Source organism: Amycolatopsis umgeniensis (assembly GCF_014205155.1).
In the GTDB taxonomy this organism is placed as follows: Bacteria; Actinomycetota; Actinomycetes; order Mycobacteriales; family Pseudonocardiaceae; genus Amycolatopsis; species Amycolatopsis umgeniensis.
The window spans coordinates 3,368,641-3,425,713 of the sequence record NZ_JACHMX010000001.1 but is presented as its reverse complement, the minus strand read 5'-3'; the positions used below and the strand labels follow the sequence as shown (position 1 = coordinate 3,425,713).

The following is a 57,073-nucleotide window of genomic DNA, read 5'->3' as shown; positions in this document are numbered from 1 at the left end:
ACAAGGACGAACCGCGGAAAGGGCTCCGCTGCGCCCGGCTTTGGGGCCGCTCAGGCTAATGTCCGGCGGGCAGGAGGTCGTGGCCGTTCCAGGTGAACCGAGCCGTGGTGACGGCGTCGTCACCGTCGCCGCCGGTGATGAGCTGGTGGATCCCGACACCGCCGAGTTCGGCGTAGGTGCACCACTCGTGGTCGGACGTCAGCATCAGGTCGAGGTCGAGTGCGGACAGCAGTCCGAACACCTGTCCTCGGTTGGTGGTGTCGACGCCGACGAACACCTCGTCGAGCAGGATCACCCTCGGTGCCTCGGGTACGGCCTGGTAGTGCGCGGCGACGGCGGCGAACAGCGGCAGGTGCAGCGCGATCGCCTTCTCCCCACCGGAAAGCGCGCCGTGCAGCTTCTTGGTCAGCAGCTGCCAGCCCGCCCCGTTGGCACGGTCCACCTTGACCACGAACCGGTGCCAGGACGTGTAGTCGAAGACCTGCGCGAGCTGCTGTTCCCAGCTGGTCGCGGTGTCGTCCGCCTTGGCCTGTTCGACGCGCTCGCGGAAGAACTTGTGCAGCGACGCGCGGTCCTCGGTGGTCAGCTCGTCCGGATCCTTCAGGAGCAGGTCCCGCGCGGTCTTGGTGCCCGGCGGCAGATCGGGGGAGACCTGCCAGACCAGCCGGACGGCGACCCTGGACGCCGTCCGCACCCGCTCCAGGCGCGCGTTCATCCCGTCGACGAGGTCGTTGGCCTGCCGGATGCGGGCCGCGAGATGCCGGCGGGTCTCACCGGTCAGCGTCTTGTCGAACAGGTCGCTCTCGCGGCCGGTGATCTCGTGCCTGCTCTGTTCCGCTTCCGCGTAGAGGATCTTCAGCAGTTCGGCCGCGCCGACCCGCAGCCCGTCGACGACGGCGGTGAAGATCTGGACGTCCTCGTCGGTCTCCAGATCGAGTTCCGCCCGCGAGCTGAGCGTGTTCCGGCAGGTGTGCACGGCCTCGGAAAGCCGGTGCAGCGCCTCGCCGAGGTTGCTCGGCGCATGCGGCACGGACGGCCACGCCGCGGCCACCAGCCGGGCCGTGTCGAGCGCCGCCCGCACGTCGTCGGAGGCGGACAACGTGGCCTGGAACTTCGGCAGGTCCTCGATCCCGCCGTCCGCGGGGAAGACGCCCGTGGCGAGTTTCCGGAACCGGAGCGCGGCGGCGTCCTGCTTCGAGGCAGCGTCTTCGCGGGCCCGCGCGTCGGTCGTGCGCCGGACGCCGAGTGCGCCCAACGCCACGGCCAGGTCCTTGGCCTCGCGGTTCACGGTGCGGAGCTCGTCGGCGAGTCCGCGCAGTTTCGCGCGCAGGCCGTCGATTTCGGCGAGCACCTCACGCTGGCCGGTGCCGACGGTGCCCTCGATCGCGTCGAGCATCGCGGTGAGCTTGGTGCGTTCGGCCTCCGCGTCGGAAGCCTCGTCCTCGCGCCGGGCGGCGTTCGCCTCCGCACGGTCGGCCTGTTCGGCGAAGGTCCCGGCCCGCTGGGTCGCGGTGAGCAGGTTCGCGTGCTCGTACAGCCAGTTCTCGCCCTGGTCGGAGTAGGTGCGCAGGGCCGTGGCGAGCGCGTTGAGCGGGGTGCGTTCGGTCGGCAGCCCGTTTTCGGAAGCCTGGCCGGTCAGCTCGTGCAGGGCGGTTTTGGCCTCGATCTCGAGCGCGGAGACGGTGGTTTCCCGGTGCCGGACGGCGGAGTCGACGGCGGTCAGATCGGCCTCGGCCGCGGTCAGTTCCTGGGTCGCGGCGAGAAGATCTTCGTGGCCGGGACGGGCGGCGCGTTCGATCTTGATCAGCTCGCGCCTGCCCCGCAGCGCGGCCAGTTCGCCCTCCAGCTCGGCGATGATCTTCTCGCGGCCGGAAATCTCGTCCCGCAGCTCGGCGACGCGGCGCTCCCTGGCCCGCAGGCGGGCGGAGGAACCGATGTAGGCGGGGGCTTCCTTCGTCCAGCTGCCCGAAAGGCTCCCCATCCGCCAGCTGCCGTCGGCACCGATCGCGGCGGGTCCGCTGGGGAGTTCGTCGTCGAAGGCGATCACTTCCAGCACCCGCCGGACCTTCGCCGGGGCGACTCCCGCGTCGGGTTCCGGAACGAGGACGTCGGCGAGCGAACGGCCGGAGGCCACCGGCAGCGTCCCGGTTTCCGCGAGTACGTCGTGGCCGTCGACGACACCGTGGGAGTTCACCCAGGCGTCCAGAAGACCGGCGCCTTCGAGCGCGGCTTCGATCCCGGCGTGCGTGCCCGCGGGGACTGAGCCGGCGAAATCGACCAACCGCCACAGAGGCGCGCCGCGCATCTCTGTCCGGTCCGCCGTCCGGGTGGGTGGCGACGCGGGGGTGAGGACGTCCTCCGTTTCGAGCACGCCCGCCTCGACGAGGAGTTCGTCGTGTTCGGCGCGCGCGGCGGACAGCGCGGCACCGGTCGCCGCCTCCTGCCGGACGATGTCCTCCAGCACGGTCTCGGCGACCACGCTGACCCTGCCCAGCAGCGCGACTTCCGCTTCGGCTTCCCGCACGAGCGCTTCCACGTCGGGGAAGCGCAGCTCACGGCAGCCGATCGCCCATTCGGCGAGCCGGGTGCGCAGATCGCTCAGCGCGAGTTCGCGGGTCGCCGTCGTGAGATCCAGTTTCTCCTGCGCGGCCGAGAAATCCGACCTCGCCCGATCCAGTTCCGCTTCGGCCTGGTGACGGCGGCCGACGGCGCGCTCGTGCTTGTCCAGCGCCCGGCCGACGGTCTCGACCTGGTCGCGCTTACCCCGGACGGCGGCCTGCAGCAGCGGACGGAGCCGGGCCGCCCCGCCCAATCCGGCGACGAGTTCGTCGTGCACGCCGGCCAGATTCGCGCGGGTCGCGGCGGCACGGACCTCGGTCTCCTGCGAGCGGACGAGGTCGGCCTGCCGCTTCGCGACCTGGTGCGCCGCTCGCGATCGTTCTCCATCGGCATCCGCTTCGGTACGCAGCCTGACGGCGTCCGCGCGGAGCGTTTCCGCCTGTTCTCGCGCGGAAACCGTGCGCTGCCGCAGCTTGTCGAGTTCCTGGCCCTTTTGGTACGACTCGGATTCGGTCAGCCCGGAAAGGCGGGCCTCGGTCTCCTCGACGTCCTTTTCGAGCTTCGCCGCCCGTTCCTCGGAGGCTTCCTTGCTCGCGGCGATCTCGTCGTACTCCTCGGCCGAACGGCGGGCGGCCGAGGCGAGCTCGTCGAGTTCGGTGGTCGCGGCGATGAGATTCGCGGCGCCCGCGCGCAGGACACGCTGGGCGTAGGTCTTCTGCCGCGCGGCGAGCGCGCGGGTCGCGTCGACCTCGGTCTCCAGCGAACCCAGCCGTTCGCGCTGCGCGTCCAGCCGCTCGAAGCCCTCGGCGAGATCCGCGATCTCCTGCTGCCCCAACGGCGGGAGCGCGCGGGACAGCAGGTTGGACAGCAGGCTCGGGTCGAGCCGCTGCGAGAGTTTGGGCATCCGCAGCTGGAGGAGCGCGGTGATCAGCGCGTCGTACCGCTGCTCGCTCAGGGTGGGGAACAGTTTCGCGCGGATCTCGGTGCGGTATTCGGCGGCGCCCGTGTGCACCGTCCCGTTCTCGCCGAGGGTCTCTTCCAGCGCGTTCTTGGTCAGCGGCTGGCCTGCCTCGTTGACCAGCGGCAGACCGTCGCCGACGCGCAGCCCGGTGGTGAAGAAATCGGCGTGCACCGTGCTGGTGTGCGTACTGGCCTGAAGCCGCGCGCCGCAGGTGAACCACTTGTCGTCGGCCATGCGGAATTCGAGCCACACGTACCCGACACGGGTGGCGCCGGAAGCACCCTCGCCCATCAGGTTCCAGTGCATGCTGCGCTCGCTCGTGCCGAAGGTCGACAGCCGGTTGGCGCGCAGGCTCGCGTCGAACAGGAACGGCAGCAGCAGCTCCAGCGCCTTGGACTTCCCGCTCCCGTTGGGGCCGCGCAGCAGCAGGCGCCCGTCGTGGAACTCGAAGATCTCGTCGTAGTAGCGCCAGATGTTGAGGATGCCCGCGCGGGACGGGATCCACCTCGTCACGGTCACGTCGCCTCCTCGTTTCGGTCGGTGTACCTCGCGGCGGCCGGGAGCGGCCGGACGAGTTCGGCTTCGGTACGGACGAGCCCGAAACCGGTCAGCACGGCGAGCGCGTCCACGGTCAGCCGTCGCACGCCGTCCTTGCCCCGGTAGGTCTTGGCCCAGCGCGGGAACCGTTTCAGCAGCTTGGCGGTGGCGTTGCGCAGGTAGTCGGTCGTCCGCGGCTCGTCCAGTGCGTCGAGCAGCAGGAGTGCGGCGACCTTGGCGTTGCTGCCGTCGTCCGGGAACTTCTCGTCGGTGGCCAGCCCGTCGACGTCGACGAGCAGCACCCCCTCAGCGCGCTCTTCGAGGACGAAACCGCCCTGTTCGGCGGCGCGGCGCAGCAGTTGGCGTCCCGTCGGCGACCCGAGGTACGCGCGCTCCTCCGCGGTGAGTTCGCCGAAGTACAGCACCGGATCGTCGACGAGACGGCGGAAGACGGCGTGCCGGAGCCACAGATTCCGCTGGACGTCGGACGCGTTCGGCGTGTCCTCGTGGCGCCCCGACGAGAGGCCGTAGCGCTGCTCGTAGGACACCGCGTCCAGCAGTTCCTCGAACCGCAGCGCGACGTCGTCGGCGGGGACAGCCAGCTGAGACGGCCCGACAGGGGCGGCGAGTATCCGCAGCAGCAGGGTCGCGTCGACCCGGAACAGCACCTTCGCCGCGGTTTCGTCCACAAAGGACTCTGCGTCGCCGTCGGCCGTCTCCAGAACGCCGAAGGACTCCAGGAGTCCGAGGACGTCCACGAACGCGAGGCGCTCGGCCCTGGAGGTGACGTCGAAGGTGGTGACGAGGTCGTCGGCGGCACTCGCCCGGCCGACGCGGTCAGCGAGCAGGCCGATCGTGGTCACCGGCACCGTGAGCAGTTCGGCCGCCACCACGCACAGCAGGACGTAGCGACGGCGGTCGAAGGCCGCGCGTCCGGAACGGAGCCGTCGCGCCGGGCGGGTGGGGTCGGCGGCCGCGCGGACCTTGACCAGCCGGGCGTACCCGAGCCGGGGTTCGACGGTGAGCGTCCAGCCGCAGTAGTAGTCGAACCACTGCCGGATGGGTTCGCGGCGGCGCCGGATGAGGTCGAAGGTCTCCGGGGAGCCGCGTTCGCCGATCAGCGGTTTGGCCAGCAGCGCCCTGATCCCGCGCGCGACCTCCTCGCGTTCCGCGATGACCAGTTGGTTCGTCAGGCTCACGCACTGCCTCCGGCCGTGCTGATCTCGATTTCGTAGTCGGGGCCGCGGAAGACGCCGCTCGTGGTGGTCAGGCGCGCCACCGAACCGTTCCGCGCCGGCCGCAGGATGATCTCGATCTGACCGTCGGAAGTCGTGCTCCGCCGGGCGCCGCTCGCGTCGGGACCGCTGCCCAGCGCCTGCCCCAGCAGGTCCAGCAGCCGTTCGAAAACGGTGTGGTCCAGCTTCTCGAACGCGGAAAGCCGCACGACCCCGCCGGTGTCGAGCATGCTCCACGCCGCCTCGAGTTCGGCGCGTTCGGCGATGGCCTGCCGGACGCGTGCCGCCCGGATCGCGGTGACGTCGCGAACCCTTCCGGTCCTGGTGAACCGCTCGGTGCGGCCCGCCGAACGGAGCAGCTCCGACACCTCGACCGGTGGCGCGTCGAGCCACGACGCCGTCGTGCTGACCACTTCCGGATCCGCGTGGGCCAGATGCGCGTGCCGCGCGGAACTGAGCCCGAACATCGTGGACCACAGGCGGTGCAGGTCCTCCTGCGCGGGGACGACGGTGAACCACCGCGCCAGCTCGCGGAAGTCGGCGACCGCGCTGCTCGCGCGCCGCCGCGACTCGGTGATCCGGTCCAGGACCTGGAGCAGGGTGATGATCGCCCGCCGCGAGACCTGATGGAGGTCCTCGACCCGCGGCGCGGCCCCGTCCTCGGGCAGGAACCACGCGCGAAGCCCGTCCCAGCGCGCCTTGCGGAGCTCCAGCCAGCGCGGATCCGCACTGGGAAGCACGGCACCGTTGAGCGCGCGCCGGTGCACGCGCTCGATGCCGTGGTCGTCGATCTCCTTCACCCGGGTGGCGATGGTGTGGGTGTGGTGTTCGAGGTCGTTCAGGAACTCCTGCAGGTACGCGACCGTGGCCGCCTTGACCTCGTGGAACGTCGCTAGGTCGGCTTCGGCGTGCAGCAGGCGCTGGAGGTCGCCGTTGAAGCGTTTCGTGCCGTCGCGGAACGCCTCGAGATGGCTCTCGACCTCGGCGAGCGTGCTGAACACGCGCCTGTCGGTGCCGTCTTCCAGCTGCCTGACGAGTTCGCCGAGCCGCTCGCCCAGCGCTTCGAGCGTCGCCGTCTGGAGCGCGCCGGTCGCGTTGAGCACCTCGTTCGCGCGGACGAGACCCGCGTACGCCGCTTCGCCCTGCCGAGTGAGCGAGTACTGAAGATTGCGGCGCTCGTACTCGGACGCCGTCCGGTAGTCGCCGGCGTGGTTCTGGACGACGTCGAGCTGGCCTTCGCTCCTCAGCTGGTCCAGTGCTTTGACGAGGTCTTCGTCGTCCAGCGTCTCCAGCCAGCCGGCGGCGCGGAGCTCGACGCGGATGTCGTCGATGCCGAGTGCCGTCTCGAGCCGCTCGTTCGCCTCACTGAAGGCATGCAGGATCGCCAGGGGGAGCCCGGACCTGTTGCCGTCGGTGAAACGGAACATTTCGGGCGGTACACGGATCGGATCCATGCGTCCTCCGGCGGATGGTGCGTGGGGCTACACGTTAGGGGGTCACCCAGGCGAGTCCGAACGGCCCATCTTTTTCACGCTGTGTGCTCACGTGGTGAAAAGACTGAGACGCACCGTGGTCCCGTCCACGGCCACCTTGCGGAACACGCGACGGCCGTCGATGAGCTGGTCGTCTTCGGTGACGCCCGGGGCGAAGTTCGACGCCTTGAGCAGCTGCGGGACGTCCTCCGCCGGGAGAGTGAGGACGACTTTGTACATCACGTCGATACCCCTCTCGTACTTCGTCTCCAGCACCTTGCCGCTCGCGGGCATCGAGATCCCGCCGAACCGGAAGGCTTCTTCCGGTGTCGGTGTCTCGGGCTTGCCGGTCGAACAGGCTGTCAGGACCAGGGCCAGTACCGCGAGCAGGATCTTCACGCAGGGTGAGACGCATGGCGGACGTAAGCGTTCCGTCACACCCGGACGGGGATGACAGGGACCGTCCGACACGTTGTACTGGGTGTCAACGACCAGAGGAGATCAACAGTGACGGAAAAGGCTGTTCTCGCGGGCGGCTGCTTCTGGGGTATGCAGGATCTGTTCCGCCGGCACCCCGGAGTCGTCTCCACCAGGGTCGGCTACACCGGTGGAGACGTGCCGAACGCGACCTACCGCAATCACGGCTCGCACGCCGAAGGCATCGAGATCGTCTTCGACCCGGCGCGGCTCTCGTATCGCCAGATCCTGGAGTTCTTCTTCCAGATCCACGATCCGACGACGCGCGACCGCCAGGGCAACGACCTCGGCACCAGCTACCGGTCGGCGATCTACTACACCGACGACACGCAGAAGCGGGTCGCCGAGGCGACGATCGCGGACGTCGACGCCTCCGGCAAATGGCCGGGCAAGGTCGTCACCGAGGTGACCCAGGCCGGTGACTTCTGGGAAGCCGAGCCCGAGCACCAGGACTACCTGGAGCGCATCCCGAACGGTTACACCTGCCACTACGTGCGGCCGGAATGGCAACTGGGCGAGCGCTGATCGTCGCGCTGCACGTCTCTCCCGTGCACGCCTACGAGGGCCGTCCCGCCGACGGCCCTCGTCCCGACCCTTCACCGGTCTCGCGTGACTTCGTCGAGGTGCGCGCGAAACTGGGGTTGGTCGGTGACCGGTACTTCGGTCACCCCGCCCATCGTGAGGCCGCGGTGACGCTGTTCTCGGCGTCCGTCCCCGGTGATCCCCTGCTGGCACGGCGGAATGTCGTGCTGTCGGGTTTCGACGTGGACGCCCTGCCCCGGGACTCCGTCCTCACGCTGGATTCCGGCGACGGACCCGTGCGCTTCGAGATCCACCGGCCCGCGAACCCTTGCGCGTGGATGGACGTCGTCTACCCGCCCGGCACCTTCCGCGCGCTACGGGGCCGCGGCGGGAAACGCTGCGTGCCGCTGGACGACGGCGTGCTTCGGCTAGGTCCCGTGGAGATCTCGTAGCCCGGCTTTGATCCGCTCCGGCGTCATTCTTTGCCGCTGGTGGACATACTGCGCCGCGGCGAGCGGCGCCAGGATGGCATCGGCCCGGAAGTGCGCGTCGACGGCTGGGGCGATCTCGCTGATCAAGGCGACCAAGTGACTGTGGTGCAACCGGTACGCGCCGGTCACGAAGCGCGCCATCGGCGTCTCCGTCTCCGCGACCATCAGTAGTTGCCCGTGCGTCTCGAGCCTGTCGACGTAAGCGTCGATGAACGCCTCGAGTCTTCGGGCGGCGGGCGCACCCGGCCCGAGCGGCGGCGTCCCACTGATGAAGGCTTCCTGGAACTCGCGCTCGTTCTCGTCGAGCAGCGCCTGCGCCAACGCGCCCTTGTCGGGGAACCTCCGGTACACGGTCCCGATCCCGACGCCCGCTTCCGCCGCGACCTCGTCCAGCGCGAGCCCGTCGATCCCTTTGGCCGCCACGAGTTCGGCCGCCGCGCGGACGATCTTCAGCCGGTTGCGAGCCGCGTCCGCGCGCTCGACCGGCCCGGACCCTGCGATGGGAAGCACCTGATGAGCTTAGTCGGTGGACAAGTGGAAGTTTCTCCGGTTAGCTAAACGGAGAAACTTCCACTTAAGGAGATCCGGATGTCCGTCGAACACTTCACGAGCGATGACCCCTCGACCTGGTTCCAGCGGCTCGACCAGCAGATCTTCCTGGCCGACGTCCTCGCGCGGGACAGCGGCGCGGCGATGTCCGTCGGCTTCGCCCGCTATGGGAAGGGCGAGAAGAACCCGTGGAAGATGACCTATGACGAGGCTCTGGTCATCACCTCGGGTGTCTTCACCGTCGAGTGCCCTTCGGGGCCGGTGACGGCTCGGGCCGGTGAGGTGATCTACCTGCGGGCGGGTGCGGAGGTCGTCTACTCGGCCGATGAGGACACGGAACTGGTCTACGTCACCTATCCGCATTGGCTGGCCGCCACGGAAAACTCCGAGGAAGCCCGTCGCCTCGAAGACTTCCACGAGGCCTGAAGCGACCTAGGCGGGAGTCACAGCCATTCGGCGTCGGTGGCGATGCGGATCGCGTGCACCCGGTTGCGGGCGTTGAGTTTGGTGACGATCGCGGCGAGGTAGTTCCGCACCGTGCCGGGCGACAGGAAGAGCTCGGCCGCGATGTCGGCGACGGTGCGGCCGCGCGCTGTCACGCGCAGGATCTCGATCTCGCGACCGGTCAGCGGGCAGTCGTCGGTTTCCCAGGCGGCCAGCGCCAGTTCGCTGTCGATCACCCGCCGCCCGATCGCGACCGACCGCACCGCGTTGGCCAGTTTGTCCGACGGCGCGTCCTTGAGCAGGAAGCCGTTGACCTTCGCGTCCAGCGCGCGCCGGACCGTGCCGGGACGGCCGAGACTGGTGAGGATCAGCGTATGGCAGCCGGGCAGGCTTTCGTGGATCTCGACGGCCGCTGTCAAACCGTCCTTGCCCGGCAGGTCGATGTCGATCACCGCGACATCGGGTTGGACCGATTTCGCGGTCGGCAAGATCTGGTCACCGGAAGCGACTTCGGCGACCACTTCTATGTCAGGTTCCAGGTTGAGCAGGGCCACGAGAGCCCCGCGGACCATATGCATATCTTCAGCGAGCAGCACTTTGATCACCACGAAGCACCTCGCACCCCAGTTCAGTGGCTTCGTCGTCAGTCTACGGGATTTTGATCACCCGGCCACGGGATTGAAGGAATACGCTTTCCCGTCGTGAGTTTTGCCTAGGCCGGTCGTGTCAGGTCCGCACCCGGATGCCGCGGCGCTTCACAGCGCGTCCAGCTCGGCCGGCCAGCCGAAGGCCCGTCGGGTGAACCCGAGCAGCTCGAACTCCGAACGCGCCCAGTCGATCCTGATCCGGATGGCGAGTTCGGGTGCCACGGTCAGCAGGAATCGGTCGCGACCGCCGCCGACCTTGAATACGCCGTAGGTCAAGAAGGCCGATCCGTCGCAGATGGCGAACAACGCGGTGAAAACCGTCGCGCGTTCGCTTTCCGGAATCGAATCCAGCCACTCCAGCCCCCCGGCCAGCGCCAGCCGCACCGCCATCGAGCCTCCTCACCGAACCCTGCCTTCAGCATGGCGATCTTCGGTGGGGCGGGGCGTCTCGAATCCTGCTCGGGTGTCCGTGAAGGCCTCCTTCCCTACGCTCAAGGTAGGGAAGGAGGCCTTCACGGACGAGCCCGAGCGGGTGTTCAGCCGGCCTGTTGGTAGCGGTTGAGGTACTCGCCGGTCAGCGAGTTCTCCGCTGTCAGGAGCTTCTCGGGCGTGCCGGTGAAGACGATCTCGCCGCCGTTCTTGCCGCCGCCCGGGCCGAGGTCGATGACCCAGTCCGCCTGCTCGATCACCGCCAGGTTGTGCTCGATGACCACCACCGTGTTGCCCGCGTCGACCATGCCGTTGAGCAGGCCGAGCAGCATGTCGATGTCGGTCATGTGCAGGCCGGTGGTCGGCTCGTCGAGGATGTAGACGTTCCCGCCGCCGGAAAGCCGGTCCGCCAGCTTGATCCGCTGGCGTTCACCACCGGAGAGCGTGCTCAGCGCCTGCCCGAGCCCGAGGTAGCCGAGCCCGGTCTCGATCAGCGCGTTCACCTTCGCCAGCACCGGTGCCTCGGTGAAGTACTCCGCCGCCTGTTCCGCCGACAGTTCCAGCACGTCGGCGATCGACTTGCCACGCAGTTTGTGCGCGAGCACCTCGTCCTTGAAACGGCGCCCGTCGCAGCTTTCGCAGTGCGTCGTGATCGGGTCCATATAGGACACTTCGGTGATCAGCACACCACGGCCCTGGCACTCCTCGCAGGCGCCCTGGGAGTTGAAGCTGAACAACGCCGCGTTCGCGCCGCTCGCCTTCGCGAAGAGCTTGCGCACCGGGTCCATCAGGCCGAGGTACGTCGCCGGGGTCGAGCGGGAGGACGCCGCGATCGGCGTCTGGTCCACGAAGATCGCGTCCGGATGCGCCTCGCGGAAGACGCCGGAGATCAACGAGCTCTTGCCCGAGCCCGCGACACCGGTGACCGCGGTGAGCACCCCTTTCGGGATGTCGACCGTGACGTTCTTCAGGTTGTGCAGCGAGGCCCGCTTGATCGGCAGCTTTCCCTTCGCGCTGCGAGGATCCACCTTGACGACGCCCGAGCGGGCCAGTCCGGCCCCGGTGAGCGTCTTGCCGGCGCGCAGCTGCTTGTACGTCCCCTCGAACACGACCTCGCCGCCGTGCACGCCCGCACGCGGCCCGATCTCGACGACGTGGTCGGCGATCTCGATGACGTCCGGGTCGTGTTCGACCACCAGGATCGTGTTCCCCTTGTCCCGCAACGCCCGCAGCAGGTCGTTGAGCCGCCCGACGTCGCGGGGGTGCAGGCCGACACTGGGCTCGTCGAAGACATAGGTCAGCCCCGTCAGGTCGCTGCCCAGGTGCTTGACCAGCTTGAGCCGCTGCCCCTCACCGCCGGACAGCGACGTCGTCGCACGGTCCAGCGAGAGATAGCCGAGGCCGATCGCTTCGATGCGTTCGAGCGCGGCCAGCACACCTTGCGCCATCGCGGAGGTCTGCTTGTCCTTGATGGAGCGGATGAGCTCGATCAGATCGGTGATCTGCAGCTCGCACCACTGCGCGATGTTCTTGCCCGCCAGCTTGGTCGCCAGCGCCGCCGCGCTCAGCCGCCCGCCGCGACACGCCGGGCAGGTGCCCTCGGAGATGAACTTCTCCGCCTGGGCGCGGGTCTTCTCGCTCATCGAGCCGGTGTCGCGTTTGAGATGGCGGCGGGTGAAGTTCGCGACCAGGCCCTCGAACGTCAGCGTCTGCGTCTTGCCGTTCTTGAAGGTGAGCTGGACCTTGCCCTCGTTGCCGTGCAGGAGGGTGTCCATCTCCTTCGCGGTGTACTTGTTGAGCTTCTTGGCCGGGTTGATGGCGTCGTGGTTGGCGTAGAACTGCCAGCCGGGGCTGCCGACCGGGTAACCCGGCACCAGGATCGCGCCCTCGTCGAGCGACTTCGTCATGTCGAGCATCAGCTCGGGATCCGGGCGCACCGCTCGTCCGATGCCTTCGCAGTCGGGGCACATCCCGTTGGGGTCGTTGAAGGAGTACAACGACGGATTGCCGGCGCTGGGCTTTCCCTGACGCGAGAACAGCACCCGCAGCAGCGGATGGATGTCGGCGACCGTGCCGACCGTCGAGCGGGCGTTCCCGCCGAGCGGACGCTGATCGACGATGACCGGCGTGGTCAGATTCTCGATGCTGTCCACGTGCGGGCGTTCGTGTTTGGGCAGCTGGTTGCGGATGAACCAGGGGAACGTGGCGTTCAGCTGGCGCTGCGCCTCGACGGCGATCGTGTCGAACACGACGGAGGACTTCCCGGAGCCCGAAACCCCGACGAAAACCGTGATCTGGTTCTTCGGGAGTTCGAGTGAGACGTCCTTCAGGTTGTTCTCGTGAGCGCCGGTGACGCGTATTCCGTCACCCGCGGGTTGTTGCCTGGTCTTGCGGGCTGCGGCAGTCACAGAAGTTTCCTTTCTTCGCCGATACGCGAGAATGGTCGCGCCTGCTCGCCATTATCGCAGCGCCGCGGGTTCTCCGGTAGCCCGTTCGCGCTATGTCGGGTTATGTGTTCTTCACGACGGGGAAATGAATATTTCATGCCTCCTGATTCAGGAAGCGCGGGTGTAGACGGTGCCGACGACGCCGGTTTTCAGCGATTTCGCACTCGTCAGCGTCAGCGGGATCTCCTTGCCGACGTCTTCGAACAGCCGCATTCCCTCGCCGGCCACCAGCGGCAGGACGTTGAGCGCGAGCTCGTCCAGCAGGCCCTCGGTGAGCAGCCAGCGAACCAGCTTCGGGCTTCCGGGCACCCGGATCGCCTTGCCGGACTCTTCCTTCAGCCGGGTGATCTCGCCCGCGATGTCGCCGGTGATCAGGCTCGTGTCCGGCCAGGTCAGCGTCGCTTCGTCGAGTGTCGAAGACACGACGTATTTGTGCGTGCCGTTCAGGAACGCCGCCATCGGGTTGCTGTCGCCCTGCGGCTTCCACATCTGTTCGAAGGCGAGGTAAGTGTCCTTGCCCATCAGAATGGCGTCCGAGGCGTCGAGGCTCTCGTTGATGCCCTCGGTCATCTCGTCGGACCAGTACTGACCCATCCAGCGGTCGGGCCGTTCCACCACACCGTCCAGTGTGATGAACAGTCCCGCGGCGATCTCGCGCATGACGAACTCCTTTCGTTACCCGGAAGCCTGGGTTCAGGCCGCCGAGCGATCCTCCCACCACCGTGCGCGACGGTCCAAAGGATCGAGCACGCCGGAAGAAGTCCAGCGGACCGGCAGCGCCGATAATGCCCGCATGGTCGGCGAGACCGTCCAGGTCAGTGCGGATTCGGGCACGGCGAGGGAAAGCAGCGGCGCGCGGCGGGAAAGCGCGCGCAGCGCCGATTGGACCTCGACCCTCGCGAGGTGGGCGCCGATGCAATGGTGCGTGCCGTGCCCGAAGGACAGGTGCCGGGCTTGCCGGTCCAGGTCGAACCGGTCAGGCTCGGTGAAGACGTCCTCGTCGCGGTTGACCACCGGAAGCAACGCCGTCACCAGGTCGCCCGGCTCGATCCGCGTGTCCGCGAGGGTGACTTCCTCCGTCGCGACCCGGGTCATGCTGAAGTTCACCGCGGGGCTGTACCGCAACGCTTCCTCGACGGCGGCCTCCACCAGCGCCGGATTCGAGTCGAGCGCGCCCAGCAGGCCCGGCCGGGAAATCAGGCACAGCACCGCGTTGGCGATCTGCGAGGCCGCCAGCGCGTGCCCGTCGAAGAAGAGCGAAGACGCCAGCCCGGTCAGCTCGCTTTCCTCGAGCACCCCCGAGCGGTGCGCCTCGACGAGTTCCGCCATCAGCCCGGACGGCGGATCCTCGGTGTCGGCGAGCATCGCCGTGACCTCGTCGTGCAGCAGCAGTTCGCCTTGGTAGACGGCGGATCGCGGTGAGCCGGGTTCGCCGAGCCGCCCGTTCGCGCGTTTGCGGACGGCCTCACGGCGCGACCGCGGCACACCCAGCAGTTCGGCCTGCGCCGTGAAGGTCAGCGGGGCGCAGAAATCGGCGATCAGATCCGCGGTGGGGCCGTCGTCGATCAGCTTGTCTAGCAGGTCGGAGGCGGAGGTTTCGACGTACTCGCGCAACTGCTCCGCGCGGCGCGCGGAGAACGCGCCGCCGATCAGCTTCCGGATCTTGGTGTGCCGGGGCGGGTCCAGTTCGGTCACCGACATCCGGGTGGCCGGGCCTCGCGGATGGGCCGTCTCGGCCAGTACCGCTCGGCTGAATCGCTTGTCGCGCAGGAAATCGCGGGCTTCGGAATAGCCGCTCACCAGCCATTCACGCTGTCCGTCGCGGTGGCGGGAACTGATGGGGCACCCGTCGGGGACGCCGTCCCCGACGAGCAGCCGCCTGTGCCGCCCTTCGGCGAAGTCCGAGCCTCCGCTGCCTCCCGTGACGTCGGGCATCGGGATCATCCTCCGTTCATCCATTCCGGGCGGGTACGCGCAGCGCGAGCAGGCAGACCGCGACCGAGGCCACGGACAAGGCCGCGATGGCGACCCGCAGGTCGGTGTGTCCGGCGATCTGGCCGACCACGGCCGGGCCGAGCAGCAGACCGACGCTGGCCAGTGACGCGGCCGAGCCGATCACCGCGCCGCGGTCCTCCGGGGTGGTGCCACGCCCGATCAGCCCGTAGACCGTGGGCGTCGAAACCGAGATCGCGCCGCCGACCACGGCCGTGCCGAGCAGGCCGTGCACCGGCGCGTCGGCCATGGAAAGCAGCAGCACGCCCACCCCGGAGAGCGCGCCGGAGGCGAGCAGCACCAGGCGGTCCGACGCGCGGCCCGCCATCCAGTGCCCGCCGAGCCTGCCCAGCGCCATCCCCGCGGCGAAGATGCCGGGCGCGGCCGCGGAGATCCCGACCGGCGCCTTGGTGACGTCGGCCAGGAACACCGCGCTCCATTGCTGGACCCCGCTTTCCACGACCATGGCCAGCGCGGCCAGCAGGCAGAGCAGCAGGATCGCCGGGGCGAGTTTCGACCGCCGTCCCGGTTCCCGGCCCTGCCGCACCAGTCGTCCCGGCACGGATTTCCTCGCCGCGACGGCGCCGATGACGACCAGCGTCGAAAGCGTCAGCGCGATGGCTTCGGCGGGTACGCCCGCTGTCCGGGCCGCCCCGGTGCCGAGACTGCACGTCAACAGGCCGACGCTGAACAACGCGTGCGCGCGGTTCATCACGCGGGGTCCGTCGCCCGCTTCGGCGGACGCGGCCAAAGCGACCACGACGACATTGCAGGCGCCGGATCCGAAGCCGAACAATCCCAGTGTCAGGAACAGGGCCGGAACGGATCCGGCGAGTGCCGGCATCGGCGCGATGAGCGCGAATCCGGCGAAAGTCGCGACCGCCACCGGGCGGCCGAACCGGTCGAGCAGCCTGCCGATCGCGAACATCGCGGGCATCGCCGCGAGCGCGCCGATCAGCAACGCGGCACCCAGTTGCGCTTCACCCGCGCCGGTGGCGTGCCGGACGTCCGGCAGCATCGAAAGATAAGGCCCCCACAAGGCGCCGTACGCGGCGAATCCGGCGAAGACCGTGCTGGTCCGCGGGGCGGCGGTGATGACGGCGACCATGACCGTGACGATCCTTCCCGGGTTGGGTAATCGTGTTTCCCGAAGGGGTTGACATTCGCAGGTTAGCAGCGGAATTCGGGAACGGACCACGGTTATTGACCGCATTTATGGAGAAGATCGACACCGTGCGATTCAGGTATTCTCGTCGCCGGTACGACGCTCGGCAGGCTGGGATATTCATCCCGAAAATGAAGAATTCATACAAAAAAGATTAACCATTCACTGCTCCTGTGCAGCGCTCGGTCGCATGATGTAACCGCACGAGAGCGTCTCGGTTGTGAGGAACAGGAAGGTAGTGCGTCATGTTGCAGAACGTCGAACCCGCGACCGCGTCGAGGGCCGGCCCGGGGCAGCGGGGGAACGAGACGGATTTCGCGATCCACGCCGAAGGGCTGGTGAAACGGTTCGGCGAGACGACCGCGCTCGACGGTGTCGACCTGGCTGTCCGCACGGGCACGGTGCTCGGTGTCCTCGGCCCGAACGGGGCGGGGAAGACCACCACGGTCCGGATCCTGTCCACGCTGGTGACGCCCGACGAGGGCCATGCCACCGTCGCCGGGTACGACATCCAGAAGGACGCCCACCAGGTACGGCAGCTGATCGGCCTGACCGGGCAGTACGCCTCGGTCGACGAAAGCCTGACCGGCGTCGAGAACCTGCTGCTGATCGGGCGGCTGCTCGGCTTTTCGCGGCGGGCGGCCAAGGCCCGCGCGCACGAGCTCTTGGAGCGGTTCTCCCTCACCGAGGCGGGTGGCCGGGCGGCCAAGGGTTACTCGGGCGGTATGCGTCGTCGGCTCGACCTGGCCGCCAGCCTGGTCGGGGACGCGCGGCTGCTGTTCCTGGACGAGCCCACCACCGGGCTCGACCCGCGCAGCAGGCTCGAGCTGTGGGACGTCGTGCGCGGCCTGGTCGCTGACGGCGTCACGGTGCTGCTGACCACGCAGTACCTGGAGGAGGCCGACGCCCTCGCCGACGAGATCGTGGTCGTCGACCACGGCAAGGTGATCGCCAAGGGCACCCCGGACGAGCTCAAGGCCAGCACCGGCGCCCAGCGTCTGACGGTGCGTGGCACCCAGGCCACGGACCTCGAGAAGGTCGTGCGGTTGATCGGCGAGATCGCCGGCGTGACCCCGGACGTCTCGGGTCAGGTCGTCAGCGTCCCGGTCACCGACCCGGCGGCGTTGCCCGGCGCGGTCCGGCGGCTGGAGGAGGCGGGCATCGTCATCGGCGAACTGTCCCTGCGCAGTTCCAGCCTGGACGAGGTGTTCCTGAGCCTGACCGGGCGACCCGCCGAGGAGACGGCCGAAGAGCCCGAGGAGGAGATCCGATGACCGCCACCACCACGGCGCTGCCGCCTCAGCTCTCGTCCCGGGTCGGGTTCTTCCAGGGCATCTCCCAGATGTTCACCCTCGCCTGGCGCAGTACGGTTTCGGTCAAGCACGAGCCGAAGCAGCTCGCCGACATCAGTTTCCAGCCGATCATCTTCACGCTGCTGTTCACGTTCGTCTTCGGTGGCGCGATCTCCGGCGACCGGCACGCGTACCTGCAGTTCATGATCCCCGGCATGCTGGTGATGAGCATGCTGTTCGCGACCATCAACGTCGGCATCGGCCTCAACACCGACCTGTCCCAGGGCGTGTTCGACCGGTTCCGCTCGCTGCCGATCGCGCGCTGGGCGCCGTTGGCGGGCCGGATCATCGGCGACCAGTTCAAGCAGGTCTGGTCCGTGCTGCTGGTGGTCGGCGTCGGGCTGCTGCTCGGCTTCCGGCCGGAGAAGGGCTTCCTCGGCGTGCTGGCGGCCGGGTTGCTCCTGCTGGTGTTCGCGATCGCGTTCTCCTGGGTGCCCACGCTGGTGGGCGTCGCCGCCGACCAGGCGGAGAAGGTCCAGGTGTTCGCGTTCGCGGTGATCCTGCCGCTGAACTTCGTCAGCGGGGTGTTCGCGCCGGTCGAATCGATGCCATCCTGGCTGCAGGCGTTCGCGGAAGTCAGCCCGGTGGCGATCCTGCTCAAGGCGTGCCGCGGGCTGATGAACGGTGGCGTCGGAGTCACCTCGGCGGTGATCTGGTCGCTCGTCTGGGCGGCCGTGATCGCGATCGTTTTCGGGGCGCTTTCGGTACGTGCCCTGAAGAAGCGGATCTGAGTATTCGTCGCCCGAAACACCTGAGCCGTGGCGCCTGCGCGCCACGGCTTCGGTGTTTCGGGGGCCTGACCAGGGAGCGCTGATGGACGAACTGGACTACAACACCTGCAATGCCACCTTCCGGAGCCTGACCGATCAGCAGCGGCTGATGGCCGAGGAGACGTCGAGACAGATCGGGGCGGGCGCCGATCTCGAGCTGACGTCGTACGGCTGCGGGTTCGGCATGTTCGAACTGGAGCTGATCGCGCGGGTGCCGCGGAGAACGGTGTGGTTCCAGGGCGTCGACACCAACGGTGAGGCGGTGGCACGGCTGCGCGCGGAGCTGGCCGGACTGCCGAAAGTGCGGGGCCACCGCGTGTTCACGGCGAGTATGGCCGACGTCGCCGACAGCCGGATCACGGCGACCGAGTACGGCCTGTTCGTCCAGTCGCTGTGCTACCTCGGCGCCGACGACGGCATGGCGGCGCTGAAGGAGGCCCGCAACCGGCATCGGCGGCTCTTCGTCGCGGTGACCCCGCTGAACCGGCTGAACGGCCCTTTCGCGGATTCCTTGGCGCAGCAAGGCGTGGTACGCCCGTTGTTCGCGCAGACGCTAGCGGAGGAATTGACGCGGTTCGGCGTCGGGTTCATGTCCGTCACGGTGGAGGCGGAGATCGCGGTACCGGTTTCCGAGCCGTCGCAACGGCTTCTCGAGTTCCTGACCTTCGCCCGGCACCAGCCGTGGAGTGGCGGGACGAGTCGCGCGGAGCTGCTGGACGCGGTGGGCGAGCTCGGCACGCTCGATGCGGGGGAGATCCGTATTCCGCACCCTGTTGAGCTCTTCACCATCAGGTAGGCGGACGTCGTGTGGAGGGACGCGGCCTTGCGGTAGGTGATGGCCTCCTTCGTTGCGTCTGACGCGGTGAAGGGGGCCTTCGCGTAGTGGGGGTAGGTGTGAAGGTCGAGTTTCCTCGGCTGAGCCGAGGAAGGGGGCCTTCACGCGGGTTCGCTGTGGCTGCTGGTGCTTCTGGTGCTGCGTGTGTGTTTCGGGTGTCCGTGAAGGCCTCCTTCCCTACCTTGAGCGTAGGGAAGGAGGCCTTCACAGACATGCCCGGCAGGGCGCCGAATCGTGTTGGGTCCAGGCGGTCGTGAGTGGCAATGCGGGTGCTGGAACGCCGCCTTGGGCGAGCCACGCGGCGTCGTGACCAACACGACCTTCCCGCGACGGTGGAGGATCTGGGCCACTCAACGTCCCAAATCCTCCACCGTCGCCCCGACACCCGTGTGGAAGTGTCCCTTGTGGACGGTCAGTGCCCGGACAGCGCGGAACCCGGGCCCTGGGGAGAGGGCCCGGGTTCCGGTGGTGAAGGGTCAGGCGGCCGTGCCCGGCTTGGGCAGCTGCTGCTTGGCCGGGGTGTTCTGATAGGACGCCAGGTGCCAGGCGCCGTCCCGTTTGACGACCGTCCACGAGGCACGGATCGACTGGGAGTCCGCGACCTCGGTCTCGCCGGGGCCGAGCACGCCGCCCTGCGTGATCAGGACACCGGAGTCCGGGGTGAAGAAGCGGATCTCGAGCGGACGGCCGGTGACCTGGGTGCCCTTGTAGTTGCCCGCGAACGATTCCACGAGGAAAGACCGGATCTCGTCACGGCCCTTCTTGTAGACGCCGGGCAGGATCATCGTGCCGTCGTCGGTGAAGACGCCGGCGAACGCGTCGGCGTCGTGGTAGGCCCACGCGGCGATCACTTTCTGGGTCAGCGCCGCGATCGCCGCCTGGTCGGCGGCGGTGCCGGTTTCGGTCGTGGTCATCGGAGGATCCTCCTAGATGTAGAGGGTGTTGGGCTCGAGCCCGCAGAGCACGCGGCCGTACAGCTCGGTGTTGGTGTTCGGGTGCATCAGCGCGTGGAGGTTGACCGCGGCGACGTCGCGGGCGATGCGCTGGATCGGGATGCCGTGGTAGATCGACGAACCGCCGGAGGCCCCGGCCAGGATGTCGATGCCTTCCTTGGCGAGGCGGACCACGGCGCCGAGGTCGGCCCGCGCGATCGCGCGCTCCTCGAGCTTCCACGGGGTGCCGTCCGCCGTCTTCGTGTCGACCAAAGTGGACAGTCGGTGCGCGTGGAACTCGGCCTCGTCGATCCTCATCGCCGACTCGGCCACCTGGTGGTGCGTGATCGGGGCTTCGCGCTGCGAATCGTAAGCGGTGTAAGTGATCTTGCGGTCCGGCAGACGCTTGAGGAACGTGTCCTGCGCGCCCCTCGCCATCCCCACCAGCGTCCCCACCGAAGACGCCGAGGCCACCGGCAGCAGCGGCGCCCGGTAGATCGACGCCGAAGCGGCGCCCTGACCTTCCAGCACCGCCGGCAGCGGGAGCACCCGCTCCGCCGGGATGAAGACGTCCTGGGCCACCGTCGAAACGCTGCCGGTGCCGCGCAGGCCCGCGGTGTCCCAGTCGTCCACGATCAGCAGATCCGAGATCGGCACCAGCGCCATGATCGGGTACGGCTCGCCCTCCGGCGGCACGAGGATCGCGATGATCTCCTGCCACTGCGCGTGCAGCGCCCCGCTGATGAAGCCCCATTTGCCGTTCACCACGACCCCGCCGTCGACCGGTGCGGCCATCGCGGACGGGCTCAACGTGCCGCAGACGCGGACGTCCGGGGTGGAGAACACCTCGTCCTGCACGGCCTCCGGGAACTGGCAGGCCATCCAGGTCGGGATCCAGTACACCGAGGCCACCCAGGAGGTGGAGCCGTCGGCGCGGCCGATCTCGGTGGCGACGTCGACCAGGGTGCGGGTGTCGGCTTCGTAGCCGCCGTAGCGCTTGGGGCGGCGCAGCTTGAAGACACCGGCGTCGGCCAGTGCCTCGATGGACTCCTCGTGCACCCGCCGGTTCTGCTCGGACCAGTTCGAGTGCTTCTTCAGTGCGGGTGCCAGTTCGGCCACGCGGCGAACCAGTTCCTCCCGCGTCGGAACATCGGTGCTCGACACCTTGACCTCCTAGATTGTCGACGGTCCCAGCTTCGCAGCGGGCGGACGGCGAAGCGTCTTCCTTCTTGCCGGTGGCTCAGGCCGCCGCACGTTCGGAGGTGTGGCCCAGGAAATCGACCACGTTCTGGCCGTCGCGCCGGGCGAACCAGGTCGCCATCGGCGCCGCCATCGCGGTCGAGACCAGCGCCATGATCACCAGCATGGTGAACAGCGTCGGGGAGAGCACGCCGAGGTCGAGGCCGATGTTGAGGACCACGAGCTCGGTCAGGCCACGGCAGTTCATCAGCGTGCCCACTTGCAGCGACCGGTTCCAGTTCTCGCCGACCGCGCGTGCGGCCAGCGCCGAACCGCCGAGCTTGCCCGCGACGGCCACGAGCAGGATCAGGCCGCACCAGAGCCACGCGCCACCGCCGGAAAGCAGGCCGATGTCGGTGCGCAGCCCGCTGTAAGCGAAGAACAACGGCAGCATCAACGCGGTCGTCAGCCCGCCTGCCTTGTCGTGCAGCCACGTCGCGATCGGGTTGTCGCGCGGGAAGACCACGCCGAACACGAACGCGCCGAACATCGCGTGCACGCCGATCCATTCGGTCGCCATCGCGCAGAGCAGCACGCCGACCACCGAAAGCGGCGCGGCCTTCTGCAGGCTCGCCGCCGGAACCCGGGTGACCAGCTTCCGCAGCAGCGGCCGCACGACCAGCCCGAGCAGCGCGACGAACGCCGCCGTCAGCACGACCGTCAGCACGACACCGACGAGCGAGGACGCCGTGGTCAGCGCGATCACCAGCGCCAGCAGGCTCCACGCGGTCACGTCGTCGACCACCGCGCAGGTCAGCGCCACCACGCCGACCTCGCTGCGGAAGAGCCCGATCTCGTGCAGGATCCGCACCAGCACCGGCAGCGCGGTGATGCTCATCGACACCCCGAAGAAGAGCGCGAAAGGCAGGAAGCCGACGCCGCCGGGCGCGAACCTGCCGTAGGCGAGCATGGCCAGCCCGATACCGAGCAGGAACGGCAGCGCGATGCTGACGTGGCTGACGACCAGAGCGAGCCTCCCGCGTCCACGCAACAGCTTGGTGTCCAGTTCGAGTCCGGCGAGGAAGACGAAGAAGATCACGCCGAGTTGCGCCACGACGTTCAGCTGCGGCACCGTCGCCGCCGGGATCAACACGGCCGCGCCCGAGGGCCACAGCGCGCCGAGCACCGATGGGCCGAGCAGGACGCCCGCGGTGATCTCGCCGATCACCGCGGGCTGCCCGATCCGCTGGGCCAGCCAGCCCACCACCTTGCAGGCGCCGACGACCACGGCGATCGCCAGCAGCAGCTGTGCCAGCGATGGCCCGGTCGCCTCTCCGGTGCCGGTGAGGGTGCCGCCTTCGTCGCCTTGTGTCAGCAGGATGATCGCGATCACGACGGGGACCACGACCAGTCCCATGTAGACCCCCAGCGCCCGGTAGCCGGTGCGGGGTTTGACCTCCACCATGGTTGTTTCCCGATCAGGGTTCGGTGACGTTCGCGATCAGGTCGTCGAGGTTGATCTTCAACAGCGGGTGCTTGCCCGAAAGCCCGGAGACCAGCGTGACGAAGTCGACGCTCGGCGCGTGGAGCTGCTCCGGGTCCACGACCTCCTGGGCGAGGTCGTAGTAGTACTCCTTGTACTTCGTCCGGTCGTAGAACCGCTCGACGAAGTTGCGGATCTCGTCGAAGAACGCGCGGTAGTTCCCGGCGTACCGGTCGAGCGCCTTCTCCTCGATGGCCGGGTGTTCCAGGATCTTGTGGACCACTTTGGACAGTGAGCTGCCCGCCAGCGTGGCCAGCGCGACACCGGTGGAGAACAGCGGGTCGACGAAAGCGGCGGCGTCGCCGACGAGCACCCAGCCGTCGCCGTAGAAGGTTTCGTTGGTGTAGGACCAGTCCCGCGCCGTCCGGTATCCCGCGTGCTGACGGGCGTTGGCCAGCAGCCCCTTGAGCCGGGTGGTCTTGTCCCGTTCGGCGAGGAAGATCTGTTCCAGCGACTGGTCGTCCGCGTTGGCGATGTCCGACTTGGTCACGTAGCCGACGCTCATCGTGCCCTTGTCGATCGGGATGCCCCAGAACCAGCCCTCGTCGGTGCCTTCGATGAGGATGTTGGTCCATTCGTCGCCGGGCAGCCGCTCGCAGTTGTCGTAGTAGGTCCAGACGGCGACGTTGCGGAGCTCGTTGTGCCAGGTGATGTCGCTGAACTTCCGGCCGATCACCCGGGACTGGCCGGACGCGTCGACGACCAGCGAGGCGGTGGCCTCGTATTCGCCCGCCGAGCCGCGCAGGGTGAACCGGACGCCGGTGACCCGGCCGGTGTCGGACTGGAGCACGTCCTTGACCGTCGTCTCCTCCACGACGTACGCGCCGAGTTCACGGGCGCGGTCGAGGATCAGGGTGTCCAGGTCGGCGCGGCGGGTGTGGTAGGCGTAGGTGCCTTCCGCGGCCTTCATGAACGAGAAGTTCCATGGCACGTCCCGGTTCCCCCACACCAGGCTGCCGCCGTACTTGCGCTCGAAACCGCGGGCCTCCATGCGGTCGAGCAGGTCCAGTTCCTGGAGCGGGCGCATGCCGACCGGGATCAGGGACTCACCGATGTGGTAGCGGGGGAACCGTTCGCGTTCGAGGACCAGGACCGTATGCCCCTCCTTGGCGAGGAGTCCGGCGCAGGTCGCGCCCGCCGGGCCGCCACCGATCACGATGACGTCGAACCGCTCGGGCATACCGTGGAGCGTGGCTGACATGAGGAACCTTTCCCTGGGCCGGTGGAAGTGTGGAGGCGCTCACGCGCGCCGGATGCCGATCTGCGGCTCGTAGCTCAGGTACAACCCGTTGATCGCCTTTTCGGGCTTCTCCGGCGACTGCTTGTGCTCGTGGACGCGGTTGAGGTTGTCGAGCGGGTTGTGCTTGCCGCTCTCGTCGCCGAGCAGGTGACCCTGGATCCGGCGGTAGACCTCTTCGGTGTCCTCGAGGTCGGCGATACCGGTGACGAACCGGTCGAAGGCGGCCTGTACGTCCAGCCCTTCCCAGTCCTTTTCGGACAGTTGCTGCGCGCGGAAGAAGTGGTGTTCCTTGCCGCGGTAGCTCTCGTAGAAGGTGGACACCAGCACCAGCAGCCGTTCGTAGGCGCGGCGGTAGACGACCTCGTAGAAGTCCCAGGCCTCGGTCTCGCCGATCTCCCCGCGGATGACGCTGCTGATCGCGGCGGTGCCGATCAGCGCGCTGTAGGTGCCCAGATGCACACCGGTCGACAGGAGGGGGTCGAGGAAGCAGGCGGCGTCGCCGGCGAGCAGGTAGCCGGGGCCCTGGAACTGCTCGGCCGCGTACGAATAGTCCTGCTCGACCTTGACCTCGGTGACCTGCTCGGCCTCGATCAGCAGCTGCTGAATCGCCGGGCAGTCGCCGATCGCCTTGTGGTACACCGGATCCACTCCGCCGAGTTCGTTGCGCGCGGCGTTGAAGGAGTCCTTTCCGGTGACCAGGCCGACGCTCATCGTGCCGTCGGGAAGCGGAATGCCCCAGAACCAGCCATCGCCGACGGAAGCGACGGTGATCGCGCCACGCGGCCCGCGGTCCAGCTCCTTCGCGTCCTTCCAGTACGACCAGGCGGCGACGTTGCGGAAGACGTTGTGGAACTTGCGGTTCTTCAGGTACTTGGTGGCCATCACGCCGCCGCGGCCCGAGGCGTCGACGAGGTAGTCGAACTCGATCCGGCCGGAGTTGGCCGGGTTCTTCGCCTCGGCCCAGTGCGCCGCGACCGGACGGTCGCCGTCGAAGTCGAGCTTCTTCACCGCGATGCCCTCGGTGACGTCGACGCCGACCTCGCGCGCGTGGTCGAGCAGGATCTTGTCGAAATCGGCGCGGATGACCTGCCACGCGCTGGTGCTGCCGTCACGACGGTGAGGCCGGAAGCGCACCTCCCACTCTTCGGGTCCCCAGAAGTAGTAGGCGCCGCCCTTGGGCTGGAACCCGGCGGCCGCGATCTTGTCCCAGACGCCGAGGCGCTCGAGAATCGGGCGGCACGAGGGCAGCAGCGATTCACCGATGTGGTAGCGCGGGAAGTGTTCCCGCTCGAGAAGAGTGACTTCGAAACCCTCTTTGGCCAGAAGCCCGGCAGCGGTGGATCCCGCCGGGCCACCGCCGATCACGAGGATCTGGGTCGTTGTGCGCATGACACCTCTCCAACTACGCCGACGGCCGGAATTACTTGATCGACGCTAACAACCGGGAATTGAGATCCACTCGAGAACCGGCTGGCCCGTTCGACTGAACTCGTTGCCTCACAACGCATTCACGAGACGGCGGCGCGGTGCGGACGGGAAACCGCAGTCGAAGAGACGCTCCGGGGAACCGGGCGGACGACGATTCTTCACGTGTCGGACTCCGACGGCCCGGCCGACTACCTATTGGAGGCATCCCGCGATGGGCGAATACCTTGGCGAACGCGCCGTCGTGCTCGGCGGCGGCATGGCCGGCCTGCTGACCGCCCGCGTACTTTCGGAGCGCTACCGCACCGTCGTGATCATCGAACGTGACACGATCGTCGGCGTCACCGGGACCCGCCGCGGCGTGCCGCAGGCGCACCACGCGCACGCGCTGCTCGCACGCGGCCAGCAGATCCTCGAAGACCTCTTTCCCGGCCTGCAGGCGGAGTTGACCGCCGACGGTATCCCCAGCGGCGACCTCTCGGGCAGCCTGCGTTGGTACTTCAACGGGAAACGCCTGCAGCAGAAGGACTCCGGCCTGCTCAGTGTGTCCGCGACCCGACCGGAGCTCGAAGAGCACGTCCGCGCGAGGGTGCTCGCGCTGCCGAACGTCGAGGTCCGCGAGCGCACGGTCATCCAGTCGCTGGTCGCGACCGACGACCACACGCGGATCATCGGTGTCCGGGTGACCGGCGACGACGCCGAACCCGAAACGCTCCACGCCGACCTGATCGTCGACTCCACCGGCCGCGGCAGCCGTTCGTCGGTGTGGCTGGAAGAACTCGGCTACGAGCGCCCGGCCGAGGAGAAGATCAAGATCGACCTCGCCTACACGTCGCGGCTGTTCGAACTGGACACCGACCCGTTCGGCGACGATCTGGCGATCAACCCGGTCGCCTCGCCCGCCAACCCGCGCGGCGCGTTCTTCGTGAACCTGCCGGGGAATGTCGCCCTGCTGTCGCAGACCGGCCTGCTCGGCGACCATCCGCCGCGTGACGCCCAGGGTTTCCTCGAGTTCGCCAAGACGCTGGAAGCACCCGAGATCTACCAGGCCGTGCGCACCGCGAAGCCGATCAGCGAGATCACCAGCTTCAAGGTGCCCGCCAGCGTCCGCCGCCGGTTCGACAAGCTGCGTCGTTTCCCCGAGGGCATGCTGGTGATCGGCGATGGGGTGTGCGCGTTCAACCCGGTGTACGGCCAGGGCATGACTGTCGCGGCCATGGAGGCCGACCAGCTCGGCAAACACCTCGACGACGGTGGCGTGCGCCCGCTGCGGTTCTTCAAGGAGATCAGCCCGATCATCGACGTGCCGTGGGACATCTCGGCGGGCGGTGACCTCGCTTTTCCCGGCGTCGAGGGTCCTCGTCCGCTGAAGGTCAAGATGGGCAACGCCTACATGGCGAAGCTGCATTCCGCGGCGACCGTCGACGGCCGGTTCACCGAGGCGTTCTTCCGGGCCGCGGGCCTGGTCGACCCGCCGACCGCGTTGATGCGGCCCAGCCTGGTGGTCGGCGTGCTGCGTACCGCGCGGCGCGTCAAGACGGCCGCCCCTCTCACACCCCCCGCCACGATCGGTCAGGCCCCGCCCGCGTCCGACGACCTCGCGGCCTGAGCGTCAAGGAGCCATGCTCATGAACGAACCCGTCGGCAAACGCGCGGTGGTGATCGGCGGCAGTGTCGCCGGCACCCTGGCGGCGAGAGTGCTTTCCGAGTTCTACCGCGAGGTCGTGGTCGTCGATCGCGACGAGGTGCTCGGCGTGGACAAGCCGCGGCGCGGCACCCCGCACACCTGGCACGCGCACGGACTGCACGCGCGCGGTTATTTCATCCTCGAGGAGCTCTTTCCCGGACTGCTGGACGACCTGCGGGACTCCGGCATCCCGGTCGGCGATCTCGCGCGGATGAAGTGGTTCTTCAACGGGACGCAGGTCATGCCCGCCGACAGCGGGCTGCCGTCGATCACGGCGTTGCGCCCGGTACTGGAGCACCACCTGCGGCTGCGCACCGCGGCGTTGCCGAACGTCACCTACCGCGAACGCACCGACGTCCACGGCCTGCTCGCCACGCGTGAGGGCAAGCGGATCATCGGGGTCCGCGTGCAGGCACGGGACGGCTCTTCGGCGGAGGAGCGGCTCGGCGCGGACCTGGTCGTCGATGCGTCCGGACGTGGTACGCGGACGCCGGTTTGGCTGGAGGAGCTGGGCTTCGAGCGGCCCGCGGAGGAGCGCGTGAAGATCGGGCTGGCCTACACCACCCGGATGTTCCGCAAACGGCCGGAGATGTTCGACGGCTGGCAGTCGATCAACCCGGTCGCCTCGCCCTCGCATCCGCGGGGCGCTTTCTTCGGGCAGGTCAACGAAAACGAGTGCATCCTTTCGCTGACCGGTGTTCTCGGCGACCATCCGCCGAACGACGCGCGTGGCTATCTCGAGTTCGTGAAGTCGTTGCCCACCAAGGAGATCTACGAAGCGGTGAAGGACGCCCAGCCGCTGATCGAGCCGGTGACGTTCAAGTTCCCGGCGAGCCTGCGACGGCGGTACGAACGGCTCAAGCGGTTCCCGGAGCGGCTGTTCGTGCTCGGCGACGCGTTCTGCAGCTTCAACCCGGTGTACGGCCAGGGCATGACGGTCGCGTCGATGGAGGCGATCGCGCTGCGCGAGCACCTCGCCCGGCGGTCCGAGCCGGACTCGCGGAAGTTCCTGCGCGAGATCGCCAAGGTCATCAACGACCCGTGGGCGATCTCGACCAGCGGCGACCTCGACTTCCCCGGTGCGGAAGGAAAACGGACGCTCCAGGTCAAGATGGGCAACGCGTACATGGCGAAGGTCCAGTACGCGGCGACGGTCGATCCCGACATCACGGCGGCGTTCATGCGGGTGGCCGGGCTGATCGACCCGCCGACCGCGCTGATGAAGCCGGGCATCATGCGCAAGGTGATGCGGGCCAACCGGCGGCGTCCCGCCACCGGGGCGACCGTGACGGAGCTTCCCCGGCGGGGCGGCCAGTCGCGCGCGGCCTGAAAACCCAGTCCGTGAAGGCCTCCTTGAGGGATCCAGAGTCCCTCAAGGGGGCCTTCACGGACTCGTCATTTTCGCGGAATGGTTTTTTCTTCCTCCGCAACCCGCGAGATGCTTCTTTCGGCCCATCCGTCTGATTATTGCTGTGTCAGTGAACCATTCCCTGGCGGTGGGAGAGAATTTCATGCGTAAGTTCAAGAAGGTGATGACCGCGCTGGCCGCGGCCGCGGCGGTGGTACTGCTGGGGGGTGCGGGGGCGGGGGCCTCCGCGAACACGGCGTGGAGACAGTCCGACGCGGCGCTCGCGCGCTCGCTGCCGGGTAAGTTCGTAAGCTCCCACGCCGACGTCAACGGCGTCCGGCTGCATTACGTCGCCGGTGGTTCCGGCAGCCCGGTGGTGCTGCTGCCCGGCTGGCCGCAGACGTGGTGGACGTTCCACAAGGTGATGCCGGCGCTGGCCGCGCACCACCGCGTGATCGCCGTCGACCTGCGGGGGATGGGCGGGTCTTCGAAGCCGGCTTCGGGCTACGACAAGGAGACGCTGGCGGCCGACGTCCACGCGCTGCTCGCGAAACTCGGGTACGCCAAGGCGGACGTGGTCGGCCACGACATCGGCGCGATGGTCGCGCACAGCTACGGGATCAAGTACCCGCAGTCGGTCGGGAAGCTGGCGCTGATGGACGTTGTCGCGCCCGACAAGAGCCTCTATCAGCTGCCGCTGCTGCCTTCGGGCCCCGGCCAGTTCTCGCCGTGGTGGTGGACGTTCAACCAGCTTCAGGGCCTGCCGGAGCAGCTCGTTTCCGGCCGCTCGAGGTATCTCGTGGACGCGATGATCAACCAGCTCTCGGTGGTACCGGGGGCGGTGAGCGACTTCGACCGGAGTGTCTACGCACGCGCCTACGACTCGCGTGAGGCCGTCCGTGCCGGGAACGGCTGGTACCGGACGCTCAACCAGGACATCGCGGCCGGTTCGGCGTACGGGAAGCTGACCATGCCGGTGCTGGGCCTCGCCGGCGAGTTCAACCACCAGTACTTCCTCCAGGTGCTGCCGTCGAAGGCGGCCGATCCGCGCGTCGTCAAGATCGCCGGGGCCGGGCACTACCTTTCCGAAGAACAGCCCGCCCAGGTCATCGACGCGCTGGAGAAGTTCCTGGGCTGAATTCGCGGCCTTTCCGGGGCAGTATTGGAGGCGCCCCGGTGATACCGCCGATGGGATTCTGCGAAAAGTAAAAACCCTGGAATTCCCAGCCTATCGGGAAAAGGTGGCAAAAATGAAGGTTGGTGTTACCGGTGGCACCGGGTTCATCGGGCAGTACGTCTGCGAGGAGCTCGCCGCGCGAGGGCATACGCCGGTCGTGTTCGACCATCGTGGTGAGGGGGACGGCGGGCCGTGGGAGGTCATGCTCGGCGACATCCGTGACGCGACGGCGCTGACCGAGCTCGCCGCGCATTGTGACGGGATCATCCATCTGGCTGCCGTACTGGGCACCCAGGAGACGATCACCAATCCGCGGCCCGCGGTGGAGACCAACGTCATGGGCGGCCTGAACTTCCTCGAGGCCGTCGCGCAGTACGACCTGCCCGGCGTCTACATCTGTGTCGGCAACCATTGGATGAACAACAGCTACTCGATCTCGAAGACCACGGTCGAACGGTTCGTCCGCATGTTCAACGCGGACCGCGGGACGCGGGTGAACTGCGTCCGCGCGGTGAACGCCTACGGTCCGCGCCAGAAGGCCGCGCCGCCGTTCGCCGCGGGCAAGGTCCGCAAGATCACCCCGGCGCTGGTCTGCCGGGCGCTGTCCGGCATCCCCGTGGAGCTCTACGGCGGCGGACGGCAGGTCTCGGACATGGTGTGGGTCGGCGACGTGGCCCGCACCCTGGTGTCCTCTTTGGAGGCCGCCGCCGAGGGGCGGGTACTGGAGAACACGGTGGAGATCGGGCCCGCCGAATCGGTCACGATCCGCGAGGTGGCGGATCTGGTGATCGACATCTGCGAGCAGCGCGGCTACCCGCGGGTCGGCATCACCGACCTGCCCATGCGGCCGGGCGAGACACCGAACACCCCGGTCACGGCCGACGTTTCGACGCTGCTTTCGGTCGGCATCGACCCGGAGTCCCTCGTCTCGCTGGAGGAGGGCATGACGAAGACGGTGGACTGGTACCTCGAGCACCGCGGCACCGCCTGGGACGTCCCTCCGGCCGGGCTTCGCGCGGCTTAGTTCCCGGCGAGGAAGGGCCGTTCACGACAGGTTCTCTGTGGTGAACGGCCCTTTCTTCGTGTCCGGTGTGGTTCGGGGTGGGACCGGTGACGCCGGACCGTGTGGGTTTCGGGCGTCGCCTGGCCTTAAGTCCGTGAAGGCCTCCTTCCCTACGCTCAAGGTAGGGAAGGAGGCCTTCACGGACACCCGCACACATACGCAGCCCCAGGAGCACCAGCAGTCACAGCGAGGCCGCGTGAAGGCTCCCTTCTCTCGGCTCAGCCGAAGAAACTCGACCTTCACACCTTCCCCTTCTCCGTGGGGAACGGTCTTTCGTCGCGTTCACGAGACCGCGTCATGTCCAGCGCATCGGCTTGAGTGTCGCGAAAGCCACTTTCGCGACATCCGACGTCCCGAAAGTGGCTTTCGCGACACCCGGCACGAGAAGCCGCGGCGCCGATGTCGCGACCAGAAGTCCACCGGTCGCCTGGCCCACGTACACGAAGGCCCCCTTCACCGCGCTAGACGCAATGAAGGGGGCCTTCGTGTACTTCCACCCGCTAAGGCTTGTGAGCCTTCAGGATCAGCGAGACGCCGCGCCGTGAACGGGTCGGGAGGTAGCGCTCGGCCGTGACGATCGCGGTCAGGGCGTGGTTGACCAGCCAGGGCGTGTGCTCGTTGAGTTCGTTGCCGCGAGCCGAACGTCGCCGCAGCGCCACGACCGGCCGGAGCAGGACGTTCCAGCTCCACAGTTCGTCGACGACGAAGCCGGCGTCCTCGATGACCTTCCGCAGCGAGGCACGGTCGTAGCGGCGCACGTGGCTGACCGCGACGTCGTGCGCCGACCACAGGTCCATTCCGGACGGGACGCTGATCAGCGCGGAACCGCCGGGCTTCAGCACCCGGAACAGTTCCGCGGCGGCCTGGTCGTCTTCCTGGATGTGCTCGAGGATCTCGAACGCCACCACCAGGTCGAACGACGAAGACGGCAGCGGGAGGTCACGGGCGTCGGCGTGGATCGCGTCGAGACCGCGGGAACGTGCGATCTCGACGGCGTTCTCGTCGTAGTCCGTGGCGACGACGTCCCAGCCGCGCTCGCGCAGCACCCGCGTGTTGCCGCCGCCCGCCGCGCCGATGTCGAGCGCGCGGCCGGGCGGGCCGAGCCGTTTCAGTTCGTCGGCGAGCAGATGCCGTTTCTCCCGGAACCACCAGTGGCGGTCCTCCATCTCGGTGATCCGGGTGATGTCCGCCGTCTTCACCGGCGCTCCTTCCGGTGCTGGGCGAAGACCCAGCGGTCGAGGGCCACGAACCGCAGCAACGTCATCAGCCCGTAGGCGACGATGAGCACGAGCAGTTCGACGACCGGCCCGGAGCCCGGGGCGATCAGATGGAGCCCGGTCACGGCCATGGTGGTCAGCAGATACGTGGTGGCGAACAGGATCGCGGCGCGGGTGTGCAACCCGAGCCGGTGCCCGCCGCCGCGATTGAACGTCCAGCGCCGGTTCGCCTCGGTGTTGGCCACCCCGACGAGCACCAGCGCGACCAGGTTCGCCCCCGCCGGGGTCAGCGGGACACGCAAGGGGAGGTACAGAAGCGTGTAGAGCACCGTCGAGATGACACCGATCACCGCGAACCCGATGAACTTCGCCAAGGTCGCGGCCCGGGGCTGGGCCAGCACCGCGTCCGGATGGGTGGCGCGCAACTGCGGGATCTCCGGCACGTTCACACGTCCTTTCCCGGCGGCGATCGCCCGGCCCACGCGGACCAGGCCCTTGAGGTTCCCCAACGCGGTCTGGGTGACCTTGACCCGCGAATCGACGTCCTCGACCCAGTCCAGCGGCACCTCGTGCACCCGCAGGCCGTTGTGCTCGGCCAGCATCAGCATTTCGGTGTCGAAGAACCAGTGGTCGTCCTCGACGGCGTCCAGCAGCCCGACCACGGCTTCGCGCCGGGCCGCCTTGAAACCGGCGGACGTGTCGGTGCTGCGCAGGCCGAACACATGCCGCGTGATCGCGTTGTAGGTACGGGAGACGATCTCGCGTTTGAGGCTGCGGCGGATCCGCGAGCCGTTTCCGAGCCTGGTCCCGATGGTGATCTCGCAATGCCCGCTGACCAGCGGCGCGATCAGGGGGAGCAGCCCCTCCAGACCGGTCGAGAGGTCGACGTCCATGTAGGCGACGATGTCGGCGGTGCTGGCCCCCCACGTCGCCTTGATCGCCGCTCCCCGGCCGCGGACCGGTACCCGCCGCGCGGAGATGCGCGGGTTCCGTTCGGCCAGTTCGGTGGCGATCTCCCAGGTCCGGTCGGTACTGCCGTTGTCGGCGATGGTGATCGACCACGGGAACGGGAAGTCCTCCCCGAGGTACGCGCTCAGCGTGGTGATGCAGCCGAGCAGGGCGCGTTCCTCGTTGAGCACCGGGATGACGATCTCGACGCTCGCCGTCGTGCGGCTTCCCGGTACGAGACGGGGTGCCGCGGTGAGTTCAGCCGTCATGGGGCCATCACACTCCCGGCTTGCAGTCGAACAGGGCGGAGGTGAAGCCCATCCACGGGTTGGCGGTGTAGGCGGGCGGCGGGACCCGGGTGCAGTTGCGCACCACCCAGTCCTTGCGGGCCAGCGCGGTCGGGCTGTCGTAGGCGAATCCGCCGAACAGGACGTACCTCAGCTGTCCACTTCGGACACTTTCGGCGAGGCCGTCCGCGGTCGGCATCGGCATGGTGCCGACGAAACCGCCCATCGGCATCACGGACAGACCGGCCCGGATGTAGGGCGAGGCGCCGGTACCGCCGAAGGTCGCCAGATCGAAGCGCTCACCGCGCTTGTTGGCCTTGAGGAAGCCGAGGAGCTTCTGGTCGGCGTCGGACGGCATCATCTGGAACATGATCGGCGGCGGCAACGGCATGCCCTGCGCACCGCCCGCACCGGGCTTCGGGCCACCGGCCATGAGCTTGGTCAGGTCGATGCCGGTGGAGAGCGCGTTCGGGTTCGGTCCCGCGAGCGGGTTGAAGTTCTGGAACATCGCCGTCCGCGGATCCGTCGGCGGGTGGAAGGCGGGCGCCGCCCAGGCGATCGGCCCGGCCAGCAGCGCGACCCCGGCCACGGCACCGGTCACCACGGCGAACTTCCCGGTGCGACGCACGAGGAACAGCACCACGGCGAGGACGGCGGCGACGGCGACCACCGGCCGCAGCCAAGGCACGTAGTCGCCGGAACGGCTCAGCAGCACGAAAGCCCAGGCGCCGGTGACGAGCAGGCCGACCGGGACCACCCACACGTGACGGCGGGAGGTCCAGGCGAGGTGCAGGCCCACTCCGCCGATGGCGGCGATGGCCGGTGCCAGGATGCTCGTGTAGTACGGGTGGATGCTCTGCGAGAAGCTGAGCGCGCCGGCGTAGAGGACGAGCCAGCCGCCCCACAGCAGCCAGCCCGCGCGCGTCTTGTCGGTGCGCGGCGCGCGGCCCGCGGCGACAAGGCCGAAGACGAGCAGCAGCAGCGCCAGCGGCAGCAGCCACGAGATCTGGCCGCCGATCAGGTCGTTGAACAGCCGGAAGACACCGGTCTCGCCACCCTGGTCGACCGGCGTGACCTTGCCGTCGGGCAGCACCGGCAACTCGGCCGAGTTCCCGCTCTTCGGGGCGTCGGTGCGGTCGAAGAGGTTGTAGGACCAGACCATCTGCCACACCGAATTCGAGGTGCTGCCGTCCATGTACGGACGAGAGCCCGCGGGGGTCAGCGCGACGATGAGCATCCAGATCGACGACACCGCGGCGGTGACGGCGCCGGCACCGAGCAGGTGCAGCACCCGGCGTCCCGGCGAGGTCGGCGCGGCGACGAGGTAGACGACGCCGAGCACCGGCAGGACGGCCAGTGCCATGGCGAGCTTGATGTGGAAGCCGACGCCGACGAGCGCGGCGGTCAGCAGCAGCCAGCGCGGCGAAGCGTTTTCCAGCGCGCGCCAGAAGGCGTAGGTCGCGACGAGCAGCGTCAAGATCAGCGTCGAGTCGGGCAGGTTGACCCGGGTGCCCGCGATCGTGATCGGTGTCGCGGCGAGCAGGACCGCGGCCAGTGCCGCGGGCGCGTGCCCGGCCCATCGGCGTACGAGTACGAACAGGACGAACACCGAGAAGCCGCCCGCGATCACACCGGGCAGCAACAGCGCCCAGGTCTCGTAACCGAAGATACGCACGGAAAGCGCTTGCAGCCAGAGCGAACCAGGTGCCTTGTCGACACTCATGAACCCGGCGGGATCGTAGGCGCCGTAAAGGAAGTTGTGCCAGTTCGCGGACATGCTGCGGACCGCGGCGGCATAGGCGTAGTGTGCGGCGTTCCCGCCGATACCCCACCCGTAGGCGACGCCGGCGACGAGCGAGCTCAGGACGGCGATGCGCTTGGCGGCCAGTGCGGACAGCCCCGTTTTGGCCTTCTTCTTCGGCGTCCGCACGGGCGGGGCAGAGCCTCGCGGCGCGGTGCTCGTGACCGGGGTGCCTAGGTCTTGGGACACGTTCTACTCCCTTCCCAGGAATAGGAGGTGACGCGGCTCGCGGACGTGAGATACGCACCGCGAATTCGTGATCGTCTCCGAAAAGTGTCGCACCGCGGTTTCGAACGCGTCTTATCCCAGCCTGCTGGTTTGGGGCAGCTGACCTAAAGTGTCCTTTAAGGACACTCGTCAGCGAAGCCGGACGGGAAGGGCTTCGAGACCGTGCATCACCATGCTGACGCGCCAGCGGAGACTTTCCGCGGGAACGGCCTCGCGCAGGTTCGGGAACCGGGTGAGCAGAGCGGCGATCGCGATCCCGCCTTCGAGCCGGGCCATCGGTGCGCCGAGACAATGGTGGATGCCGTGTCCGAAGGCGAGCTGGGGGTTGTCCCCGCGGTCGAGTTCCAGCGCGTCCGCGCCGGGGAAGCGTGCGGGGTCACGGTTCGCGGCCAGCAGGGAAACGATGACCAGCGAGCCCGCCGGGATCGTCACGCCGCCGAGCTCGACTTCCTGGTTGGAGTAGCGCATCGCCGCGTGCACAGGACTTTCGTAGCGCAGGAATTCCTCCACCGCGGCGGGCATTCCCTCCGGGTTCGCGCGCAACGCGGCGAGCTGGGCCGGGTTCTCGAGCAGGGCGAGAGTGGCGTTGCCGATGAGGTGGACGGTGGTCTCGTGCCCGGCGATGAGCAGGAGGAAGACCATCGAGGTCAGCTCGTGCTCGGTCAGCCTGTCGTCGCCGTCGTGCACCGTGACGAGCGCGGAAAGCAGGTCCGTGCCGGGGTTCTCACGTTTCTCGGCGAGGAGTTTCCTGACATAGCGCAACATTTCGGCGGCGGCCGCGTCGAGTTCGTCGACGGGGAGCGCGCTGGCGGTGAGGATTTCGGTCCAGCCGTGGAAGGCGCCGGCCTCGTCCTCCGGTACGCCCAGCATCTCGGTGAGGATGCGGATCGGCAGCGGCAGGGCGAGCGCCTTGATCAGGTCGACCTCGTCGAAGTCGGCGACGGCGTCGAGGAGTTCGGCCGTGATGGCCTCGATCCTGGGGCGCAGCTGGGCGATCCGGCGCACGGTGAACGCGGCGGACACGAGCCTTCTGAGCCGGGTGTGGTCCGGCGGGTCGAGGTTCAGCATGTGGGTGTTCATGCCGAGCCGGACGTCCTCGGACAGTCCGCGCCGGTCGCCGACGACACCGGTGCGTCCGCTCAGTCCCGGATGCGCGAGCGCCTGGCGGACCTCGGCGTAGCCGCTCACCAGCCAGCCGCTGGTACCCGAGGAGAGCGTGATCCTTCGGACAGGGCCGCTTTCGCGCAGCGCGGAGTAGGCGGCGTGCCTTTCTGGCGCGCCCCCGAACAGGAAGTCGGAGCTGGAAGAGGTCACCGAATCAGGTTCCCGTGCGCGCCCTCCGGCCCTCTTCTCCTGACCGGCCTTTAACCCGTGAATTACGCATGAAGCGCGCGAGTTTATTGCACGTTTTTTCTTGTGGCCTACTCGAAAACTGCTCGAAGAAAGAGTTGACGATCTAGGTCGGGTGATCGTAACGTTGTTTCCAGGACGCCGGGGGGCAACGGAACCCGCGCCTGGTAAGTCGGAAAATCCCCAGCAATGAATCGGAGTGATTACTGTGTCCGCAAAGCTTGTCGCCAAGTTCGCCGGTTCCGCCATCGCCGCTCTCGGCCTGCTGGCCGTCGTCGCACCGGGCGCTTCCGCCGCGGCGGCCGTCACGGTCACGCCGGCCTCGGGGCTCTCGGACGGTGCGGTGGTCCAGGTGACCGGAACCGGCCTCACGCCGGGCGCGACTTATCGTGTGGGCGAGTGTGCCCAGGACGCGACGGGTCAGTTCCCTTGCAGCCCTTCGCAGCTTTCGCTGGTGGCTGACGCGTCCGGGAAGATCTCGAGCCCGGTCACCGTGCAGAAGAACTTCACCGGTGTCCTGCCCGACGGCAGCAGCTACGGCGCGGTGGACTGCAAGGTCATCACCTGCGTCGTCGGCCTCGGTGACGCCGCGGGCAACGGCGGCGGTGTGATCATCAGCTTCAGCTGACACTCGCGGTCAGAACGAACGGCGATGGAGGAATTGGGACGTCGCGTGTCCCAATTCCTCCACCGTCGAGTAACAGGATAAGGGCACGAAGGCCGCAATGCACGTGAGGGCACCCGACTCGGATGGCCCGTGTCGCGAAAGCCACTTTCGGGACATCAGACGTCCCGAAAGTGGCTTTCGCGACACCTATTGAGGGGCAAAGGTGGCACCGAAACACACGTGATCCGCCCCGGATCTCGTGTGATGGAAGGCGTGACTCGTGTGATCAGACACCGCACACATGAGTTCCGCCTTCAATCACGTGAGTCACGCCTCCGGCATCGCCGCGAACCGCAGTTTCTGGTCCGCGTCGCCACTCACGACCAACCCGAACCGCCTGCTTCAGAGCGTTTCGGCGAGAAGGCCACGTTTGCGCAGCAACGGCATCACGCCTTCGCCGAATGTGTAGGCCTCTTCGAGATGCGGCTGGGCGGAAAGGATCAGATGGTCGAGACCGAGGGAATGGTATTCCTCGATCCGCTCGGCCACTTCTTCGTGGCTGCCCACCAGCGCCGTGCCGACACCGGGACGGACCAAGCCATAGCCCGCCCAGACGTTCGGGTGGATCTCCAGGGAGTCGGTGCTGCCGGAGTGCAGCGCCGCCATCCGCCGCTGGCCCTCGGATTCGGTGGCGGCGAACCGTTCCTGCGCCTGCCGGATCCGGGCCGGATCCATGCCGGCGAGCAGTTGGTCGGCCACCTTCCACGCCTCGGCCGAGGTGTCGCGGCTGATCACGTGGAATCGCGTGCCGAAGCGCAACGAACGTCCCAGTGCCTCCGCCCGCGCCCGCGACCGCTCGAGATGCGAGGCCATCGCGGCGGGCGTTTCGCCCCACATCAGCAGCACATCCGCCTGTGCGGCCGCGACTTCGAGCGCCGCCGACGAAGAACCGCCGAGGAACAGGGTCGGGCGCACCGAATGCGGCCGCGCGATCAGCCCGGCCTTCAAGGTGTAGTGCGTGCCGGTGAAGTCGAACCGCGAACCCGGCCATGCCTGGCGGAAGACGTCCATGAATTCGCCGGTGCGCGCGTACCGCTGATCGTGGTCGAGCCAGTCGCCGTAGCGGCGCTGCTCGTCGGGGTCTCCGCCGGTCACGATGTTCAGCAGCAGTCTCGAATCGGAGACACGCTGGAACGTCGCCGCGGTCTGCGCGGCCAGCAGCGGCGAGATGAATCCCGGCCGCATCGCGATCATGAACTTGACCGACCGCGTCGCGCCCGCCAGCGCCGAGGCCACGACCCACGGGTCTTCGCAGAACAACCCGAACGGCGTGAGCATCCCGGTGAACCCGAAGCGGTCCGCGGCGAGCGCGACCTGGGTCAGGTACTCGAGGTCCGGCTCGCGCCGGGCGCCGGGCGCCGCGACCCCGTCGGCGGTTTTGGCGACCTCCCGCCCGTCGCCGTGCGACGGCAGGAACCAGTGCAGTTGCAGGCTCATGAGTGCTCTCCGAACAGTGAGTGCGCGATCGCTTCCAACGGTCCCTTGGCGAGTTCCGCCTCCAGCCACAACGCGCGCCGGAACCAGCGGTGCAGCGGGAATTCCCAGGTGACGCCCATCCCGCCGCAGACCTGGATCGCCGTCTCGCAGACGGAGATCGCCGCGCGGCTCGCGGCGTGGGCGGCGCACGAGACCGCTTCCACCGCGGCGGGCCCGCCGTCCTGCGGCACGACCGCGGCGCGGTAGGCCAGCGAACGCGCGAGCTCGACCTCGGCGTAACCGTCGGCGAGCTGCTGGCTCACCGCCTGGAACGAACCGATGGGACGGTCGAACTGGGTCCGTGTCTTCGCGTGCTCGACGGCGATCTCCAGCGCCCGGTCCGCGACGCCGATGGCCTCGCCCGCGAGCAAGGTCGTGGCCCGGCCGCGGATCGCGACGAGCAGCGGCGCGGCGGACGGCGGCCCGGCGAGCAGCCGGCCTTCGGCCCCGGCCAGTGCGACATCCGACGTCGCCCGAAGCGGGTCGACGCCGGTACGCGGGGAAACGGAAACGGCATCCGGGCCGACGCCGAACAGCGCCACCCCGGCCGGCGTCCGGGCCGCGACCACGAGCTCCGTGGCGACGTCGGCGTGCAAGACCGCTTGTACCGCGCCGTCCAGCCGCCAGCCGCCGTCGCGCCGTGTCGCGCGGCAGGTGGTGGAGCCGTCGGCGAGCGTCGCCGGTCCGGGCAGGTCGACGCCCGCGGCCAGGTACACCGGCAGTGCCGACGCCGCCGTGGCGAACCACGGCACCGGGTGCAGCGCACGGCCGCCTTCCTCGGCCAGCAGGACGAACTCCGCCAGGCCGAGGTCCGGGTCGAGCCAGCCCTGCCGGACCAGCTCGGGCCAGGCGGCGAGGTCCTGCGCGCCGTCGTCGGCCAGCGCCGCTATCCGCTCGAGGCCGTAGGTGTCCTCGAGGTAGGTGCGGGCAGCGGCCTTGAGCCCGGCTTGGTCCTCGGTCAGCGCGAAGTCCATCGATAGTCCCCCTAACGTGATTTCGGCAGGCCGAGGACCCGCTCCGCGACGATGCCGCGCAGGATCTCCGACGTTCCGCCCTCGATGCTGTTGGCCCGGCTGCGCAACCGCTGGTGCTGCCAGTAGCCGTCCCAGAAGGCGTCGGTCCCGTCGGCCGCCGCACCGGCGCCGAGCAGCCGCAGCGCGAGCGCGCTGACCCGCTGGTTCGCCTGCGACCAGCGCAGTTTCAGGATCGAACTCTCCGGTCCCGGCTCGCCGGTCCGTTCCATCGCGGCCAGCGCGCGGTATCCGGTGAAGCGCAGGCCCTGCAGGTCGACGTACAGCTCGGCGATCTCGGCCCGGACCCGCGGGTCGGTGTCGCCTCCGCACGCCTTGGCTGTCTTGACCAGCCTGTCGAGCTGGACGGCCAGCCGCGCGGTGAGCGTGATGCCGAAAGTGCCGCGTTCGTGCGCGAGGGTGGTCAGCGCGACCCGCCAGCCCTGTCCCGGCTCGCCGAGCACGCACTCTTCGGGGATCTCGACGCCGGTCAGCAGGATCTGGTTGAAGTCGGTGTCACCGGACAGCTGCCGCAGCGGCCGCACCTCGACGCCGGGTGCGCGCATGTCGAGCAGGAAGCAGGTCAGCCCGCGGTGTTTGGCCGCGTCCGGGTCGGTGCGGGCGAGCAGCAGGCAATGGTCGGCCAAATGGGCGTAGGAGGACCAGACCTTTTCACCGTCGATGACGTAGCCGCCGTCGGTGCGGCGGGCCCGGGTGCGCACCGAGGCGAGGTCCGATCCGGCGTCCGGCTCGGAGAAGCCCTGGCAGAAGATCGTTTCCCCGGAAAGGATCCGGGGGAGATGGGTGGCCTTCTGCCCGTCCGTTCCATAGTGGACGATCGCGGGGCCGACCATGCCCAGCCCGATCACCCCGGCGTGGTCCGGTGCCTCGGCCAGCGCGCTCTCTTCGGCGTAGATGGCTTGGTACGCGGGGGAAAGCCCCCGGCCGCCATGATCGGCGGGCCAGGTCAGACCGGCGTATCCGGCCGCGTGCAACGCCTTGCTCCAGGCGCGCAACTCGTCGGCGGACCACGCGCGAGGCGCGCTCGGCGTGGTTTCGGGTAACTGCTCGGCGAGCCAGGCTTTGAGGCCCGCCCGGAATGCCGCTTGATCTTCGCTGTCGTCCAGCCGCATAGAGGCACCATAACCAGCCTCGATGATCGTGAGGGGGTGCGCGAGCCATTCCCGCAACTACGGAGAAACCCCTGCTGGGTCCGCAATCCGAGAGACGTTCCCCTGCCGGGGCCGCACCACGATGGTGGAGCCGGGCACCGCGTCCGGTGGAGAGGCAGGTACCCGCCCGTGGCCGCGCTGAACGACCGCACCCCGGTCATCGTCTCCGCCGTCCGCACCCCGCTCGGCAAGCGCGGCGGGGTGCTCGCCGACCTCAAGGCCGTCGAACTGATGCGGCACGTCCAGCTGGAGGTCATCGCCCGAGCCGGCATCGAACCCGGCGACGTCGACCAGATCATCGGCGGCTGCGTGACCCAGTCCGGCGAACAGAGCCTCAACGTCACCCGCAACGCCTGGCTCAACTCCGGACACGACCCCGGCGTCGGTTGCTCCACAGTGGACGTTTCCTGTGGATCGGCGCAGCAGGCGAACCATCTGATCTCCGCGTTGATCGCCGCGGACGCCATCGACACCGGGATCGCCTGCGGCGTCGAGTCGATGAGCCGGGTGCCGATCGGGACGAACCTGTACCAGGGCCCCGGGCACTACAAGACGCGCGACTACCCGTGGGACGATCCGCCCAAGGCGCAGTTCGGCGGCGCGGAGCGGATCGCCGAACGCGAAGGCATCGGGCGCGCGGACGCCGACGACTACGGCCTGCTCTCCCAGCAGCGCGCGGCGCGGGCGTGGGAAGAGGGCCGGTTCGACCGTGAAGTCTCCCCGGTCGGCGCGGTCACTCGCGACGAAGGCATCCGCGAAACCACCCGCGAGGGGCTCGCCGCGCTGCGGCCCAACATCGAGGGCGCGGTGCACACCGCGGGGTCGACGTCCCAGATCTCCGACGGCGCCGCCGCGATCCTCTGGATGTCGTACGGCAAGGCCCGCGCGCTGGGCCTGACCCCGCGCGCACGGCTGGTCGGCCAGGTCGTCACCGGCGCCGATCCGTACTACCTGCTCGACGGGCCCGTGGTCGCCACCGAACGGGTCTTGCGCCGGACCGGCCGCCGACTGTCCGATGTGGACATCTGCGAGGTGAACGAGGCCTTCGCAGGGGTGGTGCTCAACTGGGCCAAGGCGCACGGCGCGGACATCGACCGCGTCAACGTCAACGGCGGCGCCATCGCGCTCGGTCACCCGCTGGGCGCGACCGGGACCAGGCTGCTGGTGACCGCGCTGCACGAGCTCGAGCGCACCGACACCTCGACGGCGCTGATCACCATGTGCTGCGGCGGTTCGCTGGGCACCGCCTCCCTGCTGGAAAGGCTTTGACCATGCGCGAAGAGGAGTTCTTCCGCCGTGCGCGGGCCGGTTCGGCCGGCCCGCTGGAGGGTGTGCGCGTCCTGGACGTGACCAAGGTCTGGTCCGGTCCGCTCGCCACCTGCGTCATGGCGGATCTGGGGGCCGACGTGGTCCGGATCGAGCTCGCCGACGGCCACGACGGCGAAGTGCCGCCGAACATCCCCGGCACCGGGCTTTCGTGGTTCCGGGAAACCGTGCACCGCAACAAACGCAGTGCCGGGCTCGACCTGCGCGCCGACCTCGATCGCGCGCGGTTCCTGGAACTGGTCGCCCACGCGGACATCGTGGTCGAGAACTACAAACCCGGCACCCTCGACGGCTGGGGCGCCGGGTACGAGGCCTGCCGGGCGGCGCGCGAGGACGTCGTTTTCGTTTCGGTGTCCGGCTTCGGGCAGTACGGGCCGAAATCGCATCTGCCCGCCTACGATCCCGCGATCCAGGCCGCGGCGGGCTGGATGTCGCTCAACGGCCTCCCGGAGGGGCCGCCCGTCCGGGCTCCGACGTTCCTCGCCGACGAGCTGGCGGGCCTGCACGCGGCGATCGGCGCGCTCGCGGCACTGGCACACCGGAACCGGACGGGGGAAGGGCAACACGTCGACGTGGCCATGGTGGACTGCCTGCTCGCCAGCAGCAGCGGACTGCCGACCCTCGCCGCGACCGGCGCCCCGCCACCGAGGTTGGGCAACGAGACCGATTTCGTCGTCCCGGCGAATGTCTACGAATGCGCCGACGGCCATTTGTATCTCGCTGTCGCGATCAACCGGCACTGGCGCACGCTCACCGAAATCATCGGCAGACCGGAACTCGGCCGGGCGGAGGGATTCCGCACGAACGTCGAAAGACTGGCCAATCGAGAACCGATCAACGCGATGATTTCGGGCTGGTGCGCGGGACGTCCGTTGGCCGACGCCCTCGAGGAGCTGAACGACAACGGGCTCGTCGCCGCGCCGGTGCGCACGCTCACCGAAGCCGTCGCCGACGAGCACGTCCAAGCGCGCGCGATGCTGCAGGAAACGGTGCTGAGCAATGGATCCACCGCACCGATCGTGGGGCCCGCGGTGAAGTTCTCCCGAACCCCGACGAAGGTCCGTCACGGCGCTCCCACGCCGGGCGCGGACACCGTCGAAGTGTTCGCCGAACTCGCGGCAAACGATGAGAAGAATAGTTTGCGTCGCGCTTCATAAAATAGAAACAAATTGTGCGGGAAACAGAGGAGGCGGCGTGGCAGAGCACCACCGGGCCCTGGTCACCGGGGCTTCACGAGGGATCGGCCGGGCCGTGGCCCTGCGGCTGGCCCAGGAGGGCTACGCCGTCGCGGGTTGTTTCTCGAAACCGAGCGCGGCGTCGGCGGAAATCGAAGAGGACGTCGCCGCGATCGGCGTACCCGGCTATTTCGCGGAATGCGACGTCGCCGATTCGGCGGCCGTCGAGCAATTCGTCAAGGACGCCGAGGAGAAGCTAGGCCCGATCGACCTGCTGATCAACAACGCCGGCATCACCAAGGACAGCCCGCTGGTGCTCGCCAGCGCCGAGGACTGGCACGCGGTACTCGCCACGAACCTCACCGGCACCTGGAACTTCTGCCGCGCCATGGCCTTCCGGTTCATGAAGAACCGCGGCGGCGTCGTGGTCAACATGTCCTCGGTCGCCGGCGTCTACGGCCACGCGGGCCAGACCGCCTATTCCGCCAGCAAGGCGGGCATCATCGGCTTCAGCAAGTCGCTGGCCAAGGAGGTCGCCGGGCACGGCGTCCGGGTCAACGTCGTCGCGCCCGGGTTCATCGAGACCGACATGACCGGTTCCCTCGGCGACAAGCAGCGCGCCAAGGCACTGACGCAGATCCCGGCCAAACGCTTCGGCACCGGCGAGGACGTCGCCGAACTGGTCGCGTTCCTGGTCTCCGACCGCGCCTCCTACATCACCGGACAGGTGCTGCAGGTCGACGGGGGGATCACGCTGTGACCGGTATCCCCGCCTTCGCCGCGCCGCTGCGGGCGGTCGACACGCTGGACGTCCGGGCCTCGGGGGACGACCTCGAGCTCGTCGCCCAGATCACCGTGGACGGCAAGGAACCCAATCTGCGCGGGCATTTCCCCGGCCAGGCCGTGTACCCCGGCGTCTTCGTCATCGAGACGCTGGAACAGGCGATGCGGGAGGCCGTGGGCGCCCGGTTGAGCACCGTCCGGTCGGTCCGCTTCCTCGCGCCGCTGCTCGACGGCGACCGGATGGTGCTGACGGCCACCGCGAAGCGCACCCCGGACGGCTGGGACGTGACCGGCAAGGCCACCCTCGGCGAGACGACGACGGCCAAGATCCGCGCCTCCTTCGAGGAGGCGGCGGGATGACCGAGCACCACGACATCCGGGTCCTGCTCCCGCAGCGGTATCCGCTGCTGCTGGTGGACCGCGTGCTGGAGCTGGTCCCCGGCGAGTCGATCGTCACGATCAAGGCGGTCACCGGTACGGAGCCGTGCTTCGAGGGGATTCCCGACGGCGCCCCGGCGGACCGGTACGACTACCCGAAGTCGCTGATGATCGAGTCGTTCGGGCAGAGTGCCGCGCTCCTCTGGCTCGACGGCCGTGAGCCGGTCGAGGACGACGACTCGACGTTGATGTTCATCGGTGCCCGTGACTACCGCTTCACGGGCGCCGCCCGTCCTGGTGACGTGCTGCGCCACGAGGTCCGCCTGGAGTCGGTACTGGCCGACACGGCCTTCGCCACCGGGCGGACCTGGGTCGGTGATCGCCTGATCGCCACCGTCACCACCCTGACCGCGACGCGACGCCCCGTGCGGCCCGCGGCGTGAGAACCGGACAACGAAATCGGAGGATCGTCATGACGCAGACCGACACCCAGCTCGAGGAACTTCGCGAGCTGGTCGCCGAGGTGCTCGAACTCGAGCCCGAGGAGCTGGAGGACAACGGGGACTTCATCGACGACTACGAGGCCGATTCCCTCCGTGCCATCGAGATCCTCGCCCGTATCGACAAGCAGTACAAGGTCGAGATCCCGCAGGCGGAACTGCCCGAGCTGCGCACGCTCAAGGCGGTCAACGACGCCCTGATCCGGCACTCCGTCAAGAAGGGATGAACCGTGGCCCGCGTTGTCGTGACCGGGGTCGGCCCGGTGTCGAGCATCGGGATCGGGATAGCCGCGTTCGCCGAGGCGCTGCGCACCGGCCGATCCGGGATCTCGCCCATCACCAGCTTCGACCCGGCCGGGTTCCCGCACCGGAACGCGGGCGAGGTCCAGACCTTCGATCCGGGCGCCCATCTCCGCCGGGTGGATCCGGCGCGGTGGGGGCGGTCCAGCCAGTTCGCGGCCAGTGCCGCGCAGCTGGCGGTCGCCGACGCCCGGCTCGACCTGACCTCGGTGGCGCCGGGGCGCGCCCACGCGATCATGGGGACCACCAGCGGTGAGTCCGCGGTCGCGGAGGCGCTCACCGCGCAGATCATCGCCGACGGTTTCGCCGGGCAGGACCCGGCGCTGCTGACCCAGCTGCCCGCCAACCGGCTGGCGAACGCGGTCAGCGAGGAACTCGGGTTGTCCGGCGAGTCGCTGACCATCGCGACGGCCTGTTCGGCGAGCAACTACGCGATCGGCTACGCCTACGACCTGCTCGCGGGCGGCGAGGCCGACGTCGTCTTCGCCGGCGGCGCCGATTCGGTGTGCCGCTGGGCACACGCCGGGTTCTTCCGGCTCGGCGCGCTGGCGAAGGACGCCTGCACCCCGTTCGACAAGGACCGCGCGGGCATCCTCACCGGCGAGGGTGGAGCCGTGCTGGCCCTGGAAACCATGGAGCACGCCCGGAAAAGGGGGGCGACGATCTACGCGGAGCTGCTCGGGTACGGCGTCAACTGCGACGCCATCCACCCGGTCTCCCCGGACGCGCCGACGGTCGCGGAATGCATGCGCATCGCCCACCGCAACTCCGGCATCTCACCGTCCGATGTGGACTACATCTGCGCGCACGGCACCGGCACGCCGGTGAACGACCTGGTCGAGAGCAAGGCCGTGATCGAGGTCTTCGGCGAGCGCCCGCCGCCGATCAGCTCGATCAAGTCGATGCTCGGCCACACCATGGGCGCGGCCTGCGGATTCGGGGCGATCGCCTCGACCATCGCGATCGACCGCGGTTTCCTGCCGCCCACGGTCAACTGGACCACCGCCGATCCGGAACTGGGCGTCGACCCGGTCCCGAACGCGGCGCGCCCGGCGAACGTCCGGGTGGTCCAGAACGACGGTTTCGCCTTCGGTGGCAACAACGCCATCGTGATGTTGGGAGCCCCGGAATGAGCGGTGTGGTGGTGACCGGCTGGAGCGCGCTGACCTCCGCGGGCGTCGGCGTGGACGCGCTGGCGAAGAAGCTCGCGCTGGCGGAGGCGGGCCAGGTCGAGAAGGGTCAGGAGATCGGCGATCTCTACGAGGAGCCGCTGCCCGCGGCGAGCGGGCACGTGCTCACCAGCTTCAGCCCCCGGGAACACCTGGGGCGCAAGGGAACCAGCACCTACGACCGGTCCACCGGGCTGGCCGTGGTGTGCTGCCAGGAAGCGCTGCGCGAGGCCGGGGTGTCCCTCGACGACGAGGCCCGGCCACGGATCGGGGTGGTGCTCGGGACTTCGCTGGGCAGTTTCAAATCCACCAGCGACTACACCCGCGAGACCCTGGTGCAGGACAAGCCCTACCTGGTCAACCCGATGCTGTTCCCGAACACGGTGATGAACTGCGCCGCCGGTCAGGTCGCCATCCGGTTCGGCCTCCGCGGGGTGAACGCCACCATCGCGGGTGGCACCCTCGGTTTCCTCAACGTGCTCCGGTACGCGGGCAACGCCATCGATCGCGGTCACGTCGACGTCGTCGTCGCGGGCGCGGTGGAGGAGTTCACCCCGCACCGCGCGTGGGCGACCCACCTGACCGGCGCGACCGACGTCGTCGCCCCCGGTGAGGCGGCCGGGATGTTCGTGCTGGCGAAGGAGAACACGCCGGAGTGGGCGGGCACGCGGCAGCGTGCCGGTGTCCTCGCCGTCGCTACGGCCTACGGGCCGGGCGGCGGTGACGCGGCCGAAACCGCGCTCGCCGGATGTGTGAGCCGGGTGCTGGCGAAGGCGGGCGCCGACGCGGCCGAAGTGTCCACTGTGTACACCGGTGAAGTCGAGGACGACGACCGCCGCGAGTACGGCCCGATCGTCCGCGCGCTCGGCCACAGCCCGGAGCGGGTCATGGTCAAGCGGCTGTTCGGCGAATGCGACGCGGCCTCCGGCGCGGTGGCGCTGGGTGTCCTGCTCGCCGAAGAGCGCGATTCCGGACCCGGCGGGTTGAGCCTGCTCACCGCGCGAGGCGCGGACGGTGCCGTGGGCGCCGCCATCGTGAGGAGGTACGCCGATGGCGGTCCTGATCGCGGGTAGCGCGGTGCGCACCTGCCTCGGTTCGGGCGCGGAGACTTTCGACGGCCTGCTCCGCGGCGCTTGTGGCGTCTCGCCGCTCCGGTACGGCGACCCCGGGCAGCTGAATGTCGCCTACGGCTACCACGCCGGCCTCGACGACGAGCTGTTCCGCGCGGGACGGCTCTTGGCCGAATGCCTGAAAGAAGCCGTCGCACAGTCCGGTGTGGACACGGAGACGCGGCGGGTCGCCGTGCTGATCGGCACCGGGCTGCGTGAGCTGTCCGCGGTGGAACGGCTCGCGCTCACCGGCGAGACCGTTTCCGCCGGGCGGCTGGACTTCGCCGACGTCGTGGCCGAGACCCTGCCCGGCGTCACGGACGTGACCACGGTCGTCAACGCGTGCAGCGCGGGCGGCCACGTTCTCGCGCTCGCGCAGGATCTTCTGGAACTGGGCGAATGCGACGCGGTCGTGGTCGCCGCCGCCGACGCGATGACGCGGTCGATGCTCGCCATGATCGGCCGTGTCGCCGAGGAACCGACAGAGCGTGTTCGGCCGTTCGACCGCGAGCGCACCGGCGTGCTCCTCGGCGAAGGCGCGGCGGCGCTCGTCGTCGTGCCCGAGACCTGGGACGGCCCGGCGCTCGGCCGGGTCGCCGCGACCGGTCTTTCCTGCGACGCCTACCACGCCACGGCGCCGGACATCGAGGGCATCGCCCGCGCGATGTCCGACGCCTACACGCGTGCGGGCCGCGTCCCGTCCGAAGTGGACGTCGTGGTGGCGCACGCGACAGGCACCGCGCTCAACGATCCGGTCGAATGCGACGCGTTGCGCAAGGTCGTCCTCGGTGGCGGCGGGAACCCGCTCGTCACCGCGGTCAAGGGCTCGACAGGGCACACCTCCGGCAGCGCCGCCCTGGTCAACGTGGACGTCGCGCTGCGGATCTTCGCCTCCGGCGAGGTGCCCGCGGTCGCCGGCCTGACCGACCCCCTCGACGAGGGCACCGGATTGCGGCTCGTCATCGGCGACGCTGTCGCCGCGCGGCCGGATCTGGTGCAGGTCAACGCGTTCGGGTTCGGCGGGGTCAACGCCGTCACCCTGCTGGAGCGGGCATGACCGGCCGCGAGAGGGAAACCAGGTTGCTCCTGACCGGCTGGAGCCTGCACCTGCCCGGCGTCGAGGGGTTCGACGGCGCGCCGCCGGAGAAGGCCGCCGCCGTCCTGGGCCGGAAAGGGCTGCTGTACAAGGAACCTTCGACTCGGCTCGCGTTGTGCGCGGTGCATCGCGCGCTGGGTTTCGAACCGGGGCAACGGGCCACCGGGCCGATCGAAGCCGGTACCGCGGTGGTCGCGTGCAGCAATCTCGGCAACGTCGAGACGGTCGCGAAGGTCACGCGTGCGGTCGAGGCGGAAGGCGGCCGCGCGGTGAGCGTGCTCGACGCGCCCAACGTGTCGCCGAACGTCGTGGCCAGCACGGTCGCGCTGTGGTTCGGTTTCGGCGGTCCGAACCTGATGCTGTGTTCCGGCAGTACCGCCGGGCTCGCCGGTCTGCGGATGGCGAGTCTGCTGCTGCGCTCCGGCCGGGCCACGCGGGTGGTGCTCGTCGGGGCCGAGCCGGAGGACGAGATCGCTTCGATCCTGCACGACGGACCACTGCGCGCGGGGAGCGCGTGCGTGATCCTCGAGCCCTGGCGCGAGGACTCCGGGCACGCCGTCGTCGACTTCGAGCAAGGGGAGGCCGCGCGCACGGTCGGACCCGGCGGTTTCGACGTCAAGGAACAGTGGGGCGACTTCTACGGCGCGCACGGGGTCGTGGAGCTCGCGCTCGCCGCCCACCTCGCCGTCGTGGAAGGCGAAGGCCGCGTGGGCATCGGCCCGCGACGGCCGGACGGCGGACCGGCGGTTTCGGTCGCCGTCACTGATCACAGCGATGAGATGGGGTCCCCGTGAACGGTTCAGCGGTGAAGGCGCACACGATCTCGCCCGGCAGGCCCGGCGCGCCGCTGGTGCTGTTCGCCCACGGGATGGAAGGCCATTGGAAGAGCTGGACGCCACTGGCGGCGCATCTCGACCAGGGCTACCGGGTCGTTTCACTGGAGCTGCCGTGGAAGGCGGGCAACGACTTCCGCTGGCGCAACCGCTCCTTCGGCCATTGGCTCGGCGACGGCCTCGACCTGCTCGGCACCACCCCGGACGTCCTCGTGGCGCACTCGTTCGGCGCCAACGCCGCGCTGGAGCTGATGTGCGCGCTCGATCCGCGGGTCGGTTCGTCGGTGGCGTTGTTCTGCCCGTTCTACCGGCTGCCCCGGTACGAGGTGACCTGGCGGATGTTCGAGCGCTCGCGCGAGACGTTCACCGCGCACGTCGGCGAGGGTGTCCGCGCCAGGCTCGGCAAACGAGCGTCCACTTTGGACCCCGAGGTGATCGACGGCATGGTCAAGATCGCGCTGAACCGCGCCGGGCCGCTCGGCTTCGCGTCGGTGTTCGACCGTTACGCCGCGAGCGCCGACCTCCAGCTCGGCAATGTCGAGATCCCGACGAAGGTGCTTGTCGGCGGCCAAGACCCGACGTTGCCCGCCGAGTCCGCTGTCGCGCTCGCGGCCGGTATGCCGGGCGCGACGCTGCACACGCACGAACGCGGCGACCACTTCTTCCACGTTCGCTACGCCCGGTACGCCGCGGCCGAGGTGACCGGCCTCGTCGAGGACGTCCGGACCATCCCGAAGGTAGGTGAGCTCCGATGACCGCAGTCCTGCGGCCAAGCACGACCGTCACGCACGGCCGCCCCGCGTTCGAGGGCGCCAACATCCGCACCTGGATCGGTTTCAAGCACTTCATGTACCTGGTCGAGCAGGGTGTCCTGCAGTGGCTGCGCGATCAGGGCACGAGTGCGCGCGACCTCTTCCTCGAGCACGGCCTCGGCGCGGAGATCGTGGACTGCTCGGTGCAGTTGCCCGCGGTGCTGGAACTCGACGACGAGGTCGAAGTCGAGGTCACCCCCGGCCGCGGCGACAAGCTGAACGTCCAGCTGTCGGTGGTCCGCGACGGCGCGAAGGTCACCGTGCTGCGCGGCAAGGTCACCGTCGCGCTGGTCCGAGAGCGGGCGGCGGACACCACGGCGGCCGCTCCCGAGGCGCTGGCGCATCTGGAAGTCCCGGCGCTGACGTCCACAGTGGAACGGATCGCGATCCCCGCCGGGGAGACCGCCGAGTCGGTGCTGACCGCCGAGCCGGGCGCGTTCCTGTGGTCCTGGCGGGCGCCGTACTTCTACTGCCACTACTCCGACCGCGTCCAGCACTCCGGTTTCGTCCGGACGCTGGAGGAGGTCGTCGACCGCTACCTCGCCGACCGCGGTATCTCCGTCGGCCGGATGCTGTCCGAACGCGCGTGGATCCCGGTCGTCTCCCGCGCCCGCGTCCGGCTGCTGGAGGACGCGCGGATGGAGGAGACGGTGCACACCGTGTTCACCGTGACCGACATCCTGCGCGGGGTCATGTTCGACGGCCGCATGGACTGCTACGTCCAGCGTGGCTCGGAACTGGTCCCGGTGGCCACCGCCCAGATCCTGCACGGCTACGCCATCGCGGCCGGTCCGGGCGCGGGCGGGATGGCCCAGCTGGACGAGGGTGTCGTGCACGCGCTGATCGGGGACCGGGCGTGAGCCGGCCCGCCAAGCTGTACTTTTCGCTGCGCAGCCCGTACAGCTGGCTCGCGATCAACCGGCTGCGCGACGAGGTGCCCGGCGCGCTCGAACAGCTGGTGTGCCTTCCGTACTGGGATCCGGACACGGTGACCGGTGCCGGCCTCGACGAACGCGGCGGCGAGTTCCACTACGTGCAGATGAGCCGCGCGAAGCATCTGTACATGCTGATGGACACCAAGCGGATCGCCGAGGGGCAGGGCCGCAAGATGGCCTGGCCGATCGACATCGACCCGTGGTGGGAACTGCCGCATCTGGCTTGGCTGCGCGCACGCCGCGAGGGTGTCGAGTGGCCGTTCTACGACGCGCTCAACGAGGCGCGCTGGGGTCGCGGCGACAACATCTGCGAGCCCGACGTCGTCCGCGCCGCCGCCGAGCGGGCCGGATTCGATCCGGAGCTGGCCGTCGGCGCCGTCGACGACCCGGAGATCCGCGCCGAAGGGGTCGACTGTCTCTACCAGGCCTATCTCGACGACATCTTCGGCATCCCCTACTTCAAATGGGGCCGCCACCGGTTCTGGGGATTCGACCGGCTGGACGCGTTCCTGGAAGTCTGGCGGCCCGCGGCGCGAGAGGAGCGTGCGGCATGAGCGAGGACCAGGACGCCACGGTCATCGAGCTGCCCCAGTCCGAGTGGTACGGCGTGCCCCCCGAACTGCTGGACGAAGGCGCCGTCTACGACTGGGACAGCCCGGGCGGCTGCGGATGAGGACCGTCGAAGAGGAACGGCTGTACCGCAAGCAACGCCTGGCGGCGACCATGCGGCTGTTCGCGGTGCGGGGTTTCGACGAGGGCGCCGGCGGTCACGTGACCGCCCGCGACCCCGGCGACCCGGAGAGGTTCTGGATCAACCCGTTCGGTGTCCACTTCGGACACGTCCGGGTCAGTGACCTCCTGCTGGTCGACAGCCGGGGCGAAGTCGTCGAAGGCGACGGGAGGATCAACCCGGCCGGGTTCATCATCCACTCGCACGTCCACGCGGCACGGCCCGACGTCGTCGCCGTCGCCCACGCGCATTCCACCTACGGGCGCGCATGGGCGACGCTGGGCCGCAAACTCGACCCGATCACGCAGGACGCCTGCGCGTTCTACGAGGACCACGAGGTCTTCGACGAGTTCGGCGGGGTGGTGCTGGATTCCGACGAGGGCAAGCGGATCGCGGTCCGTCTCGGCACGGGCAAGGCGGTGATCCTGCGCAATCACGGGCTGCTCACGGTCGGCGGCACCGTGCAGGAGGCGGCCTGGTGGTTCACCACCATGGACAGCTCGTGCCACGTGCAACTGCTCGCGGAGGCGGCCGGGACACCGGTGCCGATCGAGCCCGGGGTCGCGCGGCACACCGCGTCGACCATCGGCACACCGGGGATGGGGCGGCTCAACTTCCGCCCGCTGTACGCCGATCTCGTGCGCGTGCAGCCGGATCTGCTGGACTGAGGGGAAAGGTCATGCCGACGCTACTGAACGACCACATCGCCGAGGACGGGGCCGGGAGCGCGATCGTCGACGAGGCGGGAGCTGTCGGCTGGCGGCTGCTGGGGGAGCGGGTGAACCGCTGGATCACCCTGCTGCGGGATCGGGGGCTCGGCGAGGGCGACCGGCTGGCCTGTGTGCTCGGCAACCGCCGGGAGACCTTCGAGGTGCTCCTGGCGTGCCTGCACTCCGGGATCACCGTGGTACCGGTCAACTGGCACCTCACCGATCCGGAAATCGCCTACATCGTCTCGGATTCCGGGAGCAAGGCCCTGGTCGTCGAGCCCTCGTACGCCGAGACGGCCGGGCGCGCGGTGGCCCAGTCCACCGGCGGGTGCACGACACTGTTCGTCACCGGCGCCTCGGACGAGCACGGATTCGAAGCGGTGGAACCGTTGCTGGCCGAGGTCTCCGCGGCCGAGCCCGAGGGACAGACCTGCGGCGCCACGATGTTGTACACGTCGGGGACGACCGGCGTGCCCAAGGGCGTGGTGAACGGTCTTTTCGTCGTCGGCGCGCCGTTCTCCCGGGTGTCGAAACTGACCAGGTACGCGCACGCCGTCCTGGACGTCCCTTCGCGTGAGCGATGCCTGCTCGACGGTCCTTGGTACCACTCGTCGCAGCTGTTCTTCTCGCTGCTCGGCCTGTTGCTGGGCTCGACGCTGGTGATCCGCCGTTCGTTCGATCCAGAGTCCACTTTGGACATCATCGACCGGGAGCGGATCACCGCCGCGCATCTCGTGCCGACCCAGTTCATCCGCCTGCTGCGGCTCCCCCCGGAGGTCCGCGCGCGGTTTTCGGGGAAGAGCCTCGGCCGTGTGTGGCACGGTGGCGGCCCCTGCTCGCCGGACGTCAAGCGCCGGATGATCGACTGGTGGGGCCCCGTGCTGACGGAGTACTACGGTGCCACCGAGGGTGGCGCCGTCACGCTCACCAACTCGCGCGACTGGCTCGCACACCCCGGCAGCGTCGGCAAAGCCGTGCCCCCGAACGAGATCGTGATCCTCGGCGAGGACGGCACGCCGCAACCGGTCGGCTCGTCCGGGCGCGTTTTCATCCGGCGGGTCAAGGGCCAGAGCTTCTCGTATCACAACGCCCCCGAGAAGACGCGGTCCGCGCATCTGGAGCCGGGCACCTTCACCTTCGGCGACGTCGGCCGTCTCGACGAGGACGGTTTCCTTTATCTGACGGGGCGCGCGCAGGACATGATCGTCTCCGGCGGGGTCAACGTGTACCCGGCCGAGATCGAGGCCGTCCTGCTCAACCATCCGGTGGTCCGCGACGTCGCGGTGATCGGCGTTCCCGACGACGAGTTCGGCGAGCGGGTGGCCGCCGTCGTCGAGGTCGCCGAAGACGCCCCCGCCGACCTTTTCGCGCTGCTGGACCCGTTCTGCCGCACGTCTTTGGCGGGCTTCAAGACACCGAGGTCGTACCACGTCATCGCCCGGCTCCCTCGGGAAGCGACCGGCAAGCTCCGCAAGGACGTACTGCGCAAGAGTTTCTCCGCGATCGGGATCGAACGGCCCGACATCGCGCATCCGGTGACCTTCGCCGCCGGCGTACCGCACGCGGAGTTCGCCCGTCGTCGTGAGACCGAACCGGTCGCTTGGACCCCGGAACCGTTGCTGACCCGGCATTCCAGCGCCGGCCGCACCGCCCAGCGCGGCTCCGGTTACTGGGCGGTGACACGCTACGACGACGTCTACTCGGTTTCGCGGCGGCCGGAGGAGTTCTCGTCTGCGGCGAAGGGCGCCTTCCTGCCCGACCCGCGGACACCGGGCGACCTCAAGCAGACCCGGCAGCTGCTGGTGAGCATGGACGGCCCGGAACACGTCCGGATCCGCCGTCTGGTCGCGACCGTGTTCACGCCCAAGTCGGTCCGCGGGCTGAGTGACAGCATCGCCGGGCACGCGCGGCGGCTGGTGGAGAAGGTCACCGCGGCGGGGGAGTTCGACGCCGTCGCCGATTTCGCCGCCGAGTTGCCGCTTCTGGTCCTGTGCGATCTGCTCGGTTTCCCGCCGGAGGACCGGCATCTGCTCTACCGCTGGAGCAACGCGCTGGTCGGCTTCGACGATCCGGAGTTCGGCGGTGGCGACGTCGACGCCTACCGGCGGACCTTCGCCGAAGCGTTCGCCTACGCGATGAAACTCGGCATGTCCCGGCGCGAGAACCCGACAGACGACCTGATCAGCAGGCTGGTCAACGCCGAGGTCGACGGGAAGCACCTGAGCGACAGGGAGTTCTGCAGCTTCTGGCTGCTGCTGGTGGTCGCGGGCAACGAGACCACCCGTCACCTGATCTCCGGTTCGCTGGAGGCACTCGTGGCCAATCCGGCCGAACGTGACCGGCTGGTGTCCGGTGAGGTACCGGTCGCCACCGCGGTCGACGAGCTGATCCGCTGGGTCACCCCGATCATGCAGTTCCGCCGCACCGCGCTGCGGGACACGGAGATCGCCGGACAGCCCATCGCCGAGGGCGACAAGGTCGTCGTCTACTACACCTCCGCCAACCGCGACCCCGCCGTGTTCACCGACCCGGACCGGCTCGACCTCGGCCGCGATCCCAACCCCCATCTGTCCTTCGGTATCGGCCCGCATTTCTGCCTCGGCGCGCATCTGGCCCGGCTGGAGATGTCGACGCTGCTGACCGAGCTGCTGCCGCATCTGTCCAAGCTGCGCCTGACCGGACCGGTGACCCGGCTCGAGTCGAACTTCGTCAACGGCGCCAAGACCATGCCCGCGCGCTTCGGATGATTCCAAGAGAAAGGGAGGCCGTCGTGCCCTCGATACCTGTCCAGCCGAGCCATGAGGGAACGGTCCCCTGGCCTGCCGACCTCGTCGCGCGCTACGTCGCCGAAGGCCACTGGAAGGGCCAGGCGCTCGCCTCGCGATTCGTCGACGCGGCGGACGCGACCCCGAACGACGAGGCCTTGACCGACGGAGACTTCCGGCTGACCTACGCCGAGCTCCTGTCCCGTGTGGACGGTGCCGCCCAGCGGTTGCGAGCCCTCGGGCTCCGGCCGGACGACCGGTTGCTCTTCCAGCTGCCCAACGGCTGGGAGTTCGTCGTGCTGACGCTGGCGTGCTTCCGGCTCGGCGTGATCCCGGTGATGGCGCTGATCCAGCACCGCAGGCACGAACTGTCCTATCTGGCCGAGCTTTCCGAGGCGCGCGCGATCGCCGTGCCGGACCGCGTGAAGGACTTCGACCACCAGGAACTGGCGGCCGGGATCGCCGCCGGGGCCGAGACGATCGAGCACGTCATCGTCGCCGGGGACGTCCGTGACGGCCACGTGGACCTGCGCGCGTTGTGCGCCCCGGCTCCGGACCCTCAGGCGGCGCGCACCGAACTGGACGCGCTCGCACCCGACCCGCGTTCGGTCGCGCTGCTGATCCTTTCCGGTGGTACCACGGGTCTGCCGAAGCTCATCGCGCGTACCCACGACGACTACGCCTGCTACGTCGACGGATCCGCCGACGCTTTCGGCTTCGTGGCCTCGTCGGTGTATCTCGCGGTGCTGCCGTTCGGGCACAACTACCCGCTCAGCGCGATCCTCGGTGTGCTGTGGGCCGGCGGCCGGGTGGTCGTCTCGCCGTCGCCGTCCGCTCGTGACTCGCTGGGCGCGATCGAAGCCGAACGTGCCACGGTGACGTCGGTGGTACCGGCGATCGTGGTGCGCTGGCTCGAGTACCGCGAGGCCGACCAGCATCACGACCTGTCGTCGTTCGAGGTGCTGACCCTGGGCGCCGCGCGGCTGCAGGACCAGCTGGTGCGTCAGATCAGCTCGGTGTTCGGCTGCACGCTGCAACAGGGCTACGGCATGGCGGAGGGGCTGACAAACCTCACCCGCCTGGACGACCCGTTCGACGTCACGTGTGACACCCAGGGCCGCCCGATCAACCCGGCCGACGAACTGCGGGTGGTCGACCCCGACGGGAATCCGGTCCCGCCGGACGAGCAGGGCGAACTGATCACGCGCGGCCCGTACACGATCCGCGGGTACTACCGTGCGCCCGAGCACAACGAGCGCGCCTTCACCCCGGACGGCTGGTATCGCACCGGTGACGTCGTGCGGCTGCGCCCGGACGGTTACGTCGTCGTCGAAGGGCGCACCAAGGACGTGATCAACCGCGGTGGCGAGAAGATCGCGGCCGAAGAGGTCGAATCCTTCGCCTACCAACTGGATTCGGTGGAGATGGCGGCCTCGGTCGCGATGCCGGATCCGGTACTGGGTGAGCGCGGCTGCCTCTACGTCGTCCCGACGCCCGGCACTTCGGTCGAACTGCGGGACGTCATCGACGTCATGGAGACGGCGGGGGTCGCCCGGTTCAAACTGCCGGAGCGGCTGGTGATCGTCGACGCGATGCCGCGCACCCCGATCGGGAAGATCGACAAGAAGGTCCTGCGGGCGGACATCGCGCGACGGCTGGAGGAAGAAGCCGCCTGAGGCGCGACAGCCACGTCCGATGCCGAGCGGCCGTGTCGCGAAAGCCACTTTCGGGACGTCTGATGTCCCGAAAGTGGCTTTCGCGACGTCCCAGTAAGGGCTGGTGCGGCCCTGAACCCAAGGTGAGCGAGGCGTGATTCGT

52 protein-coding genes are annotated in these 57,073 nt (G+C 68.9%); 28 read left to right on the top strand and 24 right to left on the bottom strand.

Features of this window, described 5'->3' with window-relative positions; genetic code table 11:
* Window positions 1-55: 55 nt before the first annotated feature.
* From HDA45_RS15720 to HDA45_RS15705, 4 genes are all read right to left on the bottom strand, one after another.
* Window positions 56-4,039, bottom strand: a complete 3,984-nt coding sequence (locus tag HDA45_RS15720; RefSeq protein WP_184895988.1) for a TIGR02680 family protein — start codon at window positions 4,037-4,039, stop codon at window positions 56-58.
* A complete protein-coding gene (locus tag HDA45_RS15715) occupies window positions 4,036-5,256 on the bottom strand; it encodes a TIGR02678 family protein (protein WP_184895986.1) in 1,221 nt (406 codons plus the stop codon). Before HDA45_RS15715 ends, HDA45_RS15720 begins: the two co-directional genes overlap by 4 nt.
* Window positions 5,253-6,746, bottom strand: coding sequence for a TIGR02677 family protein (locus HDA45_RS15710; protein WP_184895984.1), 1,494 nt, complete (start codon window positions 6,744-6,746; stop codon window positions 5,253-5,255). The genes HDA45_RS15715 and HDA45_RS15710 overlap by 4 nt, the downstream gene beginning before the upstream one ends.
* Before the next feature lie 87 nt (window positions 6,747-6,833).
* Window positions 6,834-7,163 carry a hypothetical protein gene (locus HDA45_RS15705; RefSeq protein WP_184895982.1) on the bottom strand — a complete coding sequence of 110 codons (330 nt, stop codon included), beginning with the start codon at window positions 7,161-7,163 and terminating at the stop codon, window positions 6,834-6,836.
* 108 nt (window positions 7,164-7,271) lie between these two features.
* Here HDA45_RS15705 and msrA point away from each other — a divergent pair, with 108 nt between their 5' ends.
* Window positions 7,272-7,766, top strand: a complete 495-nt coding sequence (gene msrA / locus HDA45_RS15700; RefSeq protein ID WP_343072074.1) for a peptide-methionine (S)-S-oxide reductase MsrA — start codon at window positions 7,272-7,274, stop codon at window positions 7,764-7,766.
* Window positions 7,745-8,215: a molybdenum cofactor biosysynthesis protein gene (locus HDA45_RS15695; protein ID WP_184895978.1), complete on the top strand. Its 471-nt coding sequence runs from the start codon at window positions 7,745-7,747 to the stop codon at window positions 8,213-8,215. Before msrA ends, HDA45_RS15695 begins: the two co-directional genes overlap by 22 nt.
* On the opposite strand, the gene HDA45_RS15690 is transcribed toward HDA45_RS15695, so the two are convergent.
* On the bottom strand, window positions 8,192-8,764 hold the full coding sequence (locus tag HDA45_RS15690) for a TetR family transcriptional regulator (protein WP_184895976.1): 573 nt from the start codon (window positions 8,762-8,764) through the stop codon (window positions 8,192-8,194). The two genes, HDA45_RS15695 and HDA45_RS15690, sit on opposite strands and share 24 nt — an antisense overlap.
* 78 nt (window positions 8,765-8,842) lie before the next feature.
* Between HDA45_RS15690 and HDA45_RS15685 the strand changes: the two genes are divergently transcribed.
* Window positions 8,843-9,229, top strand: coding sequence for a cupin domain-containing protein (locus tag HDA45_RS15685; protein ID WP_184895974.1), 387 nt, complete (start codon window positions 8,843-8,845; stop codon window positions 9,227-9,229).
* 17 nt (window positions 9,230-9,246) lie between these two features.
* Here HDA45_RS15685 and HDA45_RS15680 read toward each other — a convergent pair whose 3' ends face one another.
* From HDA45_RS15680 to HDA45_RS15655, 6 genes are all read right to left on the bottom strand, one after another.
* A complete protein-coding gene (locus HDA45_RS15680; RefSeq protein ID WP_484477142.1) occupies window positions 9,247-9,852 on the bottom strand; it encodes a response regulator transcription factor in 606 nt (201 codons plus the stop codon).
* 150 nt (window positions 9,853-10,002) lie between these two features.
* On the bottom strand, window positions 10,003-10,284 hold the full coding sequence (locus tag HDA45_RS15675; protein WP_184895970.1) for a DUF6235 family protein: 282 nt from the start codon (window positions 10,282-10,284) through the stop codon (window positions 10,003-10,005).
* A gap of 146 nt (window positions 10,285-10,430) precedes the next feature.
* Window positions 10,431-12,731: an ATP-binding cassette domain-containing protein gene (locus tag HDA45_RS15670; protein ID WP_184895968.1), complete on the bottom strand. Its 2,301-nt coding sequence runs from the start codon at window positions 12,729-12,731 to the stop codon at window positions 10,431-10,433.
* A gap of 147 nt (window positions 12,732-12,878) precedes the next feature.
* Entirely contained in the window at window positions 12,879-13,430 is a 552-nt protein-coding gene (locus tag HDA45_RS15665; protein WP_184895967.1) for a dihydrofolate reductase family protein, read from the bottom strand.
* A 33-nt stretch (window positions 13,431-13,463) separates the two neighbouring features.
* Window positions 13,464-14,705: a cytochrome P450 gene (locus tag HDA45_RS15660; protein ID WP_184895965.1), complete on the bottom strand. Its 1,242-nt coding sequence runs from the start codon at window positions 14,703-14,705 to the stop codon at window positions 13,464-13,466.
* Between the two features lie 16 nt (window positions 14,706-14,721).
* Window positions 14,722-15,870 carry an MFS transporter gene (locus HDA45_RS15655; protein ID WP_184895963.1) on the bottom strand — a complete coding sequence of 383 codons (1,149 nt, stop codon included), beginning with the start codon at window positions 15,868-15,870 and terminating at the stop codon, window positions 14,722-14,724.
* A gap of 302 nt (window positions 15,871-16,172) precedes the next feature.
* On the opposite strand from HDA45_RS15655, the gene HDA45_RS15650 reads away from it, so the two are divergent.
* From HDA45_RS15650 to HDA45_RS15640, 3 genes are all read left to right on the top strand, one after another.
* Window positions 16,173-17,201, top strand: a complete 1,029-nt coding sequence (locus HDA45_RS15650) for an ATP-binding cassette domain-containing protein (RefSeq protein WP_246480722.1) — start codon at window positions 16,173-16,175, stop codon at window positions 17,199-17,201.
* Entirely contained in the window at window positions 17,198-18,010 is an 813-nt protein-coding gene (locus tag HDA45_RS15645; RefSeq protein WP_184895961.1) for an ABC transporter permease, read from the top strand. The genes HDA45_RS15650 and HDA45_RS15645 overlap by 4 nt, the downstream gene beginning before the upstream one ends.
* A gap of 82 nt (window positions 18,011-18,092) precedes the next feature.
* The gene (locus HDA45_RS15640) at window positions 18,093-18,845 is read left to right on the top strand and encodes a class I SAM-dependent methyltransferase (protein WP_184895959.1); all 753 of its coding nucleotides are present in this window, start codon (window positions 18,093-18,095) and stop codon (window positions 18,843-18,845) included.
* Window positions 18,846-19,360: 515 nt separating this feature from the next.
* On the opposite strand, the gene HDA45_RS15635 is transcribed toward HDA45_RS15640, so the two are convergent.
* From HDA45_RS15635 to HDA45_RS15615, 5 genes are all read right to left on the bottom strand, one after another.
* Window positions 19,361-19,798, bottom strand: coding sequence for an SgcJ/EcaC family oxidoreductase (locus HDA45_RS15635; RefSeq protein WP_184895957.1), 438 nt, complete (start codon window positions 19,796-19,798; stop codon window positions 19,361-19,363).
* Window positions 19,799-19,810: 12 nt separating this feature from the next.
* Complete coding sequence (locus tag HDA45_RS15630; protein ID WP_184895949.1) at window positions 19,811-20,980, bottom strand: acyl-CoA dehydrogenase family protein; 1,170 nt, start codon at window positions 20,978-20,980, stop codon at window positions 19,811-19,813.
* Between the two features lie 76 nt (window positions 20,981-21,056).
* Window positions 21,057-22,460: a cation:proton antiporter domain-containing protein gene (locus tag HDA45_RS15625; protein WP_184895947.1), complete on the bottom strand. Its 1,404-nt coding sequence runs from the start codon at window positions 22,458-22,460 to the stop codon at window positions 21,057-21,059.
* Window positions 22,461-22,473: 13 nt separating this feature from the next.
* On the bottom strand, window positions 22,474-23,739 hold the full coding sequence (locus HDA45_RS15620; RefSeq protein ID WP_184895945.1) for an NAD(P)/FAD-dependent oxidoreductase: 1,266 nt from the start codon (window positions 23,737-23,739) through the stop codon (window positions 22,474-22,476).
* 39 nt (window positions 23,740-23,778) lie between these two features.
* On the bottom strand, window positions 23,779-25,167 hold the full coding sequence (locus HDA45_RS15615) for an NAD(P)/FAD-dependent oxidoreductase (RefSeq protein ID WP_184895943.1): 1,389 nt from the start codon (window positions 25,165-25,167) through the stop codon (window positions 23,779-23,781).
* 250 nt (window positions 25,168-25,417) lie between these two features.
* Between HDA45_RS15615 and HDA45_RS15610 the strand changes: the two genes are divergently transcribed.
* The 4 genes from HDA45_RS15610 to HDA45_RS15595 all read left to right on the top strand — a co-directional run bounded on the left by HDA45_RS15610 (window position 25,418) and on the right by HDA45_RS15595 (window position 30,439).
* The gene (locus tag HDA45_RS15610) at window positions 25,418-26,812 is read left to right on the top strand and encodes an FAD-dependent monooxygenase (protein WP_184895941.1); all 1,395 of its coding nucleotides are present in this window, start codon (window positions 25,418-25,420) and stop codon (window positions 26,810-26,812) included.
* A gap of 19 nt (window positions 26,813-26,831) precedes the next feature.
* A complete protein-coding gene (locus tag HDA45_RS15605) occupies window positions 26,832-28,220 on the top strand; it encodes an FAD-dependent oxidoreductase (protein ID WP_378315906.1) in 1,389 nt (462 codons plus the stop codon).
* A 181-nt stretch (window positions 28,221-28,401) separates the two neighbouring features.
* Window positions 28,402-29,376 carry an alpha/beta fold hydrolase gene (locus HDA45_RS15600; RefSeq protein ID WP_184895937.1) on the top strand — a complete coding sequence of 325 codons (975 nt, stop codon included), beginning with the start codon at window positions 28,402-28,404 and terminating at the stop codon, window positions 29,374-29,376.
* A 112-nt stretch (window positions 29,377-29,488) separates the two neighbouring features.
* Entirely contained in the window at window positions 29,489-30,439 is a 951-nt protein-coding gene (locus tag HDA45_RS15595; RefSeq protein WP_184895935.1) for an NAD-dependent epimerase/dehydratase family protein, read from the top strand.
* Window positions 30,440-30,773: 334 nt separating this feature from the next.
* Here HDA45_RS15595 and HDA45_RS15590 read toward each other — a convergent pair whose 3' ends face one another.
* The 5 genes from HDA45_RS15590 to HDA45_RS15570 all read right to left on the bottom strand — a co-directional run bounded on the left by HDA45_RS15590 (window position 30,774) and on the right by HDA45_RS15570 (window position 36,273).
* Window positions 30,774-30,920 (bottom strand): hypothetical protein, encoded by a 147-nt coding sequence (locus tag HDA45_RS15590; RefSeq protein WP_184895933.1) that lies wholly within the window; start codon window positions 30,918-30,920, stop codon window positions 30,774-30,776.
* Window positions 30,921-30,978: 58 nt separating this feature from the next.
* Complete coding sequence (locus tag HDA45_RS15585) at window positions 30,979-31,677, bottom strand: methyltransferase domain-containing protein (RefSeq protein ID WP_184895930.1); 699 nt, start codon at window positions 31,675-31,677, stop codon at window positions 30,979-30,981.
* Entirely contained in the window at window positions 31,674-32,912 is a 1,239-nt protein-coding gene (locus HDA45_RS15580) for a glycosyltransferase (protein ID WP_184895928.1), read from the bottom strand. The genes HDA45_RS15585 and HDA45_RS15580 overlap by 4 nt, the downstream gene beginning before the upstream one ends.
* A 7-nt stretch (window positions 32,913-32,919) precedes the next feature.
* The gene (locus HDA45_RS15575) at window positions 32,920-34,920 is read right to left on the bottom strand and encodes a glycosyltransferase family 39 protein (protein ID WP_184895926.1); all 2,001 of its coding nucleotides are present in this window, start codon (window positions 34,918-34,920) and stop codon (window positions 32,920-32,922) included.
* Between the two features lie 168 nt (window positions 34,921-35,088).
* The gene (locus tag HDA45_RS15570; protein WP_184895924.1) at window positions 35,089-36,273 is read right to left on the bottom strand and encodes a cytochrome P450; all 1,185 of its coding nucleotides are present in this window, start codon (window positions 36,271-36,273) and stop codon (window positions 35,089-35,091) included.
* Between the two features lie 244 nt (window positions 36,274-36,517).
* Between HDA45_RS15570 and HDA45_RS15565 the strand changes: the two genes are divergently transcribed.
* The gene (locus HDA45_RS15565; RefSeq protein ID WP_184895922.1) at window positions 36,518-36,937 is read left to right on the top strand and encodes an enediyne antibiotic chromoprotein; all 420 of its coding nucleotides are present in this window, start codon (window positions 36,518-36,520) and stop codon (window positions 36,935-36,937) included.
* 381 nt (window positions 36,938-37,318) lie between these two features.
* Here the strand turns inward: HDA45_RS15565 and HDA45_RS15560 are convergent, their stop codons facing one another.
* The 3 genes from HDA45_RS15560 to HDA45_RS15550 are packed head-to-tail and all read right to left on the bottom strand — an operon-like array spanning window position 37,319 to window position 40,595.
* Window positions 37,319-38,413 carry an LLM class flavin-dependent oxidoreductase gene (locus HDA45_RS15560; RefSeq protein WP_184895920.1) on the bottom strand — a complete coding sequence of 365 codons (1,095 nt, stop codon included), beginning with the start codon at window positions 38,411-38,413 and terminating at the stop codon, window positions 37,319-37,321.
* Window positions 38,410-39,426, bottom strand: a complete 1,017-nt coding sequence (locus HDA45_RS15555) for an acyl-CoA dehydrogenase family protein (protein WP_184895918.1) — start codon at window positions 39,424-39,426, stop codon at window positions 38,410-38,412. The genes HDA45_RS15560 and HDA45_RS15555 overlap by 4 nt, the downstream gene beginning before the upstream one ends.
* Window positions 39,427-39,437: 11 nt before the next feature.
* Complete coding sequence (locus HDA45_RS15550; RefSeq protein ID WP_184895916.1) at window positions 39,438-40,595, bottom strand: acyl-CoA dehydrogenase family protein; 1,158 nt, start codon at window positions 40,593-40,595, stop codon at window positions 39,438-39,440.
* 168 nt (window positions 40,596-40,763) lie between these two features.
* Between HDA45_RS15550 and HDA45_RS15545 the strand changes: the two genes are divergently transcribed.
* From HDA45_RS15545 to HDA45_RS15470, 17 genes are read left to right on the top strand one after another with little or no spacing between them, the layout of a single operon-like run.
* Window positions 40,764-41,903 carry a steroid 3-ketoacyl-CoA thiolase gene (locus tag HDA45_RS15545; RefSeq protein ID WP_184895914.1) on the top strand — a complete coding sequence of 380 codons (1,140 nt, stop codon included), beginning with the start codon at window positions 40,764-40,766 and terminating at the stop codon, window positions 41,901-41,903.
* Window positions 41,904-41,905: 2 nt separating this feature from the next.
* Window positions 41,906-43,117, top strand: coding sequence for a CaiB/BaiF CoA transferase family protein (locus tag HDA45_RS15540; RefSeq protein ID WP_184895912.1), 1,212 nt, complete (start codon window positions 41,906-41,908; stop codon window positions 43,115-43,117).
* Between the two features lie 37 nt (window positions 43,118-43,154).
* A complete protein-coding gene (gene fabG, locus HDA45_RS15535) occupies window positions 43,155-43,895 on the top strand; it encodes a 3-oxoacyl-[acyl-carrier-protein] reductase (RefSeq protein WP_184895910.1) in 741 nt (246 codons plus the stop codon).
* Window positions 43,892-44,278: an ApeI family dehydratase gene (locus tag HDA45_RS15530; RefSeq protein ID WP_184895908.1), complete on the top strand. Its 387-nt coding sequence runs from the start codon at window positions 43,892-43,894 to the stop codon at window positions 44,276-44,278. Before fabG ends, HDA45_RS15530 begins: the two co-directional genes overlap by 4 nt.
* Window positions 44,275-44,739, top strand: a complete 465-nt coding sequence (locus tag HDA45_RS15525) for a 3-hydroxyacyl-ACP dehydratase FabZ family protein (protein ID WP_184895906.1) — start codon at window positions 44,275-44,277, stop codon at window positions 44,737-44,739. Before HDA45_RS15530 ends, HDA45_RS15525 begins: the two co-directional genes overlap by 4 nt.
* A 29-nt stretch (window positions 44,740-44,768) precedes the next feature.
* Complete coding sequence (locus HDA45_RS15520) at window positions 44,769-45,023, top strand: acyl carrier protein (protein ID WP_184895904.1); 255 nt, start codon at window positions 44,769-44,771, stop codon at window positions 45,021-45,023.
* A 3-nt stretch (window positions 45,024-45,026) separates the two neighbouring features.
* Complete coding sequence (locus HDA45_RS15515; protein ID WP_184895902.1) at window positions 45,027-46,229, top strand: beta-ketoacyl synthase N-terminal-like domain-containing protein; 1,203 nt, start codon at window positions 45,027-45,029, stop codon at window positions 46,227-46,229.
* The gene (locus tag HDA45_RS15510) at window positions 46,226-47,338 is read left to right on the top strand and encodes a beta-ketoacyl synthase N-terminal-like domain-containing protein (protein WP_184895900.1); all 1,113 of its coding nucleotides are present in this window, start codon (window positions 46,226-46,228) and stop codon (window positions 47,336-47,338) included. Before HDA45_RS15515 ends, HDA45_RS15510 begins: the two co-directional genes overlap by 4 nt.
* On the top strand, window positions 47,316-48,431 hold the full coding sequence (locus HDA45_RS15505) for a beta-ketoacyl synthase N-terminal-like domain-containing protein (RefSeq protein WP_184895898.1): 1,116 nt from the start codon (window positions 47,316-47,318) through the stop codon (window positions 48,429-48,431). The genes HDA45_RS15510 and HDA45_RS15505 overlap by 23 nt, the downstream gene beginning before the upstream one ends.
* Entirely contained in the window at window positions 48,428-49,264 is an 837-nt protein-coding gene (locus HDA45_RS15500; RefSeq protein WP_184895896.1) for a beta-ketoacyl synthase N-terminal-like domain-containing protein, read from the top strand. The genes HDA45_RS15505 and HDA45_RS15500 overlap by 4 nt, the downstream gene beginning before the upstream one ends.
* Entirely contained in the window at window positions 49,261-50,058 is a 798-nt protein-coding gene (locus HDA45_RS15495) for an alpha/beta fold hydrolase (RefSeq protein ID WP_184895894.1), read from the top strand. The genes HDA45_RS15500 and HDA45_RS15495 overlap by 4 nt, the downstream gene beginning before the upstream one ends.
* Window positions 50,055-50,975, top strand: coding sequence for a thioesterase family protein (locus HDA45_RS15490; RefSeq protein WP_184895892.1), 921 nt, complete (start codon window positions 50,055-50,057; stop codon window positions 50,973-50,975). Before HDA45_RS15495 ends, HDA45_RS15490 begins: the two co-directional genes overlap by 4 nt.
* Window positions 50,972-51,604 (top strand): DsbA family protein, encoded by a 633-nt coding sequence (locus tag HDA45_RS15485; RefSeq protein ID WP_184895889.1) that lies wholly within the window; start codon window positions 50,972-50,974, stop codon window positions 51,602-51,604. Before HDA45_RS15490 ends, HDA45_RS15485 begins: the two co-directional genes overlap by 4 nt.
* Window positions 51,601-51,723 (top strand): hypothetical protein, encoded by a 123-nt coding sequence (locus HDA45_RS42795; protein ID WP_281400776.1) that lies wholly within the window; start codon window positions 51,601-51,603, stop codon window positions 51,721-51,723. Before HDA45_RS15485 ends, HDA45_RS42795 begins: the two co-directional genes overlap by 4 nt.
* Window positions 51,720-52,448 carry a class II aldolase/adducin family protein gene (locus HDA45_RS15480; RefSeq protein ID WP_221471132.1) on the top strand — a complete coding sequence of 243 codons (729 nt, stop codon included), beginning with the start codon at window positions 51,720-51,722 and terminating at the stop codon, window positions 52,446-52,448. Before HDA45_RS42795 ends, HDA45_RS15480 begins: the two co-directional genes overlap by 4 nt.
* Window positions 52,449-52,459: 11 nt before the next feature.
* Window positions 52,460-55,237: a cytochrome P450 gene (locus HDA45_RS15475; RefSeq protein WP_184895887.1), complete on the top strand. Its 2,778-nt coding sequence runs from the start codon at window positions 52,460-52,462 to the stop codon at window positions 55,235-55,237.
* 23 nt (window positions 55,238-55,260) lie between these two features.
* Complete coding sequence (locus HDA45_RS15470) at window positions 55,261-56,931, top strand: AMP-binding protein (RefSeq protein ID WP_184895879.1); 1,671 nt, start codon at window positions 55,261-55,263, stop codon at window positions 56,929-56,931.
* Window positions 56,932-57,073 lie beyond the last annotated feature (142 nt).

What these genes read in the sequence shown, in the direction of transcription:
- HDA45_RS15615 (WP_184895943.1), bottom strand. Translation starts at nt 25,167, where the DNA reads ATGCGCACAACGACCCAGATCCTCGTGATCGGCGGTGGCCCGGCGGGA.
- HDA45_RS15550 (WP_184895916.1), bottom strand. Translation starts at nt 40,595, where the DNA reads ATGCGGCTGGACGACAGCGAAGATCAAGCGGCATTCCGGGCGGGCCTC.
- HDA45_RS15640 (WP_184895959.1), top strand. Translation starts at nt 18,093, where the DNA reads ATGGACGAACTGGACTACAACACCTGCAATGCCACCTTCCGGAGCCTG.
- HDA45_RS15650 (WP_246480722.1), top strand. Translation starts at nt 16,173, where the DNA reads ATGTTGCAGAACGTCGAACCCGCGACCGCGTCGAGGGCCGGCCCGGGG.
- HDA45_RS15635 (WP_184895957.1), bottom strand. Translation starts at nt 19,798, where the DNA reads ATGACCACGACCGAAACCGGCACCGCCGCCGACCAGGCGGCGATCGCG.
- HDA45_RS15555 (WP_184895918.1), bottom strand. Translation starts at nt 39,426, where the DNA reads ATGGACTTCGCGCTGACCGAGGACCAAGCCGGGCTCAAGGCCGCTGCC.
- HDA45_RS15685 (WP_184895974.1), top strand. Translation starts at nt 8,843, where the DNA reads ATGTCCGTCGAACACTTCACGAGCGATGACCCCTCGACCTGGTTCCAG.
- HDA45_RS15655 (WP_184895963.1), bottom strand. Translation starts at nt 15,870, where the DNA reads ATGGTCGCCGTCATCACCGCCGCCCCGCGGACCAGCACGGTCTTCGCC.
- HDA45_RS15490 (WP_184895892.1), top strand. Translation starts at nt 50,055, where the DNA reads ATGACCGCAGTCCTGCGGCCAAGCACGACCGTCACGCACGGCCGCCCC.
- HDA45_RS15710 (WP_184895984.1), bottom strand. Translation starts at nt 6,746, where the DNA reads ATGGATCCGATCCGTGTACCGCCCGAAATGTTCCGTTTCACCGACGGC.
- HDA45_RS15620 (WP_184895945.1), bottom strand. Translation starts at nt 23,739, where the DNA reads ATGTCAGCCACGCTCCACGGTATGCCCGAGCGGTTCGACGTCATCGTG.
- HDA45_RS15525 (WP_184895906.1), top strand. Translation starts at nt 44,275, where the DNA reads ATGACCGAGCACCACGACATCCGGGTCCTGCTCCCGCAGCGGTATCCG.
- HDA45_RS15540 (WP_184895912.1), top strand. Translation starts at nt 41,906, where the DNA reads ATGCGCGAAGAGGAGTTCTTCCGCCGTGCGCGGGCCGGTTCGGCCGGC.
- HDA45_RS15610 (WP_184895941.1), top strand. Translation starts at nt 25,418, where the DNA reads ATGGGCGAATACCTTGGCGAACGCGCCGTCGTGCTCGGCGGCGGCATG.
- HDA45_RS15645 (WP_184895961.1), top strand. Translation starts at nt 17,198, where the DNA reads ATGACCGCCACCACCACGGCGCTGCCGCCTCAGCTCTCGTCCCGGGTC.
- HDA45_RS15605 (WP_378315906.1), top strand. Translation starts at nt 26,832, where the DNA reads ATGAACGAACCCGTCGGCAAACGCGCGGTGGTGATCGGCGGCAGTGTC.
- HDA45_RS15625 (WP_184895947.1), bottom strand. Translation starts at nt 22,460, where the DNA reads ATGGTGGAGGTCAAACCCCGCACCGGCTACCGGGCGCTGGGGGTCTAC.
- HDA45_RS15600 (WP_184895937.1), top strand. Translation starts at nt 28,402, where the DNA reads ATGCGTAAGTTCAAGAAGGTGATGACCGCGCTGGCCGCGGCCGCGGCG.
- HDA45_RS15560 (WP_184895920.1), bottom strand. Translation starts at nt 38,413, where the DNA reads ATGAGCCTGCAACTGCACTGGTTCCTGCCGTCGCACGGCGACGGGCGG.
- HDA45_RS15510 (WP_184895900.1), top strand. Translation starts at nt 46,226, where the DNA reads ATGAGCGGTGTGGTGGTGACCGGCTGGAGCGCGCTGACCTCCGCGGGC.
- HDA45_RS15480 (WP_221471132.1), top strand. Translation starts at nt 51,720, where the DNA reads ATGAGGACCGTCGAAGAGGAACGGCTGTACCGCAAGCAACGCCTGGCG.
- HDA45_RS42795 (WP_281400776.1), top strand. Translation starts at nt 51,601, where the DNA reads ATGAGCGAGGACCAGGACGCCACGGTCATCGAGCTGCCCCAGTCCGAG.
- HDA45_RS15500 (WP_184895896.1), top strand. Translation starts at nt 48,428, where the DNA reads ATGACCGGCCGCGAGAGGGAAACCAGGTTGCTCCTGACCGGCTGGAGC.
- HDA45_RS15580 (WP_184895928.1), bottom strand. Translation starts at nt 32,912, where the DNA reads ATGACGGCTGAACTCACCGCGGCACCCCGTCTCGTACCGGGAAGCCGC.
- HDA45_RS15665 (WP_184895967.1), bottom strand. Translation starts at nt 13,430, where the DNA reads ATGCGCGAGATCGCCGCGGGACTGTTCATCACACTGGACGGTGTGGTG.
- HDA45_RS15695 (WP_184895978.1), top strand. Translation starts at nt 7,745, where the DNA reads ATGGCAACTGGGCGAGCGCTGATCGTCGCGCTGCACGTCTCTCCCGTG.
- HDA45_RS15595 (WP_184895935.1), top strand. Translation starts at nt 29,489, where the DNA reads ATGAAGGTTGGTGTTACCGGTGGCACCGGGTTCATCGGGCAGTACGTC.
- HDA45_RS15520 (WP_184895904.1), top strand. Translation starts at nt 44,769, where the DNA reads ATGACGCAGACCGACACCCAGCTCGAGGAACTTCGCGAGCTGGTCGCC.
- HDA45_RS15660 (WP_184895965.1), bottom strand. Translation starts at nt 14,705, where the DNA reads ATGCCCGACGTCACGGGAGGCAGCGGAGGCTCGGACTTCGCCGAAGGG.
- HDA45_RS15505 (WP_184895898.1), top strand. Translation starts at nt 47,316, where the DNA reads ATGGCGGTCCTGATCGCGGGTAGCGCGGTGCGCACCTGCCTCGGTTCG.
- HDA45_RS15675 (WP_184895970.1), bottom strand. Translation starts at nt 10,284, where the DNA reads ATGGCGGTGCGGCTGGCGCTGGCCGGGGGGCTGGAGTGGCTGGATTCG.
- HDA45_RS15475 (WP_184895887.1), top strand. Translation starts at nt 52,460, where the DNA reads ATGCCGACGCTACTGAACGACCACATCGCCGAGGACGGGGCCGGGAGC.